Genomic DNA, 50972 nt, shown 5'->3' with positions numbered 1-50972 from the left:
TGGTCACCTCCGGCCTGCGCATCGGCACCCCGGCCCTGGCCACCCGCGGCTTCACGGCCGAGGACTTCGCCGAGGTCGCCGACGTCATCGCACAGGCCCTCAAGCCCTCCTACGACGCCGAGGTGCTGAAGGCCCGGGTCAAAACCCTCGCCGACAAGCACCCGCTGTACCCCGGTCTGGGCAAGTAGTCCCGTTTCGCGAGGGTGCCGCGCACACTGGGAGGTGTGCGCGGCGCCCCGCCCCCGCTCCACCCCGGTGGAGCCCCTCGCACCACCCCCGTTCTGAGGAGTCACCGTGGCCATCTCGGTCTTCGACCTGTTCTCGATCGGCGTCGGCCCGTCCAGCTCCCACACGGTCGGCCCGATGCGCGCGGCACGGATGTTCGCGCTGCGCCTGCGCAACGAGGAGCTGCTGGGCTCCGTCGCGTCCATACGTTCCGAGCTGTACGGCTCCCTGGGCGCGACCGGCCACGGCCACGGCACCCCCAAGGCCGTACTGCTCGGCCTGGAGGGCGCCTCGCCGCGCACGGTGGACGTGGAGCGTGCCGACGAGCGGGTGGAGGCGATCAAGTCGTCCGGCCGGATCCGGCTCCTCGACGAGCACGAGATCCCGTTCTCCTTCGACGACGACCTGAAACTGCACCGCCGCAAGGCCCTTCCGTACCACGCGAACGGTATGACCGTGTGGGCGTTCGACGCCTCGGGTACGGAGCTGCTGTCGAAGACGTACTACTCGGTCGGCGGCGGATTCGTCGTCGACGAGGACGCGGTCGGCCAGGACCGCATCAAGCTCGACGACACGGTGCTGAAGTACCCCTTCCGCACGGGCGACGAGCTGCTGCGCCTGACGAAGGAGACCGGCCTGTCCATCTCCGCGCTGATGCTGGAGAACGAGCGGGCCTGGCGCACCGAGGACGAGATCCGCTCGGGACTCCTCGACATCTGGCGGGTCATGCAGGCGTGTGTGTCCCGCGGCATGTCCCGCGAGGGCATTCTGCCCGGCGGTCTCAAGGTACGGCGCCGGGCCGCCGTCTCCGCCCGCCAACTCCGCGCCGAGGGCGACCCGTTGGCGCACGCCATGGAGTGGATCACGCTCTACGCGATGGCCGTCAACGAGGAGAACGCGGCCGGCGGACGGGTCGTCACCGCCCCGACGAACGGCGCCGCGGGCATCATCCCCGCCGTCCTGCACTACTACCTCGACTTCGTGCCGGGCGCCGACGAGGACGGCATCGTCCGCTTCCTGCTCGCCGCCGGCGCCATCGGCATGCTCTTCAAGGAGAACGCATCCATCTCCGGTGCCGAGGTCGGCTGCCAGGGCGAGGTCGGCTCCGCCTGCTCGATGGCCGCGGGCGCGCTGGCCGAGGTGCTCGGCGGCTCTCCCGAACAGGTGGAGAACGCCGCCGAGATCGGCATGGAGCACAACCTCGGCCTCACCTGCGACCCGGTCGGCGGCCTCGTCCAGATCCCCTGCATCGAGCGCAACGGCATGGCCGCGGTCAAGGCGGTCACGGCCGCCCGGATGGCGATGCGCGGCGACGGCCGCCACCACGTCTCCCTCGACAAGGTCATCAAGACCATGAAGGACACCGGCGCCGACATGTCGGTCAAGTACAAGGAGACGGCGCGGGGCGGGCTGGCGGTGAACATCATCGAGTGCTGAAGGGCGGGCCCTGACCAGCGCGTTCTTGTCTTCGGTGCTGCGGTTCGCGGGCGACGGTACGCGGTTGGTACCGGAAGGGACTCCATCCGGAAAGCGCGTCCCCCATGATCAGTTTCGCGAAGTGCACACACTTCGCGCACACACATCACAGGGGTGGGAACGATGCGAAGCAAGCTGGCAGGTCTGCTCGGGGTCCTCGCGATGGCGCTGGTCCTCGGTGCCGGGGCAGTGGCGGTCCAGGACGGGCCGGCGGCCGGGCGGGTACTGGCCGACACCAACGGTCCCGCGGTCGTCGCTCGCTGACCTCCTCGCGCCCAGGGCGCTGCGCCTTCCCGTGCGGGAGAGCACAGCGCCCTGATCCTCACACGCGGCTGCGGTTCTCGTCCGGTACGCCCATGGCATCGAAGTGCCCGTCAGCGCTACGGCGGTACTCCGCGGCCGCCGTGAGGTCCCCGGCCCCCTGCGACGCCTGCGCGAGGCCGTCCAGGGCCCATGCCATCTGGATGCGGAACTCACTGGCGGCGGCGTGCTGGAAGGCTCTGCGATGCAGCTCCAGCGCGCGGTCGTACTCGCCCCGCCGCCGGTGGACGAGCCCGGCGATGTTCTCGATCTCGGACTGCCACGGCCTGGTGCCCAGGGGCTCGACGAGGTCCAGGGCATCCTTCACGAAGGCGGGCGCGCTGTCGCCCCGTCCGTCCCGTTGGCAGACATCAGCCATGAGGACATGGGTGAGGGCGCGGTTCCTGGGCATCGTCGCCTCCGACCCGAGTTCGAGCACCTGGTCCAGCACGACGAGCGCCGCACGGTGGTCACCGCCGGCCAGATGGGCGATGGCGAGGTCGTTCAATGCACAGGCCAGGTACATGACCTGGTTCATCCCGTCACTCAGCCGTACGGAACGGCGTGCCCTGGCCACCGCCTCATCCGCACGCCCCAGCCAGCTGTAGACGGAGCTGAGGTTGCACAGGGCGATGGCCTCCTCCATGGCGTTCCTCGTCTCCGCGCACACGTGGACCGCCTCTTCCAGGTGCTGCCGCCCCTCGGCCAGGCGCCCCAGGGCGCTGTACACCCAGCCGAGCTGGCTGAGGTAGACGCCCTCGCGACGACGGTCCCGGTCGGTCTTGGCGAGGCGGAGACCCTCCTCGATGGCGTCCGCGGCCCTGCGGTACTCACCGAGCATGGAATGGCCCGCGATCACGTTCCGCAGGCTGAACTGCACGGCGACGGGGTCGTCGGCCTGGCGGGCCGCGACCAGCCCGGCCTCGCCGGTCTCCAGGTATCCCCTGATGTCCCCCCGCCCGTGCAACTGGAAGACGGCGTTGCGGGCCAGGTAGGCGGCCTGCCGGGGATATCCGTGCTCGCGGCCGACGTGCACGGCCTGCCGCAGGGCCGACAGCTCCCGGTTGAACCACTGCCGGGCCTCCGCCGGGCACTTGAGCGGCGGCAGCTGCGGCGGCGGTCCGGCGGTGGCGCACGCGTACTCAACGCGTCCCGGGAACAGCACCCGGCACGCCTCGTCCGTCGCCGTGACGTAGTAGTCGAGCAGTCCGCCCAGCGCCGTCCGCGCCTCCTCGTCGTGCGCCGACACCTGCTGCAACCCGCGGGTGAAGCTGCGTACGAGGTCGTGGAAGGAGTACAGACCTATGACGGTCTGACGGAGCAGATGCACGTCGAGCAGCCCCTCCAGGATCACTTCGGCGTCCGGTGGCGTAGTACCGAGCAGGGCGGCCGCCGCGTGGACGTCGATGTCCTTGCCGGCGTGCAGGCCCAGGAGCCGGAAGGCGCGCTGGTATTCGGGTTCCAGCACCTGGTAGGAGAGCTGGATGGTGGTGGCGACGCTCCGTTCGTCGGAGCAGAGTTCCTTGAGTCGGCGGGACTCGTCGTGGAGCCGGCCCACCAGGTACTGCAGGGTCCAGTGGGACCGCTTGGACAACCGGGCGGTGATGATGCGCAGGGCCAGCGGCAGTTGCCCGCACTGCTCGGCCAGCGCCCGCGCCGCCTTGGGTTCGGCGGCCACCCGTTCCTCGCCCAGTGTCCGGGTCAGCATCAGCGCGCTCTCCTCGGGTTCCATGCTGCCGAGGGACAGCCACTGGGCACTGTCGAGGTCGACCAGCCGGACCCGGCCGGTCACGATGACGAATCCCTGTGTCAGGCCGGCCAGCAGTGGCCGTACCTGGGCGGTGTCCACCGCGTTGTCGAGGATCAGCAGCAGTCGCCGGTCCGCCGTCCACGAACGCCACAGCGCGAGACGCCCCTGGACGTCGTCGGGGATCTGCGCCTCGGAGGCACCGAGGTCCCGCAACAGCGCGGCGACCGCGAAATCGGCCTGCAGCGGCTGTTCTTCGGGCGAGAATCCGCGCAGGTCGATGTAGACCTGGCCGTCGGGGTACGCCTCGGCCAGCTGGTGCGCGGCGTGCACGGCAAGGGTCGTCTTGCCCGCGCCCCCCATCCCGTCGATGCCCACGAGCCTGGTGTCGGGCTGTTCGGCCATCTTCAGCAGCAGGCCCAACTCCCTGTCCCGCCCGGTGAAGTCGCTCAGGTCGTAGGGCAGGGTGCAGGGCGTCCGGAACTCGGCACCAGTCCTCGCGGGCTCGCGCGGCACCGGTGCCCGGCGTATTCGGGTCGGGGCGAGTGCCGGGCTGCCCCGCAGGATGTCCTCGTGGAGGCGGACGAGCTCCTCGCCGGGATCGATGCCGAGTTCCTCGGCGAGCAGCTCCCGGACCCTGCCGTACTCGGCGAGCGCCTCCGCCTGCTGGCCCGAGCGGTAGAGGGCGAGCATGAGCCGGCTGCGCAGCCGTTCCCGGAGCGGATTCCCATCGACGGCCCGGCGCAGGTCACCGACGAGTTCACCGCCCTCGCCCGCCTCCAGCCGCAGTTCGAAGAGCTGCTCCTCGGCCGCGAGGCGGTGTTCCTCCAGGGCGGTGGCGGCGGCGTCCAGCACGGGACCGCCCTGTCCGCACATCACCGTGCCCCGCCACAGTGCCAGCCCCGCCCTCAGCTTCTCGGCGGCGTCCGCCGGCCGGCCCTCGGCCACAGCGGACGCGGCCTCCTGGCCCATTCGTCGAAAGTCATGCAGATCGAGTTGTCCAGGGCCCAGAATGGTCCGATATCCCGCACCCTCGGTGACGATCAATTCCGCTCCCCGCGGAATGCGTTGCCTTAGGCCGGCGACGGTCTTGCGTATCTGCTGCACCGCGGTCCTGGGAGGCTCGGCCTCCCAAACCGCCTCGATCAGCCGGGAGACCGTCACCACCTGTCGGTCCTCCAGCAGGAGCATGGTCAGCACTCGCTCCTGGATCGGCCCGCCGAGTCTCACCCGGCGAGTCCCTTCCCAGCACTCCAAAGCGCCGAGGATGTTGAACCGCATCGCTGCTTTGACGGATCCCGTCACAGTGCTGCACTCCCCCTGTCAGCGGCAAACCCCAGTTCGTGGGGTTGTCGGGAAGGATCCTAAGCGGCCGACGGCTTGAGCGGTACCGGATGGGAACGTGGCCGGTACCACTGCGGCGAAAACTCATCGGTGAAGCCCACACGGCCCTTGCCAGGGGGAGCAAGCCTGATATGCGAATCTATTTGCGCCGAAATTTCCTGCTCACTTTCCTGGCATCCTTCATTTCCCTTTTCGGCTCAAAACTGCTGATGATTTCTTATGCCACCTATATTTTTCGGGAGACCGGCAGCGCCACACTTTCAGCGATCGTCTTCGCGATGGACTGGGTCGCCAACCTTTTCATCGGCGTCTTCGCCGCGCAGTATGTGGACCGCCAGAACGCGAGGACTCTCCTCATCCGGCTGAACTGCGCTGCCGCCGGAACGACCCTGCTCTTCCTGGGGCTCCTGGCTCCCGGAATGTTCGTCGGCGCGCTCGTACTGGTCTTCCTGAGGTCGCTCCTCAAGAGTGCCGTCAACAACGCCCGGGTCAAGGCACTGGTCCAGTTCTTCGACGAGCGGGAGACCGACCTGTACTCACCGGTCTTCAACTCCAGCCTGCCGATGGCCATGGCGCTGGCGGGCGCGGTGGGTGTGGTCATCCTGAAGTTCACCGGTCTGTCCACGGTGGTGTGGATCGACGCGACCGCCTTCGCGGTGGCGGCCGTCCTGATGGTGTTCGTACGGCCCGACCAGGCACGTCTCGATGCGTCACTGCGGGCCGCCCGCGTCCCGGGCCGGCGCGGCAGCCTGGCCGGAGCACGCGACGCACTGGCCCTGATGGCACGTGAGGAGACCATCGGGACCGCCGTGTTCTACATCGTGCTGTCGGTCACCGCGTTCCAGGCCACGTACGAATCCCTCATCACCGCGATCCCCCGGATGTGGTTCCACTGGGGCGAGTCCGGAACGGCACTGTTCTTCACCGTTGAATCGCTCAGCACGACCGCCGGAATCTTTCTCTATCAGTTCTTCAACCGCCGCGGAATGGTCACGCCGGCGAACGAGAACGCAATGAACCTGGGCTCGGTGGTCCTGGCCACGCTGTGCTACCTGGCGTTGCCGACGGCGAGCGGAAACATCCACCTGTGCATGGCGCTGTTCTCCGTGACGGTGCTCTGCGCGGGAGTCGTCTATGCGCACCAGTTCAAACGGCTGATCGCCCGCACCCCGGACGCCCAGGTCTCGTCGGTCGTGGGCGTGCAGACGGCGATCGGATACGGCCTGATGGCCGTCTTCGCCCTCGCCTTCGCCCGCGGCATGGACTCCATCGGCATCACCCCGTCCGTCTACGCCGACATCACCCTCATCGTGACGCTTCTTGTGGGCTGGGAGCTGCTGCGCAGGCGGCTCAGGAGGCGTACGCACACCCACCAATTCACCGCGATCCGCGCGTAATCATGCAAGGAGATACCGCACCATGACCGTCACCACCGGGACCGAATCCCAACGGGGGCAGGCCGAGCCCCTCTTCGAACGGCATTTCGCCACCCGCTTCACCGGGGACACCCTCACCGCAATGCAGCGGCAGTTCCGGGAGGAGCACATCGTTCCGCTGCGCGGCTTCTGCCCGCCCGAGTTGCTCCGCCCCCTCCAGGAGGAGGCGTTCGGGATCATGGACGAGCACGGCGTCGACCGGAAGTTCAGCTTCGACATCACCGACGGCACCCCCCGCCAGATGACCACGGTCGGCCAGCCCGTCATCAAGGAGCACGGCCCGCTCATCGACGCCACCTACTTCTCCCCGGCGGTCAAGGAGCTGCTGGGCCAGGTGGTCGGCGAGGAGGTGTTCACCTGCCCGTACGCCGGCGAGCACTACGTGATCAGCCGGCTCGGCAAGAACGGCGACACGCACGGCTGGCACTGGGACGACTACACCTACGGCTTCATCCTGGTGCTGCAGGCCCCGGACTACCGTGACGGCGGCTTCGTCCAGGCCGTGCCGCACACCTCCTGGGACAAGAAGAACCCGGACGTGCACGGGGCGTTGCTGAAGAGCCAGGTCAGGTCGTACGCCTTCGAGGCCGGCGACGCCTACGTGGTGAAGACCGACACCACGATGCACCGGGTCTATCCGATCCGCGGCGAGACGACCCGCACGATCGTCAACATGACCTGGGCGAACTCCGCCGACCTCACCAAGAACATCACCCACGAGACCAACGACGTGCTGTTCGGAGGTGTCGGTGAGTAGCGCACAGGACGTGCAGAACGCCCAGGACGGTCCGGTGATCGCGAGCGAGCCCCGGGAGTCCATGCGGATCCTGCCCGGCTTCGTCCAGCCGTACCTCACCTGGATCACCGGCGTCCCCCTCAAGGGCGGCAAGCAGCTGATCCCCTGGAGCCCGGCCAAGGCGGGAGTGCTGGGCCTGGCGCAGATGGCCGCCGGCATCGCGCTGGGGGCGTACGCGCTGCACCCCTTCGGCGCCTGGTCGCCCGTGCTGTTGCTGATGGGCTGGCTGCTGACCGGGGGCGGCATGCGGCGTCTGGACGTCGTGGTGGTCCACCAGACGCTGCACCGCATGTTCAGCAAGAAGGCGTGGAGCAACCGGCTGGTCGGCGAACTCATCACGACGGTGTTCTGGCGCACTCCGTACGACGAGAACCGCAAGGAGCACCTCACCCATCACGCCTACCCCTGCTCGATGAAGGACGGCGACACCCGCTACCTCCTGTCGACCGGGATGCGCCCGGGGATGACCCGGCCGGAATTCCGCCGCTATCTGTGGGCGACGCTGTTCTCGCCCCGCCACCACGGCCGCTTCTTCTTCGGCCGCCTCAAGTCCAACTTCGTCGGTGTACAGCCGCGTTACCGGCTGGCGATGTCCCTCGTGTACCTCGCCGCCACGGTCGCCTTCGTCGCGCTCACCGGCTGGTGGCGGGAGTACCTGGTGCTGTGGGTGGTCCCGGCGTCGGTGTTCTTCCAGTCGTGCACCTACCTGTACACGATGACCGAGCACCGCTGGTGGCTGTTCGGCAACCAGGAACGCCTCAGCCGGGACAAGCGCGACCTGCTCACCTTCGGCCGCTTCTGCGGCGAGGCCGTGCCGGAGAGCTCCCTCACGGGCGGCCGCAAGGCGGTCGCATGGGTCAACTGGACCTTCCGGATGCTGGTGGTGCACTCCTCGTACCGGATGTTCGTCCTCGTCGGCGACACCGTCCAGCACGACCTGCACCATGTGATGCCCGCCTGCGACTGGGCCAACTCGCCCTGGATCAGGGCCGACGACCAGGACAACCGGCCGGAGCGCTACACCGAGGTGTGGGGCTCGCTCGCCGACCATCTGCAGGCCGCGGGCCAGGTCGGCGGCGACCAGACCGGGCTGCCCGCCGACGTGGCGCCCACGCCGTGGACGGAGTCCGTACCGGTGACCACAGGGGTCGTCACCTCCGAAGGACCTACAGCGAGGGGACGACTGTGACCGAGGTACTGGTGATCGACGGCACGGGACGCGGCCACGCGGTCTGCGACCTGTTCGTCCGCACGAACCCCGCAGTGACCGTGTACTACGGTCCCGGCTGCGACGCCCTGACCGCCGACCGCATCGTCACGGTGCCCGGGATCCGCGTGGACGACCCGTCGACCGCGCTGGAGTTCCTCGCGGAGCATCCGGTGGAGTTCGTCTTCGTCTCCCATGTCGACGCGTTGTGCGCCGGGTACACCGACGTGCTGTCGGCCCACGGCCACAAGGTGATCGGCCCGTCCGCGGCCGCGGCCCAGCTGGAGGCCAGCAAGGAGCGGGGCAAGCGTTTCTGCGCGGAGCACGGACTGCCCACCGCCGAGTACGCCGCGTTCACCGACGCCGACGCGGCCAGGGCGTACGTCAGGAGCCGTCCGTACGCCTGCGTCGTCAAGACCGACGGACTCACGCCCGACGGGGACGGCGCCGTGGTGTGCGGCACGAGCGCCGAGGCGGAGGCCGCGGTGGACGCCTTCGCCGCGGCGCAGGGCGAGAACCTCCAACTCGTCGTCGAGGAGCGCCTCTACGGCCGCGAGATATCCGTCTTCGCCCTGCTCGACGGCGAGGACTACCTCCTCTTCCCGACCGCGCTGGACTTCAAGCGGACGCTGGAGGGCGACGCGGGCAAGAACTGCGACGGCATGGGCTCCCTCGCCCCGCACCCGCAGTCCTCGCCGGCCCTGCTGGAGCAGATCCGGCGGGACCTCGTCGAGCCGTTCCTGCACGGGCTGGCCGCGGAGGAACTGTCGTACACGGGATTCGTCTACATCGGGGCCATGATCACCGACTCGGGTCTGAAGGTGATCGAGATCAACACCCGGTTCGGCGACTCCGAGGCGGAGGCGGTACTGCCCGGCGTGCACAGTGACTTCACCGAGCTGTGCCGCGCGGTCCTGCGTCAGGACCTGAGCCGCAGCCTGCTCGTCACGGACGGTCTGGTGCGCTGCAGCGTCGCCCTCACCCAGGGCTGCCTGGACCCGGCCGATCCCACGGCCGCGCCGGGCTGGCCCTTCGGCGCCTTCGCCACCGGCCGGCCGGTGCTGGGCCTCGAAGAGTCGCCGCACGACCCGACCCGTCTCTTCTACGCCAACCTGCGCGCCGACGCGGACGGCCACCCGGTCACCAGCGGGGGCCGGGTCCTGCACGTGGTCGGCGCCGGCCGCACCCTCGACGAGGCGCGAACGCACGCGTACCGGCGCATCGAAGGCATCTCGTTCCGCGGCATGCGCCACCGCACCGACATCGGAGCCGCCTTCACGGCCGGCTCCCCACTCCCCGTCGGCGCCGAGCCGGCCATCGCGGAAACCAGGAGGTAACCCCCTCATGACCACACTCACCCTCGACTCCGCCACGGGGCGGCCCACGGTCTTCGAGACCGACGAGTCGGCCGTGCGCTCCTACTCGCGCGCCTTCCCCGCGGTGTTCACCCACGCCAAGGGCGACCTGCTAGTCGGAGAGGACGGCACCCGGTACATCGACTTCCTCTCCGGTGCCGGAACCCTCAACTACGGCCACAACCCGGACCCGATCAAGGACGAGCTGATCGACTACCTGCGAGCCGACGGCCTCGTCCACGGTCTCGATCTGTCGACCTCGGCCAAGGCGGACTTCCTCGAAGCCCTGCGGACCCACGTCCTTGAGCCGCGGGGCCTCGGCTACAAGGTGCAGTTCACCAGCCCGTCCGGCACCAACGCCGTCGAGGCCGCGCTGAAGGTGGCCCGGCTGGCCACCGGCCGCACCAACGTCATCGCGTTCGGCGGCGGCTTCCACGGCGTCAGCACCGGCTCCCTCGCGGCCACTTCCTCCGGCTACTACCGGGACGGCCTGGAGGCCACCCTCCCCCAGGTCACGCACATCCCCTACCCGGACTCCCCGCTGGGCGAGTTCGACAGCCTGGACCTGCTGCGCCGGCTTCTGGAGGACCCCAGCTCCGGCGTCGACAAACCGGCCGCGGTCCTGCTGGAGACGGTGCAGGGCGAGGGCGGCGTGTGGGTGGCGCCGGTGCCCTTCCTGCAGGAACTGCGTGAGCTGTGCGACCGGCACGACATCCTGCTGATCGTCGACGACATCCAGGCCGGCTGCGGCCGCACCGGCGCCTTCTTCTCCTTCGAGCGGGCCGGCATCGTGCCCGACCTGGTCACCCTCTCCAAGTCGATCAGCGGGTACGGCCTGCCCATGGCGATCGTGCTGATCAAACCGGAGTACGACATCTGGCGCCCCGGCCAGCACAACGGCACGTTCCGCGGCCACCAGCTGGCCTTCGTCGCGGCCACCGCCGCACTGCGCCACTACTGGGCCGACGACGCCTTCCTCCGGCAGATCCGCACGAAGGCCGATCTCGTCACCGACTTCCTCGAGCGCCGGATCACCCAGCCGTTCGGCGCAAGCGCCCGCGGCATCGGCCTGATGCGGGCCCTGGACCTCACCGGCGTGCCCGGTGTGACCGCGGCGGCGGTGTCCCGGCGATGCTTCGAAAAGGGTCTGATCATCGAGACCTGCGGCCGCCGCGACGAGGTCCTGAAGATTCTTCCCCCACTCACCGTCAGCCAGGTCAACCTCTCGGCGGGCCTGAACACGCTGGTCGACGCACTGGTGGAGCTGAACGCCGAGCGCGTGAGCGAGGTCGCCGCGTGAAGACCGCCGTCGTCATCTCCACCCGAGGCTTCGGCGTGTTCCGGCACGACCTCCTCGTCGACCCGTCCGAGGTCCGTCTCGTCGGTGTCTTCGCCGACCGCGACGTGGACAACCTCACCGTCGCGCAGCACGACTGGTTCGACCAGATCCATGTCGTCCCCTGCGGTCTGTCCGATCCGACGCCGATGCTGTACTCGCTCGTCGATCCGGAGGCGGCCCGAAAGGTGATCGCCGGCCTGCTGACGGACACCGGGCCGGCCGACCTCACCGTCCACTGCTACGACGAGCAGAACATGACGGTCGCAGCCGAACTGCGCACGCACTTCGGTCTCCGGGGCCCCGGTGCGGCCGACATCCTGCCGTTCCGCGACAAGTGCCTGATGAAACGGCGTCTGCTGGAGGCCGACGTACGCGTGCCGCTCTTCGGTCTCTTCGACCCCGAGCGCCATGCGGCGGACGCGACGGCCTACTTCAAGGCCATCGTCGCCGAGGTGGGCCTGCCGTTCATCCTCAAGCCGACGGACGCGGCCGCCTCCGAGGGCGTCCTCAAGATCACCGGCTACGACGAGTTCGACGCCCTGCCCTCCGACTTCGGCCGGGCCTATGAGTACGAGGAGTTCGTCGAAGGGACGATGTACAGCGTCAACATCGTCTCGGAGGCGGGCCGGACGGTCTTCGGTGGCGTCACCGAGTACCTGGTCAACTCGCTGGAGGTGCCGGGCGGCAAGGTCAACGCCGACATCAACCTGATCGACACCGACCCCCGGGTCGCCCGCATGGTCGCCTTCGCGGACCGCGCCCTGGACGCGCTGGGCCGTCCCGACGGCGGTTCCCACCTGGAACTCTTCCACACCCGGGACGACGAGCTCGTCTTCCTGGAGGTCGGCGCCCGGTTCAAGGGCATGGCGGGCCTCGCCGCCATGCAGCGCAACTACGGCATCGCCTTCGTCAACCTCGCCTTCGAGATCGAGTCCGGTGTCAAGAGCCGTCCCTACGACGGCGAACAGATCTACTGCTTCGACGGCGTGGTCCCCAAGAAGCAGGGGGTGGTCAAGGAGCTGATCGGCCCCGATCTGGAGAGCGACGTCGAGATGACCTGGAAGGTCGAGGTCGGCGAGGAGATCGAGAGCAGCAACTCCCTGCTCGCCAACGGCGGTACCTTCCTGGTGTCGAACAAGGACTACGAGGCCGCCTACCGCGACTTCCGGCGCCTGGCCGAGTACCGGCCCATCCGGTACGCCGAGCCGAGCCGGGTCCTCGGGGTCCGGCCCGCCTCGCCCGAGAACGCCTACGCGTACTTCCAGGGATTCCGGCTCGCCTGCGAGACCGACCCGTTCGATGTCCACCACGACCTCGAAGAGGGCGTCAGCGGCCTGGTGGTCCTCGACGTACGGCGCACCGCCGCCTACGCCACCGAGCACGTCCGGGGTGCCGTCAGCCTGCCCCACCAGGACATCTCCCACGAGACGGTGAAGGAACTCGCCCCCGAACCCCTCTATGTCACCTACGGCTGGGGCCCCTCCTGCAACGGAGGCACCCGCGCCGCGGCCAAGCTGTCGGCGCTCGGCTTCAAGGTGAAGGAGATGATCGGCGGGTTCGAGTACTGGAAGCGGGGCGGCTATCCGACCGAGGAGGGGACGCCGTCGTGACGTATGTGATCGCGGCACCCTGCGTCGACGTGAAGGACAAGGCGTGCCTCGACGAGTGTCCCGTCGACTGCATCGTCGAGGGCGCCTCCTCGATGTACATCCAGCCCGAGGAATGTGTGGACTGCGGGGCGTGCGAACCGGTCTGCCCGGTGGAGGCGATCTTCTACGAGGAGGACCTGCCGGAGGAGTGGGCGTCCTTCCGCGTCCCGACGTGAGGACATCACTGGCCGACGAGGTCGCGCTGTGCGTCGCGGCCTCGACGGGCGGCCGCACGGCGTCCTGGCGCGTCGAGCTGGGTCTGGCGCTGGCCGGAGCCGTGCTGATCGACCTCGCGCTGGCCGACCGGGTCGTCGTACGCCACGACCTGCTGCTGATCAACCGGCCGGGTCCGCTGGGCGACTCGGTGCAGGACGAGGTGTTGCGCCGGCTCGCCGCCCGGCGGCGGGTCGGCTCGGTCCAGGAGTGGATCGAGCGGCTCGCCCCGTCCGTGCGCGATCATGTGCAGGCGGAGCTGTTGGCACGAGGTCTGCTGATTCCCGTAGCCGGCCGGTGGAGCGTCCGGCTCCACCCCCGCCACCATCGGCCGGCTCCGGACCCGGACGGTACCGTGTCCGGCCTGCTGCACGCCGCTCACCGGAACTGGGCCCCCGCCCGGACGCCCCGAGCGGACGAGCCGGACATCGTCGCCGTCGTGTGCGCGAAGGTCGAGTCCTGCGTCCTCGCCGCCGCCCGCCGGCTGGCATACGGCTTCTGACCCTGAAACACCTGAGCAGAGAGACCCTCGTCATGTCCGGACAGACCCCCGCCCCGACCGCCGCCGCGGGCTTCCTGCAGCGGCGGCTCGGCTTCCCCCCGCTCACGGGCAATCGAAAGCTGCTCGGCGCCACGGCCATCGACAGTCTCGGCAACGGGCTGGTCCTCGCCTTCGTGCTCATCTACTTCACCCGCACGACCTCGCTCTCCCTCACCCAGGTCGGTGCCGCGATCTCGCTGGCGCGCCTGCTCGCCGTGCCCACCGCGGTGGCGGCGGGACCGCTGATCGACCGGTTCGGGGCCCGTCGCACGGCCCTGGCCGGCAACGTCGTCTCCGCCGTGGGCTACGCCGGGTTCCTCGCCAGCCAGCAGGCGTGGCACATCGTGCTGGTGACCTGGCTCACCCAGGTCGGGTTCGCCATGTACTGGACCTCCAGCACCGGTCTGGTCGGTCTCGCCACCCAACCCGAGTGGCGCCCGCGCTGGTTCGCGGTGATGAACATGCTGCGCAACTCGGGGCTGGCCGCCGGCGGTGCGCTCGGCGCTCTGCTGATCGACTGGGCGGGCACGGCCGGCCTGCGGGCCGTGGTCGTCACGAACGCGGCCAGCTATGTCGCCGCCGCGCTGCTGCTGGCCCTGTGGCGTCCCGCCAACGAACCGCGGGGCAAGGCACGAACGCACGCGAGGCCGGTCACCGCGGCCGGTGGGGGCTACCGGGCGGTGCTGCGCGACCGGCGCTATCTGCTGCTGGTCGGCATCAACCTCAACTTCGCCTTCAACATCCTGATTCTGAGCATGCTGATCGCGGTCTACATCAACACCGGTCTGCACCAGCCCGCCTGGATCGCGGGCATGCTCATCATGGTCAACTGCCTCCAGGTGGCACTGACCCAGACCTCCGTCACCCGCCTGCTGGAGAACCGCCGTCCGATCCACGTCGTCATCGCCGGGGCACTGCTCAGCGCGCTGTCCTACGTGGTGTTCATAGCCGTCCACGCGGCGTCGGCGCGGGGAGTGGTCCTGGCCGGTCTGCTGGTCGCCGTCATCGTCTTCGGCTTCGCCGAGACCACGGCCAACCCCGTCCGCGAGAACCTCAGCGTCTCCCTGGCCCCCGAGGAGCTGCGCGGCCGGTATCTGGCCGTCTACCAGCTGTCCTACACCTTCGCGCAGACGGCCGGCCCCGGCCTGTTCGCCTACCTGCTGACGCGGGGGGCGGCGCTGCCCTGGATCTTCCTGATCACACTGAACCTGCTCGTGGTGCCCTTCCTGCTCCTGCTGGAACGGATGATCAGGAATCCGGCCGCGCCGAACGAGGCTGAGCCCGTGCCGGCTTCCGTGGCCGATCGAAGCTGACGTTTCCACCTCGTTTCCACATCCGGAACGGATCGCCCGTGCAAAGGTGGGGATGAATCAACCGCTGTCCCCCCACCGGCACTTCAGGGAGTTCTTCCATGCTGCGCGGTATCGACGTGAGCGCCTACCAGTCCTCCTCGTACGACACGGAGGGCCTCTCCTTCGCCTTCATCAAGGCGACGGAGGGCCGTTCGTACATCAACCCGAGAGTCAGCGCCCAGGCGCAACACGGCCGCAACGCCGGCCTCGTCGTCGGCTTCTACCACTTCCTCTGGCCGGGCCATCTCCAGGCCCAGGCCGAGTACTTCGTCGAGCGCGCCCCCTCGAAGGTGGGCGACGTCCTGGCCGTGGACTGGGAGCGGACGAGCGCCGGGACCCATGCGAGCAACGCGGAGAAGGACCTGTTCATCCGCAAGGTCAAGGAGCTGCGGCCGAACCACCAGGTCATCCTCTACACCAACCAGGACTTCTGGCTGAACGTCGACACCACGTCGTACGCCGGCGACGGCCTCTGGATCGCCGACTACGTCACGGCGGGCAAGCCCCGTATCAAGGCGAAGTGGCGCTTCCACCAGTACACCAGCGAACCGCATGACAAGGACGTCGCGAACTTCGCGAGCAAGGAAGCACTGAAGGAATGGGCCCAGGGGGGCTGACATGGGCGGGGTCGTCAGTGCGGTCAGCAGTAACGGGGTGTACTCGTTCACCAAGCCGAACCGGGAGAGCATCACCTTGCTCGAAGGGCTCGAAGGGCTCGGAGTGGAGGGGGACGTGCATGCCGGTGTGACCGTGAAGCACCGGTCGCGGGTGGCCCGCGACCCTTCGCAGCCGAATCTGCGCCAGGTGCACCTCATCCACGAGGAGTTGTTCGAGGAGGTCCGGGGGGCCGGGTTCGAGGTCGCGGCCGGACAGCTCGGGGAGAACGTCACGACCCGCGGGCTCGATCTGCTGAGCCTGCCCGTCGGCACGCTGCTGCGGCTCGGGGACGAGGCTGTCGTCGAGGTGACCGGACTGCGGAATCCGTGTCCGCAGATCGACAACTTCCAGGACGGACTGCTGAAGCAGGTCGTGGGACGCAATGCCGACGGCTCACTGCGGCTCAGGGGCGGAATCATGAGCGTGGTCGTGCGCGGGGGCGCCGTGCGGCCCGGGGACCCGGTCAAGGTCGAACTGCCGGACGGGCCGCACGTGCCCCTGGAGATCGTCTGAACCGGGGGCCGCTACGCCCGGAAGTCCGCCGGGCGCTCCCGGGGCGCCTCCGCCAGTGCCTTGCTCACCCCGGCCACGCCCTCCCGCAGCCCGTACACCGGAGTGCCCGGCTGCTGGCGCCAGGAGTCGGCGAGGGTGCCCGCGTCGACCGTGTCGAAGCCGAGTTCGTCGATCAGGTTCCTGACCACGCGCTTCGCGGCCTCGTCGTCGCCCGCGACCGGGACCGCCTGGCGGTCGGGGTCGCCCGCCGGGCGCGGGCGCTCCAGGATGTCCTGGGCGAAGGTGCCGTTGAACGCCTTGACGACGGTGTGGCCGATCTGCCGGGCCGTCCAGGCGCTCTCCGTGAGGCCCTCGTCCTCGATCGCCGCGATCCGGCCGTCCCGCTGCTGCGGGTAGTAGTTGCCGGTGTCGATCACGGCGACGTTCTCCGCCGCACCGTCCAGGATGCCCGCCGGCAGGTTCGGGATCGCCTTGAGGGGGATCGTGACCACCACGACCTCCGCGCCACGCGCCGCCTCTTCCACGGGTACCGGGGTCGCGCCGGTCTCCTCGGCCAGTGCGGTGAGCGTCTGGGGACCGCGGGAGTTGGCGACGGAGACGTCGTGGCCGAGAGCGGTGAGCCGCCGGGTGAGGTTGCCGCCGATGTTGCCCGCGCCGATGATGCCGATCTTCATGACTGGCCCTTCCATGATTGATGCACGTGCATACGTCTGGATCGCGTCAACCCCGGAGATCGGCGCCCTATTCCGCGGCTGCGGCGAACGGGTGAGGGGCCGGCCGGCATGAAGAAGGGGGCGCCCCACAGGACGCCCCCCTGCCGCTCAGGTCACTTGTTCAGGTACGCCCAGAACTCGTCGAACGACAGCACCTTGTCGCCGTTCAGGTCACGGCTCTTGATGATCACCGCGGCGACCGACTCGGTGACGTTCCAGTCGCCCCCCTGGGCGAGAGCGGTCTTGAACTCGGCGGCGGTGATGAACCCGTCGCCGTCGGTGTCGATCCGCTGGAACTCCTTGCGTGCTGCTTCGATGTCGGCCACCGATCCGCCCCTTTTCTCCGTGACTGCGTGTCTTGCCGTCGTACTGACGCAGGTCAGATTAGCTGGCCACGCGGGCCTTCAGTGCGGCGACCACCCAGGCGAACTCCGGCTCGTACGCCGCCTGCGGGCCGAGCCCCTTCACTACGGCCCACAACTGGCGGTACCGGGCCACACGGACGTTGGAGCCCGCCTCCATCCGCTTCAGCACCTCCGCCGGGTCCGCGTCGCCGAGCAGCCCGCGCAGGAGTTCCTCGGCCTCCGGCGCCTCGGGGGCGACGCCCCGCTTCAACGCCTCCCCCGCGAGCTGCACCAGGCGGCTCATGAACCACAGCGACGTGCCCGCGGGCACGTCCGGGCCGCGGTCCGCCGCGTTGAACTCGACCATCCTGCGCATCAGGGCCCGGAACCCGGGGTCCTGCATCATCTCGGCGAGCTCCACCCAGGCGTCCACCTGCTCGGGTGTCGGCTCGTCCGGCAGGTCCGCCGGGGCGAACCGCATGCGCTTTCGGATGTCGGGATCGGCCGTGTCGAGCCCTGCGAAGATCTCCGTCGTGAAGTCCTCGACGATACGGGCCCGCTCGGCCGCCGACAGCCGCGCCAGATTGTTCATCAGGGTCATCTCCTCCGCACTCGAACCGCGTCGCGCCACGGTCGACAGCACCGCACGGGTCACCTTCAGTGAGCGGATCTGCGCGTCCAGCGCCACCACGTGCGCCGCCGCGACCTCCGCGACCGTCCGCTCCCCGTCCAGCACCCTGCGCACGTCGTCCAGGCCGAGGCCCAGCTCACGCAGCGTGCGGATCAGCTCCAGACGGGCGGCGGACGCGGCGTCGTAGAGCCGGTAGCCGCCTGGGGACCGGGTCACCGGCGTGAGGACTCCTTCATCGGACCAGTAACGGATGGTGCGCACGGTCAGTCCGGTGGACCGCGCCAGCTCGCCGATGGTGAAAAGTCCGGTGCCGTCATCGATCATGTCTGCGAGTCTGGGCCCTCCAGTGGGTGGAGACTCAAGGAGCGCGGTGATGGAGAGTCTGCGGGACGTTCTCGACGCGGCCGCGCGCGGTGTCTTCCCGCCCGCGGACGGCCGTACGACGGTGGTCCCGCAGGCCTGCGACCGGGACGCGGGCGTGTTCTCCTTCACCGCCCACTCGGTCGTCTTCACGGACGAGGACCCACGCTGGGTGCACGACACTCTGGCCGCCGTGCGCTGCGACGCGCTCGCGGCGACGATGAACCCACTGTTCCTGGCGGCCTTCATCGGGCGCACGGGCCGTACGTCCGAGACCATCGACGCGATGCTGGTCGGCTCCCCGCTGTCGGGCGGACCGCCGCTCACGCTGACCGAGATCGAGGACGGCGGTCATCCGCGGATCGTGTACGCCCGCCGGCGGCGCGACGACGTGCGCGCCTTTGAGACGGACGGCGGTGTGCTGGTGCTGGGACGCGGGATCGCCGGGCGGCTGGAGGTCTCCGTCGAGGTCGACGGAGGGGTACGGCACCGGGGACTGGGCCGGGCTCTGGTGACGGCGGCCCGCCATCTCGCCACGGAGCCGCTGTGGGCGCAGGTCGCGCCGGGGAACGCCCGCAGCATGCGGACGTTCCAGGCGGCGGGCTACCGGCCCGTGGGCGCGGAGGCGCTGTTCATCGCCCGACCGGAGGTCAGTGCCACGGCTCGTAGTACGGGTTGCTCCGGCAGTCGTCCATGATCTCGGTCTTGGTCTTCCTGTCGACCGGGCAGACGCCGATGATGTACTGCCGCGCGATGCCGCCGGGGAAGGCCACCTCGACCTGGTCGGCCCATTTGTGGGTGTCGCCGATGGTCTTGTTGACGTCGACGCCGCCGGGAGCGTCGATGTAGTAGTTGTAGCCCGACTTGTACCAGGTCTTGTAGAGGTCGTGGTCGTACGTCGTCGACACGTACGGGGAGGGCTGGTTGACCAGGACGTACTGCTCGATGTCGTACTGGCCGTTGATGTCCCTGGGATGGAAGCCCTGCTCGAAGACGGTCGCGGGGCCGCGGCTGTCGCTGCGGTAGAGCGTGCCGCAGGTCTTGCGCCATACCGGCTTTGGCGTGATGCGGTCGACGTCGACGCGGCGGTCGACGGCGGCCCTGATCGGGTCGTCGAACTGGGGACAGGCAGGAGCGGCGGCCTTCGCGGAGGTGGCGGCGGGGACGGCCGCGGCCGTCGTCGCGAAGACCGCCGCGAGGGACAGGACGACGGCAGCGGCCCACCGCCGCAGGCGAGTTGTGATCATGTGGTGCAAGATCCCCGTCCCGCGGCGGCGGAATGCGCGTCGTCACCCGTTCGGCGGCGTGTCCCGGGTTTCCCAACTCACCGTGTTTCAGCGGAAGATGCCCGTGTGACCGAGAGAGTAGCGGCCCGGCTGCGGGTACACCGCCAGGCCGTGCGGGCCGCTGCCGACCTTGATGCGGGCGAGCTGGGTGCCGGTGCGGGTGTCGATGGCGTACACCTCGGCGTTGTAACGCCCCGACAGCCACAGGATCTTGCCGTCCGCCGAGACACCGCCCATGTCGGGGCTGCCGCCGTCCGGCAGGTGCCACTTCTTGGTGAGCCTGTTCTGCGTGAAGTCGAAGATGGAGATGGTGCCCTCGCCCCGGTTGGAGATGTACATCTCGCGGGAGTCGCGGCTGACGTAGAGGCCGTGGGCGCCCTTGCCGGTGGGCAGCAGGGTGGGCCTGGTGAACTTGTCGCCGTCCAGGATCCACACCCCGTCGGCCATCATGTCGGCGATGTAGAACCTCTTGCCGTCGGGCGAGATCTTGACGTCCTGCGGCATCGCGCCGTGGAACGGCAGCTTCTCCTGCCCGATCACCTGCATCTTCTCCGTGTCGACCTTGAGCAGCTCACCGCTGAACTCGCAGGAGACGATGAAGTAGCGGCCGTCGACGGAGAAGTCGGCGTGGTTGACGCCGTAGCAGCTGACCGGGACGGTCTTCTCGACCTTCATGGTGTGCGCGTCGCGGAAGACGAGCTCGCGGTCGAGGGAGGCCATCACGATCGCGTACCTGCCGTTCGGCGTGAAGTACAGGTTGTACGGGTCGTGCACGTCGACGGCCTTGCCGGCCTTCCCCGTCCTCGGGTCGATGGGGGTGAGGGTGTTGCCCCGGTCGTTGTTGACCCACAGCGTCTTCATGTCCCAGGAGGGGACGACGTGCTGGGGCTGGACGCCGACCGGGATCGTCTCGATGACCTTGTAAGTCCTCGGGTCGATGACGGAGACCGTGTTGGAGTTGGTGTTGGGGACGTAGACGCGGGACGGGAAGTCCTTCACCACCGGGGAGAGCCGGTTCGGGCGGTCGGCCGCGTACACGTCGTGCGGGTCGAGGACGGGCGGCATGCCGGGCAGGCCCTGGACGGCCGCCTTCTTCTTCGCGGGGGCGACGGCGGCCTTCTTGCCGAGGGCCTCGTCCTCGTGGTGCGGGGCGCCGGTGCAGGCGGCGAGGGTGGTGAGCGAGGCGAGGGCGGCGGTGGCGATCAGGGCGCGGGTGAGCCGGGTGGGGTTCATCAGCTGAACAGCTCCGTGGTGGTCACCGCGGTCAGACCGCGGCGGGCGAGTTCTTCCAGTACGGCGGGGAGGGCAGCGACCGTGTCCGGATACCCGAAATGCATGCTGACCACGGATCCGTTGCGGACCTCGTCGAGGACCTTGCGCCGGACGGCGTCGGCGCCGGGCCGGGTGTAGTCGAGGGAGTCGACGTCGTACGAGAGGACGTGCGGATAGCCGGCGCTGCGTGCCAGACGCAGGACCAGCGGGGACGCGAGCGGTGCGCGGGAGGGGCGGAACCAGGTGCCGATGGAGCCGGTGAGACGGCCCAGGCGGTCGGCGCAGGCGGTGATCTCGCCGCGGGCCTCGGCCTCGGACATGGCGTTGACGGCCAGGTGGCGCTGGGTGTGGTTGCCGAGGTCGTGGCCGCCGTCCAGGATGCGGCGGGCCATGTCCGGGTACTGGTCGAGCCAGCTGCCGACGGCCAGGACGGTGAGGTGGGCGCCGTGCTTCTCGGCCTCGCCGAGGAGGGAGTGGGCGATGGCGGGGTCGCCCTGGCCGTGGAAGGTCAGGGCGACCCGCGGGTGGGTGCGGGGGCCGTGGGTGAGCTGGGCCGGTTGCCCGGGATAGCTGCGGGGGGTGGGGGCGGCGGATGGTGTGGAGGGCGGAGGGGACGACGGGTGCGCCGGTGAAGTGGGGTGCACGACGGCGCCGTTCGGGGCGCATCCTGCGGCGAGGGCGCCTGCGGCGAGAAGGCCGGCGCCCGTGCGGAGCGCCGTCCGGCGGTCGGTCGAGGTCACCGCACCATTTAAGAGGGGAAGGGTAAGAAAAGGGCTGATTGACCCGATCAGGGGACATTCTTCGGGTCGCGGTAGAAGAAATTCAGCCGACTTCAGCTCACTTCGTCCCACCTCGGCCCGCTTCAGCCCGTCCGGCGTCCGAGGACAAGGCCGTCAGGCCGACGGGGGTCTGGGGGGCGCAGCCTCCAGGGACGGCAACCCCCACTCACGCGCACCGAACACGAATCGGCCTAGCGGTCAGCGACCCGCATCTCGAACCAGGTCGTCTTGCCGCGCGGCAGGAGGTCGACGCCCCAGCGGTCGGAGAGCTTGTCGACCAGGAACAGGCCCCGGCCGCTGATGTCCGTCTCCTGGACCGGCATCAGACAGGGCAGGCCCCGGGAGGGGTCGCGGACCTCGATGCGTATCCAGCCCCGGCGGCGGCGCATCCGGAGGCCGAAGACACGGGCGCCGGTGTGGCGGACCGCGTTGCCGACGAGTTCGGAGACGAGCAGGACGGCGTCTTCCGTCATCTTGGGAGTGAGGCCCCACTGGCGCAGGACCACGACCTGGGTGAGCCGGCGGGCGGTGGCGGCGGACTCCGGGCGGGACGGCAGCGGGACCTCGGCCTCGGTCGGGTTGCCGAACAACTCGAGCGCCTTGAGCGCCCGTTCGTCCTCGACCGCGGGCGACCAGCGCGCCGCCGTCGCACGGCCGTGTCCCCGCGGCTGTTCGATGCCCTCCAGCCCCGCCATGCCCCCATCATGGCCGCCCAGAGCGCCCTCCGGGGCCGTTCCTGAGGAATACGCCCCCCGGAATACGTCGTTCCGAATAGGTCGTCCGACATATGCCACAGGCAGTTCAGGGGCTTCCACGGCCCGCCCGACCTGCGGTGAAGGCTCTCCTGGAGGCAATCGACAGCCTCCCTCGACAAGGCAGACTTAAGGTTGCCTTAAGGCTCCCATAAACCGCCCCATCGAGGGACCCGGATCAGACATCGCGTCAATTGCAAGTGGTTCAGAGGTACTTCAGAGGGACTCAGACAAACTTCGCCTTGCCCGGCCCCTCCTCCACGAAGCTCCGCATCCCGCGCTCACGGTCCTCCGTCGCGAACAGACCCGCGAACCAGTTCCGTTCGACGGCCAGGCCGGTCTCGAGGTCCGTCTCCAGGCCGGTGTCGATCGACTCCTTCGCGGCCCGGAGCGCGATCGCCGGACCCTGTGCCAGCTTCGCCGCCCACTCGTGCGCGGCAGCGTAGACCTCCTCGCCCGGCACCACCCGGTCCACCAGCCCCAGCGTCAGCGCCTCGTCCGCCCTGACCATCCGGCCGGTGAAGATCAGGTCCTTCGCCTTCGACGGGCCGACCAGCCGCGACAGCCGCTGGGTGCCGCCGGCGCCCGGGATCAGGCCCAGCAGGATCTCCGGCTGGCCCAGCTTGGCGTTCTCAGCCGCGATCCGGTAGTCCGCGCACAGCGCCAACTCGCAGCCGCCGCCCAGCGCGTAGCCCGTGATCGCCGCGACCACCGGCTTGGGGATACGGGCCACCGCCGTGAACGAGTCCTGCAGGGCGCGGGCGCGCAGGACCATCGCCGCGTGGTCCATGTTCTGCATCTCCTTGATGTCCGCGCCCGCCGCGAACACCTTCTCCCCGCCGTACACGATCACGGCCCGTACGTCGTCGCGCCGGGTCGCCTCCTCGGCCAGCTCCTTGAGCCGGTCCTGAGTGGCGATGTCCAGCGCGTTCATGGGCGGACGGTCTAGACGGATGGTGCCGACGCCTTCGGCGACTTCGAGATTCACGGTCATGCAGGCCAGGTTAACGGGCACTAACGGGGACCGGACCGGTGCGGTCGCTCACACCCGGCCGGGGGTCCGGGGGTTGCCCCCAGGCAGACACAGCACGGGCACCAACGGGAACCGGACCGGTGCGGTCGCTCACACCCGGCCGGGGGTCCGGGGGGTTGCCCCCAGGCAGACACAGCACGGGGACCAACGGCGACGGCCCCGGTGCGGTACCTCTCACCGGGGCCGTCGTCGACGGAGAACCACGTCATCGCCGTAGGGCTACGACTTCCACTTCTCCCACGACATGTTCCAGCCGTTGAGCCCGTTGTCCGGGGAGACGGTCTCGTCATGGGCGTGCTTGACGATCACCACGTCGCCGAGGATGGAGTGGTCGTACATCCAGCCGGCCGGCAGCCCGCGGTCGTAGCCGCCCCGCACGTCCCGCAGGCCGATGCAGCCGTGGCTGGCGTTGTAGTTGCCGAAGGCGTCGCCGGCCCAGTAGTTGCCGTGCATGAAGGTGCCGGAGTCCGTCAGCCGCATCGCGTCCGGGACGTCCTTGATGTCGTACTCCTTGCCGAGGTTGACCGTCTCGCTGTTCATGCGGGTCACCCGGAGCTTCTCGCTGATGACCATCTGGCCGTTCCAGGTGTCGTAGCCCGGCTTGCCGGTGGTGACCGGGATGGTCTTGATGACCTTGCCGTCCTGGGTGACCTTCATCATGTGGGTCTTGGCGTCGACGACCGAGACCTGGTTGCGGCCGATGGTGAACTTCACCGTCTTGTCCTGCTTGCCGTAGACGCCGGGCCGGCCCTCGACGCCGTCGAGGTTCAGGCTCACCGTGACCTTCGTACCGGACTTCCAGTAGTTCTCCGGGCGGAAGTCGAGGCGGTCGTTGCCGAACCAGTGCCCCTCGACGTCGACGGCCGGTTCGGTCCTGATGCTGATGGCCTTCTCCACGTCCTCGGGGTGTGTGATGCCCCGGGTGAAGCGGACGGAGAACGGCATCCCGACGCCGACGGTCGAGCCGTCCTCGGGGGTGAAGGTGCCGATGAAGGTGTTCTGCGGGGTGAGCGTGGTGAAACTGGAGTCCTCCGCGGCCTCCCGCCCCTCGGAGTCCTTCGCCACCGCGTGCACCGTGTACCTGGTGGACGCGGCAAGGTGGCTGGAGGGCGTCCAGCCGGTCCCGTCGGCAGTGATCTTCCCGGATATCTGCTCGCCCTTGGCGTCCTTGACCTCGACCTCGGTCAACTTGCCCTTGGCGGCGCCGACCTTGAGGGCGCCGCTGGTCTCGACGGACTTCGCGCCGTCCTTGGGCGCGATGGTGACGACGGCCACCGACTGCTTGCTCTGCGCCGCGTCAGCGCCCTTGCCCTTGCCGTCGCCGGAACCGGATCCGGATCCCGAGCCGCCCCCTCCGCACGCGGTGACGGCCAGCAGCAGCACCCCGGATATGAGTGCCAGCCGCCCCTTGCCCCCACGCCCGCGCGCGTCAACCGACGCCCCCGATATCGGCCGCACGTTCAAGTTGTTCTCCCCTCGCCGGCCCTGGTCAGGCCCGCACCCCGGCGCGTACCGCGCGCGCATTGGCGCATATTAACTGCAAGGTTTTGGGGATCGTGTCAGGTGAAGGTCACTGTTCAGTCGCAACATCGACCGTACGCCTGCTCCGATCCCCGCCTCCTTTCGGACTACTTGGCCGCGCTGCCCGCCCTCCATGCCTTCCAGCTCATATTCCACCCTCCGAGGCCGTTGTCAGGAGCGACCTTTTTGTCGTTGCTGTGTACGACCTGGATGACGTCCCCGACGAGGCTGCGGTCGAAGAACCAGCCGGCCGGGGTGTCGGAGCTGCCGCCCTTGACGTCCATGAGCCCCACGCAGCCGTGGCTGACGTTGACGTGGCCGGGGGCGTTCGGCGCCCAGTAGTTGCCGTGCAGGAAGGTGCCGGAGTCGGTGAGGCGCAGGGCGTGCGGGACGTCCGGGATGTCGTACTCGCCCTTGCCGTTCTCCTTCCTGAAGCCGACCGTGGCGCCGTTCATCCGGGTCAGTTCGAGCATCTCCATCACCACCATCTTCCCGTTGTAGGTGGTGTGTTTGGGCGCCCCGGCCGTGATCGGCACGGTGGCCAGGAGCGCTCCGTCCCGCCGAACCTGCATGGTGTGGGCGGCTGCGTCGACCAACGAGACCTGGCTGCGGCCGACGGTGAAGGAGAACGTCTTGTACTGCAGCCCGTAGACACCGGGCGCCCCCTCGACGTCACGGAGCCGGAGGGAGACGGTGACCTGGGTGCCGGGCTTCCAGTACCGCTCGGGGCGGAAGTCGAGGCGGTCCTTGCCGAACCAGTGCGGGCGGATCTCGACCGCCGGTCGCGCGGTGACGTGGACGGCTCGCTCGACGGCCGCGCGGTGCTCGATCTCCCGGTTGAACTCCAGGGAGACGATCATTCCGGTGCCGACCGTGGAGCGGTTCTCCGGGGTGACGTAGCCGATGAAGCGCTCGTCGGGGACGAACGTGGTGAACGTCGTGTGCCGTGCGGACCGGCGGCCGTGGCCGTCCAGGGCCACCGCGTCGACCGTGTACTTGGCGGCCAGCGCGAGCCGGGACTCGTCCGGCTCCCAGCGCAGGCCGTCCTCGGAGACACGGCCGGGCACCTCGGAGTCCTGCGCGTCCTGGGACTTGACGACCTTCACCGACTCCAGGCGGCCGCCGGCCACCCGTACCTGGAGCGGGCGGCCGGGGCGGACGCCCTTGCTGCGGTCGTCCGGGGAGATCCGGATGACGTCCTCGGGTGCCGGGGCCTTGCCGAATGCCTCACCGATGTCGCTCCGGTCCGCCGGGTTCGAAGTGCAGCCGGCGGCTCCGGCCAGCAGCCCTGCCCATGTCAGTACGGCGGCCAGCGCGGCCCCCGCGCGCCGTGCGCGCCCTTGTCCATGCCTCACGAGCTTCCCAACGACAGGCCCGCCTCGGGGAAACGTGAGTGCGAGCCATGCTCTGGGCAGAACAGTGGGGAGGACGACGAAAGGGGAGCCGCGGCCGGGACGCCGTGGGCTGCTTCAAGGTCGTTCCGCGAGCCGTGGGAGGCGGTCTGGTGTCCAGCGCAGCCGAGCAGGAGGCGGTGGCCGAGGGGCGCGCCGAGGAGGGCGAGCGTCCGGCCGCCGTGGTCAACGGCGCGCCCCGCAAGGTGCCGGGCCCGCCCGTGCGGCCGGGTGCGCCGATGCCGCTCGGGGCCAGGTTCCGGGTCGGTCCGGACGGCGTCGCGGGCACCAACTTCGCGCTGTGGGCGGGCGGGGCGGAGGCGGTGGAACTGTGCCTGTTCGACGAGGCCGGCAAGGAGACCCGCGCGCGTCTCACCGAACTCACGCACGAGATCTGGCACGGCTTCGTGCCGGGTGTGATGCCCGGGCAGCGGTACGGCTACCGGGTGCACGGCCGCTGGGACCCGTGGACCGGCGGCCGCTGGAACCCGGCGAAGCTGCTTCTCGATCCGTACGCGCGCGCGGTGGACGGCGACTTCAGCCTGCCGCCGGAGGTGTACGGGCACGTGCGCGACTGGCCGCAGCAGCAGGTCGCGGACACCGTTCGCGACGACCGGGACTCGGCGCCGTACGTCCCCAAGGGTGTCGTGGTCCACGATGACGACGACTGGGCCGACGACCGCCGTCCGAAGACCCCTTGGGCGGACTCGGTCATCTACGAGCTGCACGTCAGGGGATTCACCAGGCTGCATCCAGGGATTCCGGAGGAGTTGCGGGGCACCTACGCCGGTCTCGCGCACCCCGCCGCCGTCGAGCACCTCGTCCGACTGGGCGTCACGGCCGTCGAGCTGCTCCCCGTCCACCAGTTCGCGCACGAGGACCACCTCCTGCGCCGCGGCCTGAAGAACTACTGGGGCTACAACTCCATCGGCTACTTCGCCCCGCACGCCGCGTACGCCGCGTCCGGTACGACGGGTCAGCAGGTCGGCGAGTTCAAGCGGATGGTCCGCGCCCTGCACGCGGCCGGCATCGAGGTCATCCTCGACGTGGTCTACAACCACACCGCGGAGGCGGGCGAGTTGGGCCCGACGCTCTCCCTGAAGGGCATCGACAACCGGGGCTACTACCGCCTCCAGTCGGACGCGCGGCGCTACGCCGACTACACGGGCTGCGGCAACACCCTGCACGTCGTCCAGCCGCACGTGCTGCGCCTCATCACCGACTCCCTGCGCTACTGGGTGACGGAGATGGGCGTCGACGGCTTCCGCTTCGACCTGGCCGCCGCGCTCGCCCGCTCCATGCACGACGTCGACATGCTGTCGCCGTTCCTCGCGGTCATCGCGCAGGACCCGGTGCTGCGGCGGGTGAAGCTGATCGCGGAGCCGTGGGACGTGGGGTCCGGGGGGTATCAGGTGGGGTCCTTCCCGCCGCTGTGGACGGAGTGGAACGACCGGTACCGCAATGCCGTGAGGGACTTCTGGCGGGGCGCGCTGCCGGACGTACGGGACCTGGGATACCGGCTGTCGGGGTCGAGCGACCTGTACGCGTGGGGCGGCCGCCGGCCGTACGCGTCGGTCAACTTCATCACCGCGCACGACGGTTTCACCCTGCGCGACCTGGTGTCGTACGAACGCAAGCACAACGAGGCCAACGGCGAGGGCAACCGGGACGGTTCGAACGACAACCGGTCGTGGAACTGCGGGGCGGAGGGCGAGACGCCCGACGAGCGGGTACGGGGGCTGCGGCGACGGCAGCTCAGGAACCTGCTGACCACACTGCTGCTGTCGACGGGCGTACCGATGCTGGTGGCCGGCGACGAACTGGGGCGCACCCAGCGCGGCAACAACAACGCGTACTGCCAGGACAACGAGATCGGCTGGCTGGACTGGACGCTGCTGGACGAGCCCGGCTGGAAGGCCCTGTTCGACCTCACGGCCCGCCTCATCGAGCTGCGGCACCGGCACCCGGTGCTGCGCCGCCGGGCCTTCTTCTCGGGGCGGGCGCACTCCGCGGACGGTCTGCGCGACCTGGCCTGGTTCACCGCGCGCGGCACCGAGATGACGGAACGGGACTGGTACGCGCCCGCCGCCACGCTCGGCATGTATCTGTCCGGGCGGGACATTCCGGGCCGCGACGAGCGCGGTGACCCGATCCTCGACGACAGTTTCCTCGCCGTTCTCCACGCCGGCGACCGCCCGGCGAGCTTCGTGCTCCCGGGACCTCCGTGGGCCGAGCAGTACGAGGTGGTCGTCGACACGTCGAGGGAGACGCAGGAGGAGGCGCCCGGGGTGGTGCACCGGGCGGGGGCGGCGATCACGGTTCCGGCGCGGGCGGTGCTGTTGCTGCGGGTCGGCTGAGCGGTCATCCTGGGCGTCTGCGTGAGTCGGCTGGGCCACGGGGGATGCCGGTGACGAACGGGAACACGTACTTCTTGCAGGACCGGGACCGGGACCGGGAGCCGCCACCGCGCACCGTGCAGCGGCCGGGACTGGGGCGCACGCTGATCGCCGCCGGGTGGGCGCTGCGGGTGGCCGGGGCGGTGGTGGGCCTGGTGAGCTTCACCGTCTTCAGGAAGAGTTTCTACAGCGACCAGTTGGCCGTCACGCACGGCTCCTGGTGGCTGCGCCTGCTGGCTGCCGCGGCCGCCTTCTTCGCCGGGGTGGGTGTCTTCTTCGCGGGACGCCTGTGCGTGGTGCGCGGGAAACAGCACACCTCGGGAGTCATCGGCTCCTTCGCCCCGTTGGCCGGAACCCGCTACGTGCTGTATCTGCGCCCGTTCTCGAACGACAAGAGCATGTCCTTGCTGCCCACCGACCTGACCGGCGGCGGTGCGAACCTGGAGAGCTTCTTCTTCATCTCCGGGCTGACCCACGAGGAGAGCCTGGTCCGGCGCTTCGGGCGGCTCGGCCGGGTCGTCGCGATCGGCAGCCCCGGGGAGCCGCTTCCGCTGCCCGGCGCGGCGCGCGCGTATCTGCCGGTCGACGACTGGCGGGACACCGTGAGCGGGCTGATCGCGGGTGCGCATGTGGTGATCCTGTCGGCGGGCCCCGGACCGGGGACCGTGTGGGAGTTCGTCGAGGCACTGCGCCTGCTGCCGCCCGAGCGGCTGGTGCTGCTCGCCTACTGCGACGCCAGGGACTACGACCGCTTCCGCACGGCCGTCGCCGCGGAACACGAACGGCGGTCGCGCACCGAGCCGGGAGCACCGGACACGGGCCGCTGGCCGCCCCTGCCCGCGCTGCCCGACTACCCGCAGCCCGCCCGCCCGGAGCGGCCGCTCTGGGAGGTCCTGGTGAACGGCGGCCGGTCGCGGCTGCGCTGGGACTTCGCCCTCAAGGGCCTCGTGGTCTTCGGGCCGGACTGGCGGGCGGCCTTCCTCCGGTTCGACCCCACGGCCCTGCGACTGCCGAGCGTCGTCACCCTGAGCCGCCTGGTCAGGCGTCAACTCCGGCCTGTCATGGCACAGTTGACGGCTCTGCCGGCGCGCGGAGCCGAGAAGTAGGCGCCCGGCCGCATCGACGGACCGTGTTCCACAGCGCGAACGCGTCCTTGACGGCTCAACCGCCGCGCTGGCACCGTCCATGGTATTGGAAGTACTACCAGGACTCCGCGGGCAAGGACCACCTCTACGACCTCGGCGCCGACCTGCGCGAGCAGGCCGACCTGGCGCCCGACAGGCCGGAGTTGCCGGCGGAACTCAAGGCGTCCTGGGAGAAGACGGCCTCAGGTCTGCTCCCCTGCCCGCGGCAGACGAGCCGGCGGACGAGCTAGCCGAGGATCCCCCGCTGGTACGCCGTCGCGACCGCCGCCGCGCGGTCGTTGACACCCAACTTGGCGTACAGGTGCGTGAGATGGGTCTTCACGGTGGCCTCGCTGATGAACAGTTCGCGGGCGATCTCGCGGTTGGAGGTGCCCCTGGCGACCAGGGCGAGGACCTCGCGTTCGCGGGTGGACAGGGGCTCGTTGCCGCCCGACCCAGGGGTGCGGACCGCCGAGACCAGGCGGGAGGCGACCGCCGGAGACAGCACCGTGCGGCCCTCCGCCGCCGCGCGGACGGCGGTGAAGAGCTCGTCACGCGGGGCGTCCTTGAGCAGGTAGCCCGTCGCGCCCGCCTCGATCGCGGGCAGGGTGTCGGAGTCGGTGTCGTACGTCGTCAGGACGAGCACCTCGGCGCGGACGCCGCGCCGGGCGAGTTCGCGGATGGCGTCCACTCCCCCGCCGCCGGGCATGCGCAGGTCCATCAGGATCACGTCCGGATCCAGAGCCTCCGCGCGGCTGACGGCCTCCACGCCGTTCGCCGCCTCGCCGAGGACCCGGAAGCCCGGGGCCGACTCGAACATGCCGCGCAGACCGTCCCGTACGACGGGATGGTCGTCGACGATCAGCAGGGAGATCAACGGCTCGTCACTCATGGCGGACCAACGGTACGCGAGCCGACAGTGCCGTGCCGTGGCCCGGTTCGGTCTCGACGGTCAGCGAGCCCGCGATGCGTTCGGCGCGGGCACGCATGCCGTCGAGGCCGAAGCCGCCGGAGCGGGTGCGGGCGGGCAGCGCGAGCGGGTCGAAGCCGGTGCCGTCGTCGCGGATGTCGAGGATCACCTCGTCGCCCAGGAAGGAGAGGGTGACGCCGAGGCGGGAGGCGCGGGCGTGGCGGGCCGTGTTGGACAGGGCCTCCTGGACGATGCGCAGGAGGGTGGCGGAGACCTCCTCGTGGAGCTGTTCCGCCGTGCCGGTGACCGTGAACTCGGCGCGTACGCCGGTCCGTTCGCCCCATTCGGCGACCGTCTTCTTCAGCGCCTCGGGCAGTCCGGCGTCCGCCAGCTCCACCGGGGCCAGGTTGTGCACGGAGCGGCGGGCCTCGCCGAGGCTGTGCCGGGCCAGGTCCATGGCGCGGTCCGTGTGCTCGCGGGCCTGGTCCCGGTCGGGCGTGTTCGCGACGACCTGGAGCTGGGCGATGATGCCGGTCAGGCCCTGGGCGATGGTGTCGTGGATCTCGGCGGCGAGCCGCCGCCGCTCGTCGGCGACCCCGGCCTCCCGTGCCTGGACGAGGAGTTGGGCGTGAAGGGCGGCGTTCTCGTCGAGGGCCTGCTGCAGGGCTGCGTTGGTGCGTTCCAGTTCGGCGATGGTCGCGGTGCGTTCGCGGGCCCGCTGCATCTCCTGCTCGGTGAGATGGGCGACCACCATCTGCAGGCCCGAGTTGGCGACCAGGAGCGCGCCGAAGACGGCCCACTGCGCTCCGCTCCCGAACGGCATCCCGCCGGCCTGCGCGCCGGCCACGGTGACCGCGCTCGCCAGCAGCCCGAGCCGCTGCCACCGCCTGCCCGGGATCGTCTCGTCGGCGTCCATGTAGCCGGCGGCGGCGTAGAACGCGAAGAACGGGTTGATCCAGGTGAGGGCGAAGGCGAGGGCCCAGCGGACCGTGTAGTACACCGTCCCGGTCCGCGACGGCTTCCGGCGGCAGTCGGGCCCGCCGGGACGGGTGCTGTGCCACGACAGCTGGAGCACGATCGCGGCGCCGAACAGGGCCCAGGCGGTGTACCACTTGGCCGGAGAGGCGTGGGGGTCGGCGGTCGCGAGCGCGGGGACGAGGCCGATGCCGAGCAGCCCGTAGGGCCCCCAGGTGTGGAACTGGTCCCAGCGCCGCTCGATGTGCGTGTCCACCACGGTCATGTCCCCAGTCTGCACGGCACCGCCCCTACTCCCAGCGGAACCAGCGACTTGCCGCACCCGTCAGCAGCAGGATCCACACCACCAGCACGCCCAGGTGGCTCCAGCCCGGCCAGTGCCCGGCCGCCGCCTGGTTCAGTGCCTGCGCGGCCGCCCCGAACGGGGTGCAGCCGACGATCCGGGCGAGCAGGTGCGGCATGGACTGCACCGGCGCCCACACGCCCGCGCAGAACATCGACGGGAAGAACACGGCCGAACCGATCGCGCCCGCGATCTTCGTCGTACGGGACAGGGCCGCCACCACCGATCCGAGAGCAAGGGCGGCCAGAACGGCCAGCAGCAGGGCGAGGACGTATCCGAGGGGCTGTTGCGGCAGTCGTACGCCGAAGCCGAGCCGCCCGACCGCGAGGGCGAGCAGTGCGGACACCAGGGCGGCACCGCCGTACACCGCCATCTGCGCGGACAGCAGGGCACTCGGCCGGACCGGCGTGGTGGCCATCCGGCGCAGGATGCCGCGTTCCCGGTAGCCGGTGAGGGTCTGCGGCATCGCCTGCAGACCGCCGACGATCATGCCGAGCAGCACGGCGACGGGGACGTAGACGTCGATGGTGCGCAGGCCGCCGAGGTCGGCCTGGTGGTCCCGGAAGGACGGGATGGAACCGAGGATCACCAGCAGCAGGGTCGGGAAGAGCAGGATCCAGAAGATGGCGCCGGGTTCCCGGCGGAAGAGGCGGACCTCGGTCTTCAGTACGGCGGTGCTCATGCCGCTTCCTCCTTCGTGTCGGCCTTCGTCAGGTCGAGGAACGCGTCGTCGAGCGTGGCGTCCACGACCCGGAGCTGGTGGGCGGTGATGCGGTGGCGGGCGAGGAGGGTGATGACGGCGTTGACCGTCTCGTCGGTGCCGGAGAGGGTGATACGGCCGTCCTTGTGCTCGACGGACGCGAGCGCGGGGAGGACCGCGAGGTCACGGTCGTCCAGCGGGGCGGAGGGGGTGAAGCTGATGACGGTGGCTCCCGCCGAGCGCCGGATCAGGCCGGCCGGGGTGTCCAGTGCGGCCACCCGGCCCTTGTCGATCACGGCGATCCGGTCGCACAGGCGCTGCGCCTCCTCCATGAAGTGGGTGACCAGGAGAACCGTCACGCCACTGGCCCGGACATCCTCGATCAGCGCCCAGGTGTCCCGCCGGGCCCGCGGGTCCAGGCCCGTCGTCAGCTCGTCCAGGACGACGACGCGCGGGTTGCCGATCAGGGCGAGCGCGATGAACAGACGCTGCTTCTGGCCACCGGAGAGCTTGCCGAACCGGGTCGTCAGTTTCGCGGTCAGGCCGAGGCGTTCGGCGAGCGGCGCCCAGTCGAGCGGGCTCGGGTAGAAGGAGGCGTACAGCTCCAGCGCCTCGCGGACGGTGAGTTTGGGCTGCAGCTCGCTCTGCTGGAGCTGGGCGCCCAGGACGCGGGCCACGCGCGCGTGGTCGGCGACGGGGTCGAGGCCGGTGACGCGCACCCGGCCTGCGTCGGGGACGCGCAGTCCCTCGACGCACTCGACGGTGGTGGTCTTGCCGGCGCCGTTCGGGCCGAGGATCCCGAAGATCTCGCCCTCCTCGACGGCGAAGGAGACGCCGTCGACGACGGTCCGGCCGCCGTAGGACTTGCGCAGTTCGGTGACTTCGATGACGGGCATGGCATCAGGTTCGCGGGAAGCGCCCTGCCGCCACATCGGCCGTCGCGCTCGAAGGGACATCAACCGATCGGTTGATGCCGCCCTACGACCCCTCGGGATCTCCTGTACGACCCCTCGAACGCGCAGGTCGTAGGACCAGCGGCCGATCCGGGTCCGGCCAAAACTCGGTGGGCGTTGTCAGTGCCGGTCCGTAGGCTCACAGACGATGCCCTCTACACGTGCAACCACCGAGGACCCCACGGAAACCAGCGACCGATCCGCCGTACGCACACTGCTGCGGCTGTGGCCGTACGTACGGCCGGTGCGGGCGCGGCTGTTCACCGCCGCGTTCGTCGCCGTGCTCGCCTCGTGCACGGGGCTCGTCATCCCGCTCGTACTGAAGTGGATGGTGGACGGGCCGGTCGCCGACCGGGACCCGGCGGGCGTGTGGCTCGGGGCGCTGTACCTGCTGCTCCTCGGACTCGGGGAGGCACTGCTGTTCGGGCTGCGGCGGTGGCTGGTGGCCCGGCCGCTCTCCGGCATCGAGGCGGGGATGCGGGCGGATCTGTACCGGCGGCTGCAGCGGCTGCCGGTCGCCTTCCACGACCGCTGGGCCTCGGGCCAGTTGCTGTCGCGCGGCACGACGGACCTGATGCTGCTGCGCATGTTCCTCGCCTTTCCGCTGACGTTCCTGCTGGTCAACGGGGTGACCATCGCCGTCGGGGTGGTGATCATGCTGTTGCAGAACTGGACGTTGGGGCTGGTGATCCTGGGTCCGGCCGTCCCCGTGATGGTCACCTGCGTGATCTTCGAGAAGCGGTACGCCGATGTGGCGCGGCTCGCGCAGGACCAGGTCGGCGACCTGACGACGGTCGTCGAGGAGAGCGTGCTCGGGATCCGGATCATCAAGGGGTTCGGGCGGCATCGCAGCCAGGCGCGGGCGTTCCGGGAGCTGACCCGGACACTGCGGGGCACGGAGCTCAGGAAGGCGGGGCTGCTCGCCACGATCTGGGGCGTCATCGTGACGTTGCCGGAGGTGGCGATCGGGGCGGCGCTGGTGTTCGGCACGGTGCAGGTCGCCTCCGGCGGTCTGTCGGCGGGGACATTGGTCGCTTTCCTCTCGACAGCACTGGCGTTGAGGTGGCCGGTGGAGTCCATCGGGTTCCTGCTTGCGATGAGCCAGGAGGCGGCGACCGCCACGGAGCGGTACTTCGAGGTGATGGACGAGGTGCCGGAGTCCGACGCAGCTGCGGGCGATCGTGGTGCTGGGGCGGCTCCCGCCCCACAGAGAGCGGCACCTCGCACCGCCGGGCTGCGCGGCCTCCGGTTCCACAACGTACGCTTCCGCTACCCGGACGCCCCCTGCGACTCCCCGCCCGTCCTCGACCGTATCGACCTCCACATCCGCCCCGGCGAGTCCATGGCCCTGGTGGGCGCCACCGGCAGCGGCAAGACGACGCTGACCGCTCTCGTCCCCCGCCTCCACGAGGTGACATCCGGCCGGATCACCCTCGACGGCGAGGACATCACCGCCGTGTCCCGCGAGGAACTGCGCACCCTCGTCGCCGTCGCCTTCGAGGAGCCCACCCTCTTCTCGGCGAGCGTCGGGGACAACGTGCTGATGGGAGCCGACGACAGTGCGGGTGCCGCCGAGCTGAACCGCGCGCTCGCCGTCGCGCAGGCCGACTTCGCGCACGCGCTGCCCCAGGGGACGGACACCCAGGTCGGCGAGCAGGGCCTCAGCCTCTCCGGCGGGCAGCGGCAGCGGCTGGCGCTCGCGCGGGCCGTCGTGGGCAGACCCAGGTTCCTCGTTCTGGACGACCCGCTGTCCGCACTCGACGTGCACACCGAAGCCGCCGTCGAGGCCGCCCTGCGGGACGTCCTCGCGGACACCACGGCGCTCATCGTGGCGCACCGCCCGTCCACGGTTCTGCTCGCCGACCGGGTCGCGCTGCTCTCCGGCGGCCGGATCGCCGCCGTGGGCACGCATCACGAACTGCTGCGCACGAACGCCGAGTACGCCCATCTGATGTCCGGGACCCCAGAAGCGGAGGACGAACGATGACGGCCCCCACCACATCCGTCCCGACGGCGGACGACGAGCCGGACCTCCCCCGCCCCAAGGACACCGGCGACCCCTTCGACCGGGACGTCCTGCCCACTCCTCCGGGCGCCACGGCCGGCCTGCTGCGCTCCCTGCTCGCCCCGATGAAGGCCCGCGTCACCGTCACCACGCTCCTGCTGCTGCTCCAGCAGGCGGCGGTCCAGGCGGGCCCGCTGCTGGTGGCGTACGCGATCGACAGGGCCGTACCGGCGTTCCGGGACCACGACCACGGCCCGCTGATCGCGGTGGCCGTGGCCTATCTGCTGTGCGCGCTGGTCTCCGGCGGGCTGCAGTACGCGTTCATCCTCGCCTCCGCCCGGGTCAACCAGGACGTACTGCTCGATCTGCGCGGCCGTATCTTCCGGCACGCGCAGGCGCTGAGCATCGACTTCCACGAGCGCTACACCTCGGGCCGGCTGATCTCCCGGTCCACGGCGGACGTGGAGTCACTGCGGGAGCTGCTCAACGAGGGGCTGCAGGAGCTCATCACGGTCATCCTGTCCTTCGTCTACATCTCGGCCATGCTGCTCTGGCTGGACCTGGGGCTGGGCGCCGTCGCGGTGGCGTCCTTCGTGCCGCTGTATCTGCTGGTACGGGTCTACCAGCGGCGCGCGGTACGGGTGTACCGGGTGCGGTCCACGGCCATCGCGGCCGTCATCGTCAAGTTCGTCGAGACCATGAACGGCATCCGGCCGGTGCGGGCGTTCCGCCGCGAGGCCGCCAACGACGCCGACTTCCTGGTGCTGAACCGGCGGCACGAGCGGGTCAACGGCGACGCCATGCTGGAGATGGCCCGCTATGTGGTCGGTTCCCGGCTGGTGGCCAACACGGCCGTGGCGGCGATCGTGCTGTGGGGCGCGTACCGGGTGGCGGGGGGCTCGCTGGAGCTGGGCGTACTGGCGGCCGCCGTGCTCTATCTGCGCCGCCTGTACGACCCCATCGACCGCCTCGGCATGTTCCTGAACTCCTACCAGTCGGCGGCGGCCTCCCTGGAGAAGATCGCCGGGCTGCTCGCGCAGACACCCTCCGTGCCGGAGCCGTCAAGTCCCGTGGAACTTCCGGCACTCGAGAGCGAGCACCCGGGCCGCGAGGTCGTCTTCGACGGCGTCCGCTTCGGCTACCGCACCGGCGGCGAGGTGCTGCCGGCCTTCGATCTCACGATCCCCGCCGGGCAGACGGTCGCGGTGGTCGGCTCGACGGGCGCCGGCAAGTCCACGCTCGCCAAGCTGCTGGCCCGCTTCTACGACCCTTCCGAGGGCCGGGTCCTGCTCGACGGCGTCGACCTGCGCGAACTGGCCGCGCCGGAACTGCGGCGCGGGGTGGTGATGGTGACGCAGGAGGCGTTCCTGTTCTCCGGCACGGTCGCCGAGAACATCGCCATCGGCCGCCCGGACGCGACCCGCGAGCAGATCGAGCAGGCCGCGAAGGCGATCGGTGCGCACGAGTTCATCAGCGCACTGCCCGACGGGTACGACACGGACGTACGGAAACGAGGCGGCCGTATCTCGGCGGGCCAGCGCCAGCTCGTGGCCTTCGCCCGGGCGCTGCTCGCCGACCCGGCCGTGCTGATCCTCGACGAGGCGACCAGCTCGCTCGACATCCCGGGCGAACGGGCGGTGCAGCGCGCGATGCTGACGGTCCTGCGGGGCCGTACGGCCGTGGTCATCGCGCACCGCCTGTCGACCGTCGAGATCGCGGACCGCGTGCTGGTCATGGAGCACGGAAGGATCGTGGAGGACGGCAGCCCGGCCGGACTCATCGCAGGCACGGGGCGGTTCGCGGATCTGCACCGGGCGTGGCGGGACAGTCTGGCGTAGGGATCGTCAGGGATCGTCAGGGATCGTCAGGGATCGGCGGGGATCGGCAGGGATCGGGGGAGCATGATCGACGCGTACGAGGATCCGGGCGAGCCCGACTGCCGCGGGGGCGCCCGCTATCTGCTGTGGCTGGTGCGGCGCCAGCCCGGCCGGTCGCTCGCCGGGGCGGTGCTGGGCAGCGTGTGGATGGTGCTGCTGGCGGCGACGCCGTATCTCCTCTCCCGGGCGATCGACGACGGGCTGGAGCCCGGTGACTATCCGGCGCTGGCGGGCTGGACCGCGGCGCTCTTCGTCGTCGGGGCGTTCAACGCCTGGCTGAGCATCATGCGGCACCGCACGATGACCCGGGTGCGGATGGACGCCAACTTCCGCACGGTCAAGGTGATCGTCGGCCAGGCGGTCCGGCTGGGCGCCGCCCTGCCGCGCCGGGTGGGGGCCGGGGAGGTCGTCACCATCGGGGTCGCCGACGTACAGACGATCAGCCAGTCGCTGACGGTGGTCGGGCCCGGCGTCGGGGCGGTGGTCGCCTACGTCGTGGTCGCGGCCGTTCTGCTCTCGGTCTCGCCTCTGATCGCCGCGGTCGTGCTGCTCGGCATCCCCCTGATCGTCGTCCTCGTCGGGCCGCTGCTGACCCGTCTGCAAGGCGCGGAGACCGAGTACCGCAACCGGCAGGGCGTGCTCACCGCCCGGATCTCCGACCTGGCGGGCGGGCTGCGCGTGCTCAACGGCCTCGGCGGCAAAGGCCTGTTCGCGGAAGCCTTCCGTCGCGACTCGCAGCGGCTGCGTCGCCAGGGCTACCGGGTCGGGGCGGTCACCAGCTGGGTCCAGGCGCTGGGCATCGGACTGCCGACCCTGTTCCTGGCCGTGGTCACCTGGCTGGCGGCCCGGCTCGCCGCCCAAGGGTCCATCACCATCGGCGAGTTGGTGTCGGTGTACGGCTATGTGGCGGTGCTGGTGGGCCCGGTGGCGTTCTGGGTGGAGTGCGGCTACCAGATCAGCCGCGGCCTGGTCTCGGCCCGCCGGGTCGTACGCTTCCTGCAACTGGAGCCACTGGCCGACACCGGCACCCGCGACGCCCCCGCGGAGCCGGCGGCACTGCACGACCCCGAGTCGGGGGTGAGGATCCGGCCCGGGCGGCTGACGGCACTGACGTGCGCCCGCCCGGCGGACGCGGCGGCTGTTGTCGACCGCCTCGGGAGGTACCTGCCCTCGGCGGCCACCTGGGGAGACCTACGGCTCGACGAGATCGCGCTGCCACAGGTCAGGCAGCACATCCTGGTCGCCGACCACGAGGCGGACCTGTTCGCGGGCGTACTGCGCGACGTACTGGGCGGCTCGGCACCGCCGTCAACGAGCGCGGGGAACTGCACGACCAGCCACGACGGACCCGCGGACGCCACACGACATGCCGAGGCAGACGATGACGCGCACCTGGCCAAAGCCATCCACGCAGCCGTCGCAGACGACATCGTCCAGGGCCTGCCCGAAGGCCTGGCCTCAGCAATGGACCCCCAGGCCCGCAACCTCTCCGGCGGCCAGAGACAACGCGTCCGCCTGGCAAGGGCGCTCGCGGCCGAACCGGAGGTGCTACTCGCCGTAGAGCCGACCTCAGCCCTGGACGCGCACACCGAGGCCCGGGTGGCCCAGCGACTGCGGGCCGCACGGGAGGGCCGTACAACGGTGGTCACGACCACCTCCCCGCTCGTCCTGGACCACGCGGACACCGTGTACTACCTGGTCGACGGCAAAGTGGCGGCCACCGGAGGCCACCGCGAACTACTGGACACCGAGCCGGGCTACCGCGCCCTGGTGGCGCGAGACTCCGAGGAGACGGTCCGATGACGGCGAGTTCGGGCCACCTCCCCGTCGCGGCACGCGCCGACGTTCGGCGGGCCGTGGTGCGGCTCGTAAGGGCCGACGGTCGCGCCTTCGTCACCGTGCTCGCGCTCAACGCCCTGGCCGCCGGGGCCGGACTCGCGGGGCCCTGGCTGGTCGGCCGGATCATCGACGAGGTGCGGGCCGGACACGGCGTCGGCGCCGTCGACCGGCTGGCGCTGTGGATCCTGCTCTGTTCGCTGGCCCAGCTGGTACTCGCCCGCTGGGCCCGGTATGTGGGGCACCGGTTCGGGGAGCGGACGCTCGCCCGCGTGCGCGAGGAGTTCGTCGACCGGGCGCTCGCGCTGCCCGCGGCGGTCGTGGAGCGGGCCGGCACCGGCGATCTGACCGCGCGCGGGACGGCCGACGTGGCCACGGTCGGTACGACGCTGCGCGACGTCGGGCCCGAGCTGCTCATCAACACCGTGCAGGCGCTGTTCCTGCTCGGCGCGGTGTTCTGGCTGAACCCGCTGCTCGGCGGGTGCGGGCTGCTCGGCCTGGTCGGCATCTGGGGTGCGCTGCGCTGGTATCTGCGCCGGGCCCGCGACGGCTACCTCGCCGAGGGCGCCGCCACCTCCGACGTCGCCGAGATCCTCGCGGCGACCGCGTCGGGCGCCCGCACGGTCGAGGCGCTGCGGCTGGAGCGGCGGCGGGTCGCGGCGAGCCGGGACGCGCTGGAGACATCCCGGCGCACCCGGCTGTACACGCTGTTCCTGCGCACCGTGTTCTTCCCGGCGGTGGAGGTCTCCTACCTCGTGCCGGTGTCGACGGTCCTGCTGGTCGGCGGCGTGCTGCACGGGCGCGGCACGCTGAGCCTCGGCGCGGTGGTGACGGCGGCCCTGTATCTGCAGCGGCTGAGCGGACCTCTCGACGAGATCCTGATGCGGGTGGAGCAACTGCAGAACAGCAGCGCCTCCTTCGCCCGCGTGGAGGGCCTGGCCCGGGCGCCGCGCGCGCAGCAGACCGATGCACCCACCCCGGCGGACGACCGCTTCGACGTGGCCGGGGTGCGGTATGCCTACGACCGCGGCGGCGAGGTGCTGCACGGCGTCGACCTGACCGTACGACCCGGCGAGCGGCTGGCGGTGGTGGGCCCCTCAGGCGCCGGGAAGACCACGCTGAGCAGGCTGCTGGCGGGCGTCGACGCGCCCACCGAGGGCACGGTGACCGTCGGCGGGGTGCCCGTCGTCGGCCTCGGCCCCGAACAGCTGCGCCGCCAGGTCGTGCTGGTCACCCAGGAGCACCATGTGTTCCTCGGCTCGGTCCGCCACAACCTGCTGATCGCCGAACCGGGCGCCACGGACGAGGAGTTGTGGGCGGCGCTGACGGCGGTGGGTGCCGACGACTGGGTGCGCGAACTGCCGGACGGTCTGGACACCCCGCTCGGTGACGGCGGTTGCCGCACCGACGGCTCACAGGCCCAGCAACTCGCCCTGGCCCGCGTGGTCCTGGCCGACCCGCACACCCTGATCCTCGACGAGGCCACCGCCCTGCTCGACCCGGCCACCGCCCGCCACACCGAGCGCGCCCTGGCCGCCGTACTCGAAGGCCGCACGGTCATCGCCATCGCGCACCGTCTGCACACCGCCCACGACGCGGACCGGGTGGCCGTGATGGAGGACGGCCGGCTCACCGAACTGGGCACGCACGAAGAACTCGTGGCGGCGGAGGGGGCGTACGCGGCGCTCTGGCACACCTGGCACGGCGAGCCGTCGTAGGCACGCTTTCCGCTCACGATCCACCATCCGGTTCGCATACCGAACATGAACAACCGGACAACGAACCATTTCCGGCCAACTTTGTGACGCGCTCCTGACAGGGCCGGAATCTCCTGCCACCCTTCCCACAGCTTCAACACAGCAACCCCACATGCTCCACCCCAGTTCTGCCCGGACGGTCGACCCACCGTCCGGATCTTCCCTGGCCGCGCGACCAGCGGCCACGCAGAAGGAGTCAGTGTTGAGAAGCAGTTCCTCTCGCAGACGCACCTCCCACATCGTCGCCGTCGCCGGCGTCACCGCACTGCTCGCCGCGGCCGTCCAGGCGGGCGCCGCGTCCGCCGCCCCGGCCACGTCCGCGATCAAGGCGCACGCGGCCGTCAAGCTCTCCCCCTCCCAGCGCGCCGAGCTGATACGCGACGCCGACGGCGCCCGTGCACAGACCGCCAAGGACATAGGCCTGGGCGCGAAGGAGAAGCTCGTCGTCCGTGACGTCGTCAAGGACGCCGACGGCACCCTGCACACCCGCTACGAGCGCACCTACGACGGCCTTCCGGTCCTCGGCGGGGACCTGGTCGTCGACACCGCCAAGTCGGGCGCCACCAAGGACGTCATCAAGGCGACGAACGCCGCCATCAAGGTCTCCGACGTCACCCCGGACATCACCAAGGCGTCCGCCGAGCAGCAGGCCGTGAAGCGCGCGAAGGCCCTCGGCTCCACCAAGTCGGCCGCCGACGGCGCCCGCAAGGTGATCTGGGCGGCGAGCGGCAAGCCGGTCCTGGCGTACGAGACGGTCGTCGGCGGCTTCCAGGACGACGGCACGCCGAACCAGCTGCACGTCATCACGGACGCCACCACCGGCAAGAAGCTCTTCGAGTACCAGGGCATCGAGAACGCGACCGGCACCGGCAACACGCAGTACAGCGGCTCGGTCTCGCTGACGACGACCCAGTCGGGCTCGAACTACAACCTGACCGACGGCGACCGCGGCGGACACAAGACGTACAACCTGAACCACGGCACGTCCGGCACCGGCACGCTGTTCTCGCAGACCAGCAACACGTGGGGCAACGGCACCACGTCGAACGCGGCGACCGCGGGCGCGGACGCCCACTACGGCGCCGCGGAGACCTGGGACTACTACAAGAACACCTTCGGCCGCAGCGGCATCAAGAACAACGGCGTCGGCGCCTACTCGCGCGTCCACTACGGCAACTCGTACGTGAACGCGTTCTGGGACGACGGCTGCTTCTGCATGACGTACGGCGACGGCTCCGGCAACGCGGACCCGCTGACCTCGCTGGACGTGGCGGGCCACGAGATGACCCACGGCGTCACCGCCAACACCGCGGGCCTCAACTACAGCGACGAGTCCGGCGGCCTCAACGAGGCGACCTCCGACATCCTCGGTGGCGTCGGCGTCGAGTTCTACGCCAACAACTCGTCCGACCCGGGTGACTACCTCATCGGCGAGAAGATCAACATCAACGGCGACGGCACCCCGCTGCGCTACATGGACAAGCCCAGCAAGGACGGCGGCTCCGCCGACTCCTGGTACTCGGGCGTGGGCAACCTCGACGTGCACTACTCCTCGGGCGTCGCCAACCACTTCTTCTACCTGCTGAGCGAGGGCAGCGGCGCCAAGGTCATCAACGGCGTCAGCTACAACTCGCCCACCTCGGACGGCCTTCCGGTCACCGGCATCGGCCGGGACAAGGCCCTGCAGATCTGGTACCGGGCGCTGAGCACCAAGTGGACGTCCACCACCAACTACGCGGGCGCACGCACCGGCACGCTCGCGGCCGCCGGTGAGCTGTACGGCACCACGTCCACCGAGTACAAGGCCGTGCAGGACGCGTGGGCGGCCGTGGCGGTCGGCTCGCGCTCCGGCGGCGGCGGAGGGACCGGGACGTCGTACGAGAACACCACCCCGCTGTCGATCCCGGACAACGGGCCGGCCGTCTCCTCGTCGATCACCGTCTCCGGCAGGAGCGGAAACGCGCCAAGCAACCTCCAGGTGAGCGTCGACATCACGCACACCTGGCGGGGCGACCTGGTGATCGATCTGCTCGGCCCGTCGGGCACCGCGTACCGCCTGAAGAACTTCAGCTCCTCGGACTCGGCGGACAACGTCCAGGCGACCTACACGGTCAACGCCTCGTCCGAGACGGCCAACGGCACCTGGAAGTTGAGGGTCCAGGACCAGGCCGCGCAGGACGTCGGCACGCTCAACAGCTGGAAGGTGACGTTCCCGTAGACCGCGGGCAGCGGAACCGGAAACAGGCGCCGTCCCGGGTCACGATCCCGGGGCGGCGCCCGTTTACATTCCTGAAACGTTAACCGGACAGTCGACTTTCAGCCAACATCACTTGAGGGTCATGACATGTACGCGCCTTGATGTCACTCTTCTCCACAACCGCCGCACAACTTCACAACAACGTCGGCCGGGCGCCCCACGCCGTGCCGGACTCCCCCACCACAAGGAGCTTGTGTGACCCCCCTCTACGCGCGTCACAAGCGCTCGACTCTGGCCATCGCAACCGCCGTTGCCGCCGGAGCCCTGCTCACCACCGGTCTGACCACCGGTTCGGCCGCCGCCCAGACCACGGCGGACTCCACGGCCACGGCCCGCACGGCCGGCTCCCCTGCCGCGCTGTCGGCCGCGACCCGCGTCTCCCTCATCCAGAAGGCGCAGGCCGACGTCGCCGACACGGCGCAGCAGATAGGCCTCGGCACCAAGGAGAATCTGGTCGTCAAGGACGTCGTCAAGGACGCCGACGGCACGGTCCACACCCGCTACGAGCGCACCTACGCGGGCCTGCCCGTCCTCGGCGGCGACCTGGTCGTCGCGACGAAGGCCGGCAAGACCGAGAGCGTCGTCAAGGCGACGAAGGCGGCCATCAAGGTGGCCTCGCTCAAGCCGCAGATCACCACCGCCAAGGCCGAGAAGCAGGCGCTGACCGCCGCCAAGGCGGCGGGCTCCGCCAAGACCTCCGCGGACAAGGCCCGCAAGGTCATCTGGGCCGGCTCCGGCAAGCCCGTCCTCGCCATCGAGACCGTCGTCGGCGGCCTCCAGGACGACGGCACCCCGAACGCGCTGCACGTCATCACCGACGCGGCCACCGGCAAGAAGCTCTACGAGTACCAGGCCATCGAGAACGCGACCGGCACCGGCAAGACGCTGTACTCGGGCACGGTCAGCCTCACCACCACGCTGTCGGGCTCGACGTACTCGCTGACCGACGCCTCGCGCGGCGGTCACAAGACGTACAACCTGAAGCACAGCAGCAGCTCCGGCACCGGCACCCTGTTCACCAACACCACGAACACGTGGGGCACCGGCGCCGCCTCCAGCTCCAGCACCGACGTGACCGCGGCCGCCGACGCGGCCTACGGCGCGCAGGAGACCTGGGACTTCTACAAGTCCACCTTCGGCCGCAGCGGCATCAAGGACGACGGTGTCGGCGCCTACTCGCGCGTCCACTACGGCAGCTCGTACGTGAACGCGTTCTGGGACGACAGCTGCTTCTGCATGACCTACGGCGACGGCGACAGCAACACGCACCCGCTGACCTCGCTGGACGTGGCCGGCCACGAGATGAGCCACGGCGTCACCGCCAACACCGCGGGCCTGGACTACAGCGGTGAGTCCGGCGGCCTGAACGAGGCGACCTCGGACATCTTCGGCACCGGCGTGGAGTTCTTCGCGAACAACTCGACCGACAAGGGCGACTACCTCATCGGCGAGAAGATCGACATCAACGGCGACGGCACTCCGCTGCGCTACATGGACAAGCCCAGCAAGGACGGCGGCTCGGCGGACTCCTGGTCCTCCTCCGTCGGCAACCTGGACGTCCACTACTCGTCCGGCGTCGCGAACCACTTCTTCTACCTGCTGTCCGAGGGCAGCGGCGCGAAGACGATCAACGGCGTCAGCTACAACTCGCCGACGTCCAACGGCTCCACGGTCACCGGCATCGGACGGGACAAGGCGCTGCAGATCTGGTACAAGGCGCTGACCGAGCAGTTCACCTCGACCACCGACTACAAGGCGGCCCGCGCGGGCACGCTGGCGGCGGCGGCGAGCCTGTACGGATCCAGCAGCACCGAGTACAAGACGGTCGCCGCGGCCTGGGCCGCGGTCAACGTGAGCTGACCCGAGGGGGGTTGGCGGGCGGCACCCGGGAGGAAGGCATTCCCGGGTGCCGCCCTACTCTTGTGTCCCATGCGCCTGGAGGACTTCACCTACGACGACGTCGGCGGCACCCGCCGCCGCGGTTTCTGCCCGCCGGGCTTCCGCCCCCTGGATGTGCGCACGCGCATCGGCGAGGGGGAACCCTGCTTCCGCCGAGCGGCCGAGGCGGTCCTCACCTGGGAGATGCACCGGGAACTGGGCTTGGGCATCGACGCGAGCGCGGACCGCGCCGCACCGGAGGTCGACGTCACCGTCACCCTCGCCGGGGTGATCAAGGCGCCGTGCCGCATCATCTACACGGTCGAGGAGCCCCGCCGCGCGGGCTGGGCGTACGGCACGCTGACCGGCCACCCGGAGTGCGGCGAGGAACTCTTCGTCGTGGAACGCACGGGCGACGGCACGGTGTGGCTGACGGTGGCCGCGTTCAGCAAGCCCGCGAAGTGGTACGCCCGGGCGGGCGGGCCGGCCACACGGGGCCTGCAGAGCGCTTACGCGCGGCGGTGCGGGAAGGTTCTCCGGGAGTTGTGCGCGCCGCTCTCCGAGGCGTGAGCGGGGTTCGGGCGCCGTTGACCGGGGGCTCCCGCCCCCAGGCCCCCGCTGTCGGCCTGGACGGCCTCGTCCTCAAACGCCGGACGGGCTGAGGGTGCCCGCCCGGCCTGAGAGTGCCCGCCAGGGCTGAGAGTGCCCGCCAGGGATGGATTTGCTCACCGCATCAGCACCCCGGCCCCCTCTCCCGTCCCCTCCGAAGGCACCGCCACCAGCCCCAGTTCCACTCCTGACGCCAGGAGTCGGTGCGCCGGCAGTATGCGGACCGTGTAGCCGTAGGGGCCGGTGCGGTCGAGGGAGAGGGGGCCCTCGTAGACCCACCTGCCCTCGGTGTCGGGGCCGCCCGCCGGTTTGAGCGCGACGGTCGTCGCGTCCGCGATGCGGTCCTCGGGGTCGACGCGGCCGGAGACGGCCTGGACCTCCACGTCGTCGGGGCCGAGCTCGCCGAGGCCCACGCGCACCCGTAGTCCGAACGTGCTGCCGAGTTCCGCGGTGGCCGTGGCGGCGGACGTCTCCACATGGTCGACGGTGACGCCGTGCCAGGCGGCCCGCACCCGTGCCTTCCAGGCGGCGAGTTCGCGCGCGGAACCGGGGTCCATGGCACGGTGGGCGTGGGCGGCCGGTGCGTAGAGGCGCTCGACGTACTCGCGGACCATGCGGCCGGCCAGCACCTTCGGGCCGAGCAGGGTCAGGGTCTGGCGGACCATCTCGATCCACCGGTCGGGCAGACCGTGCTGCCCCCGCTCGTAGAAGCGCGGGGCCACGCGCTGTTCCAGCAGGTCGTAGAGCGCGTCGGCCTCTATGGCGTCGCGGTGGTCGGGGTCGGTGCCGGCGCCGTCGGCCGTGGGGATCGCCCAGCCGAAGTCCGGCTGGAACCACTCGTCCCACCAGCCGTCCAGGACGGAGAGGTTGAGACAGCCGTTCAGCGCCGCCTTCATGCCGGAGGTGCCGCAGGCCTCCAGGGGGCGGAGGGGGTTGTTGAGCCAGATGTCGCAGCCGGGGTAGAGCTTCTGCGCCATCGCCATGCCGTAGTCGGGGAGGAAGACGATGCGGTGGCGGACCCGCGGGTCGTCGGCGAACCGGACCAGTTCCTGGACCAGGCGCTTTCCGCCGTCGTCCGCCGGGTGCGCCTTGCCCGCGACCACGATCTGGATCGGGCGCTCCGGGTGCAGGAGCAGGTCCATGAGGCGGTCGCGGTCGCGCAGCATCAGGGTCAGGCGCTTGTACGACGGGACTCGGCGGGCGAAGCCGATGGTGAGGACGTCCGGGTCGAGGACGCCGTCGATCCACCCCAACTCGGCCGTCCCCGCCCCGCGTTGACGCCAGGAGGCGCGCAGCCGCACCCGCACCTCGTCCACCAGCTGCTCGCGCAGGTTCCGCCTGAGCTCCCAGATGTCCTGGTCGGGGATGTCCCCCACCGCGTCCCAGCGGTCCGAGCCGCCGACGGTCAGCGCGTCCTCGGTGCGCTGGGCGCCGATCTGCCGGGCGCCGAGCCGGAACACCTCGGGGGCGACCCAGGTAGGCGCGTGCACCCCGTTGGTCACGGAGGTGATCGGCACCTCCTCGGGGTCGAATCCCGGCCACAGCCCGGAGAACATCTCGCGGCTGACCTGACCGTGCAGGAGGGAGACGCCGTTGGCGCGCTGGCCCAGGCGCAGGCCCATCACGGCCATGTTGAAGAGGTTCGGTTCACCGCCGGGGTAGGTCTCCATGCCGAGTCGCAGGATGCGTTCGACGTCGATGCCCGGGAGTTCGGTGTCGGGGCCGAAGTGGTGGGCGACCAGCTCGCGGTCGAACCGGTCGATGCCGGCCGGGACCGGGGTGTGGGTGGTGAAGACGGTCCCGGCCCGGACCGCTTCGAGGGCGGAGTCGAAGTCGAGACCGTCCTCGCAGAGTTCGGCGATCCGCTCCAGGCCCAGGAAGCCGGCATGGCCCTCGTTGGTGTGGAAGACCTCGGGCCCGGGGTGGCCGGTCAGCCGGCAGTACGTCCGGACGGCCCGCACTCCCCCTATGCCGAGGAGCATCTCCTGCAGCAGACGGTGCTCGCTGCCGCCGCCGTAGAGCCGGTCGGTCACCCCGCGCTCGCCGAAGTTGTTGTCCTCGACGTCCGAGTCGAGCATCAGCAGCGGGACCCGGCCGACCTGGGCCAGCCAGATACGGGCGTGCAGCTGCCGGCCGCCGGGGAGGGCCAGGGAGACCTGGGCCGGGGTGCCGTCGGGTTCCTCCAGAAGGGCCACGGGCAGCTCGTTGGGGTCCAGGACGGGGTAGTGCTCCTGCTGCCAGCCGTCCCGGGACAGCGACTGGCGGAAGTAGCCGTGCCGGTAGAGGAGGCCCACGCCGACCAGGGGTACGCCGAGGTCGCTGGCCGCCTTCAGATGGTCGCCCGCCAGGATGCCGAGGCCGCCGGAGTACTGGGGCAGGGCGGCAGTGATGCCGAACTCGGGCGAGAAGTAGGCGACGGCGGCCGGGAGTTCACCGGAGTGGGTCTGGTACCAGCGGTCGCCGGTCATGTAGTCGTCCAGGTCGCCCGTCACCTCCGCCAGCCGGCGCAGGAAACGGTGGTCCCCGGCCAGCTCCGCGAGCCGCGCCGGCGACACGCTGCCCAGGAGCCGTACGGGATCGCCGTCCGAGGCGGCCCAGCGCTCGGGGTCGACGGACTGGAACAGGTCGCGGGTCTCCGCATGCCAGGACCAGCGCAGATTGCGGGCCAGATCGCTGAGCGGCCGCAGGGGTTCGGGGAGAACGGGTCGGACGGTGAATCGACGGATCGCCTTCACTTTCCACCTCGACGCGTGTCGCTGTGCGGACGCACAACGCTGTGCGCCTCGTCGTCAACCTCGACGGTATCCGTGCGGAGGGCTCCGCAACCACGGCATGCCCAAGAGCACGCCACAGTCGTACGCCGTCCGGAAAACGCCGCAACCTCCACGCATCCGTCATGGCCGACATGGCCGATTCCACCCCCGTAGGCCCTCTTGTGGGTCTTCTACACCGCACGAGAGGCTGCCAAGTGGAGTCAATGGAGGGGGATTCGGACCATGGCACGGACGCGAACACGGCGTCTGCGCTGGACAGGGGCTCTGACCGCGGTGGCCTGTGCCGCCGCGCTCTCGGCCGTCACCCTGCCCGCGCACGCCGCACCGGAGGGTCAGATACTCGGCGCAGGTGAGCCCGGCTCCGTCAGCGGAAGTTACCTGGTGACACTCAAGGGGGGAACGAAGGCTCCGTCGGCGAGCGGAAAGGGCATCGCCGAGAAGTACGGGGCGAAAATAAGCCACACCTACGGCTCGGTCCTCAACGGCTATGCCATCACGGCCGACGAGAGACAGGCCAGGCTGCTCGCGGCCGACTCCCAGGTCGCCTCGGTCGTCCAGGACACGCGCGTGTCCCTCGACCACACGCAGAAGAACCCGCCGTCCTGGGGCCTGGACCGGATCGACCAGCCGGGCCTGCCGCTGGACAAGGGCTACACCTGGCCCAGGGCCGCGGGCGCCGGGGTCACCGCATACGTGATCGACACCGGTATCCGCATCACGCACAAGGACTTCGGCGGCCGGGCGAGCTACGGCTGGGACTTCGTCGGAAACGACAAGGCCGCAGCTGACGGCAACGGGCACGGCACACATGTCGCCGGCACCATCGCCGGCACGAAGTACGGCGTGGCCAAGCAGGCCAAGGTCGTCGCCGTCCGCGTCCTCGACAACACCGGCGCCGGTACGACGTCGCAGGTCATCGCGGGCATCGACTGGGTGACCAAGCACGCGAGGAAACCGGCGGTCGCCAACCTCAGCCTGGGCGGTTCCTACAACGCCCAGCTGGACGCCGCCGTACGCAACTCCATCGCGTCGGGCGTCACCTACGCGGTTGCCGCCGGGAACGACGGCCTGCCGGCCGCCCTCTACTCCCCGGCGGACGTGCAGGAGGCCCTCACGGTCGGCGCGACCGACAGGACGGACGCACGGGCGAACTTCTCCAACTTCGGCTCGGCCGTGGACCTGTTCGCCCCCGGGGTGTCGATCACCTCGGACTCCTATGCGAGCGACACCGGGAAGGCGACCTTCTCCGGTACGTCGATGGCGACCCCGCATGTCACGGGCACGGCCGCGCTGTATCTGGCCGGCCACCCGAAGGCCACGCCGGCCCAGGTCTCCAGGGCACTCGTGAAGCTGGCGGTGTCCGGGAAGGTCTCCGGCCGGGGCCTCGGCTCACCGGACGAACTTCTGCAGGTGCCGTCTTCTTAGCGGCACAGTCCCCGGACCGGTCCCGTTCGTTCACGAACGGGACCGGTCTTGTGTGTAGACATACGCGTGAGTAGTTAACAAAGTGCCGGATTGCGTACCCGAATAGGGTGGGAAGGCTCCTCCGGTACACCACACAGGCAGTTCACGGGAACCACTCGCAGGACCCACCTCCCCACAGCCATCCGCCCACCCACGTTGACGCGGACAGGAGCGGTCATGCCCGCCACGCACCACTCGTCAGCACCCCCGACGACCAGTACCGAAGCGCCACCCGTGCGCCCCGCCGACGCCGGTCCGCCGGCCGCGGCGACACCACCCGTGGGCGACGCCGCGGGCATCGGGCGCATACCAGTCCTCGATGTCCGCCCGGTGGTCCAGCACGGGCGAAGGCCGGCCAAGGCCGTGGCCGGCGAGTCGTTCGAGATCTCGGCCACCGTGTTCCGCGAGGGCCATGACGCGGTCGCCGCCAACGTCGTCCTGACCGACCCGGAGGGCCGTCCCGGTCCATGGACGCCCATGCGGGAACTGGCCCCGGGCACCGACCGCTGGGGCGCCACGGTCACCGCCGGCGACCCCGGCCGCTGGACCTACACGGTGGAGGCATGGGGCGACCCGATCACCACCTGGCGCCACCACGCCCAGATCAAGATCCCGGCGGGGATGGACACGGACCTGGTCCTGGAGGAGGGCGCGCGACTGTACGAGCGCGCGGCCGACGACAGCCCCGATGGCCGACGCGACGTGCTCCTCTCCGCCGTCGACGCCCTGCGCGACGAAACCCGCCCGGCCGCCTCGCGCCTGGCGGCGGCGTTGACGCCGGAGGTGGACGAGGTGCTGGCCCGGCATCCGCTGCGGGAGTTCGTCACCGCCTCACAGACCCTGCCCCTGCTGGTGGAACGCGAACGCGCCCTGTACGGCGCC

Annotated in this window: 41 protein-coding genes and 2 pseudogenes; 27 read left to right on the top strand and 16 right to left on the bottom strand. The window is 70.3% G+C overall.

What is annotated here, in order from left to right; all coding sequences use genetic code 11:
* The 3 genes and pseudogenes from LJ657_RS45330 to LJ657_RS45320 form a co-directional block, all read left to right on the top strand.
* Positions 1 to 188 (top strand): annotated as a pseudogene (locus tag LJ657_RS45330) (serine hydroxymethyltransferase); the annotation flags it as partial.
* Between the two features lie 106 nt (positions 189 to 294).
* Positions 295 to 1662: an L-serine ammonia-lyase gene (locus tag LJ657_RS45325; RefSeq protein ID WP_232655578.1), complete on the top strand. Its 1368-nt coding sequence runs from the start codon at positions 295 to 297 to the stop codon at positions 1660 to 1662.
* Between the two features lie 162 nt (positions 1663 to 1824).
* Positions 1825 to 1965 (top strand): hypothetical protein, encoded by a 141-nt coding sequence (locus tag LJ657_RS45320; RefSeq protein ID WP_232655577.1) that lies wholly within the window; start codon positions 1825 to 1827, stop codon positions 1963 to 1965.
* A gap of 58 nt (positions 1966 to 2023) precedes the next feature.
* Here the strand turns inward: LJ657_RS45320 and LJ657_RS45315 are convergent, their stop codons facing one another.
* Entirely contained in the window at positions 2024 to 4978 is a 2955-nt protein-coding gene (locus tag LJ657_RS45315) for an AfsR/SARP family transcriptional regulator (RefSeq protein ID WP_232655576.1), read from the bottom strand.
* 164 nt (positions 4979 to 5142) lie between these two features.
* On the opposite strand from LJ657_RS45315, the gene LJ657_RS45310 reads away from it, so the two are divergent.
* The 11 genes and pseudogenes from LJ657_RS45310 to LJ657_RS45260 all read left to right on the top strand — a co-directional run bounded on the left by LJ657_RS45310 (position 5143) and on the right by LJ657_RS45260 (position 16150).
* Positions 5143 to 6489, top strand: a complete 1347-nt coding sequence (locus LJ657_RS45310) for an MFS transporter (protein WP_308117145.1) — start codon at positions 5143 to 5145, stop codon at positions 6487 to 6489.
* A gap of 22 nt (positions 6490 to 6511) precedes the next feature.
* Positions 6512 to 7285: a HalD/BesD family halogenase gene (locus LJ657_RS45305; protein ID WP_232655574.1), complete on the top strand. Its 774-nt coding sequence runs from the start codon at positions 6512 to 6514 to the stop codon at positions 7283 to 7285.
* Positions 7278 to 8513 carry a fatty acid desaturase family protein gene (locus tag LJ657_RS45300; RefSeq protein WP_232655573.1) on the top strand — a complete coding sequence of 412 codons (1236 nt, stop codon included), beginning with the start codon at positions 7278 to 7280 and terminating at the stop codon, positions 8511 to 8513. Before LJ657_RS45305 ends, LJ657_RS45300 begins: the two co-directional genes overlap by 8 nt.
* Positions 8510 to 9868, top strand: coding sequence for a phosphoribosylamine--glycine ligase (purD, locus tag LJ657_RS45295; protein WP_232655572.1), 1359 nt, complete (start codon positions 8510 to 8512; stop codon positions 9866 to 9868). The genes LJ657_RS45300 and purD overlap by 4 nt, the downstream gene beginning before the upstream one ends.
* Positions 9869 to 9875: 7 nt before the next feature.
* Positions 9876 to 11186, top strand: coding sequence for a diaminobutyrate--2-oxoglutarate transaminase (gene ectB, locus LJ657_RS45290; RefSeq protein ID WP_232655571.1), 1311 nt, complete (start codon positions 9876 to 9878; stop codon positions 11184 to 11186).
* Positions 11183 to 12835 (top strand): rhodanese-like domain-containing protein, encoded by a 1653-nt coding sequence (locus LJ657_RS45285; protein WP_232655570.1) that lies wholly within the window; start codon positions 11183 to 11185, stop codon positions 12833 to 12835. Before ectB ends, LJ657_RS45285 begins: the two co-directional genes overlap by 4 nt.
* Positions 12832 to 13035, top strand: a pseudogene (gene fdxA / locus LJ657_RS45280) (ferredoxin); the annotation flags it as partial. The gene LJ657_RS45285 and the pseudogene fdxA, both read left to right, overlap by 4 nt.
* An 11-nt stretch (positions 13036 to 13046) precedes the next feature.
* Positions 13047 to 13589, top strand: a complete 543-nt coding sequence (locus LJ657_RS45275; RefSeq protein WP_232655569.1) for a GOLPH3/VPS74 family protein — start codon at positions 13047 to 13049, stop codon at positions 13587 to 13589.
* A gap of 32 nt (positions 13590 to 13621) precedes the next feature.
* Positions 13622 to 14941 (top strand): MFS transporter, encoded by a 1320-nt coding sequence (locus LJ657_RS45270; protein ID WP_232655568.1) that lies wholly within the window; start codon positions 13622 to 13624, stop codon positions 14939 to 14941.
* A gap of 98 nt (positions 14942 to 15039) precedes the next feature.
* Positions 15040 to 15597: a GH25 family lysozyme gene (locus LJ657_RS45265; RefSeq protein ID WP_232655567.1), complete on the top strand. Its 558-nt coding sequence runs from the start codon at positions 15040 to 15042 to the stop codon at positions 15595 to 15597.
* Position 15598: 1 nt separating this feature from the next.
* Positions 15599 to 16150: an MOSC domain-containing protein gene (locus LJ657_RS45260; protein ID WP_232655566.1), complete on the top strand. Its 552-nt coding sequence runs from the start codon at positions 15599 to 15601 to the stop codon at positions 16148 to 16150.
* Between the two features lie 11 nt (positions 16151 to 16161).
* On the opposite strand, the gene LJ657_RS45255 is transcribed toward LJ657_RS45260, so the two are convergent.
* The 3 genes from LJ657_RS45255 to LJ657_RS45245 all read right to left on the bottom strand — a co-directional run bounded on the left by LJ657_RS45255 (position 16162) and on the right by LJ657_RS45245 (position 18162).
* The gene (locus tag LJ657_RS45255; RefSeq protein ID WP_232655565.1) at positions 16162 to 16824 is read right to left on the bottom strand and encodes an NADPH-dependent F420 reductase; all 663 of its coding nucleotides are present in this window, start codon (positions 16822 to 16824) and stop codon (positions 16162 to 16164) included.
* 152 nt (positions 16825 to 16976) lie between these two features.
* A complete protein-coding gene (locus LJ657_RS45250) occupies positions 16977 to 17189 on the bottom strand; it encodes an EF-hand domain-containing protein (RefSeq protein WP_232655564.1) in 213 nt (70 codons plus the stop codon).
* Positions 17190 to 17247: 58 nt separating this feature from the next.
* A complete protein-coding gene (locus tag LJ657_RS45245; RefSeq protein ID WP_232655563.1) occupies positions 17248 to 18162 on the bottom strand; it encodes a MerR family transcriptional regulator in 915 nt (304 codons plus the stop codon).
* 49 nt (positions 18163 to 18211) lie between these two features.
* On the opposite strand from LJ657_RS45245, the gene LJ657_RS45240 reads away from it, so the two are divergent.
* Entirely contained in the window at positions 18212 to 18895 is a 684-nt protein-coding gene (locus LJ657_RS45240) for a GNAT family N-acetyltransferase (RefSeq protein ID WP_232655562.1), read from the top strand.
* Here LJ657_RS45240 and LJ657_RS45235 read toward each other — a convergent pair.
* The 7 genes from LJ657_RS45235 to LJ657_RS45205 all read right to left on the bottom strand — a co-directional run bounded on the left by LJ657_RS45235 (position 18849) and on the right by LJ657_RS45205 (position 26196).
* Entirely contained in the window at positions 18849 to 19445 is a 597-nt protein-coding gene (locus LJ657_RS45235) for an ADP-ribosyltransferase (RefSeq protein WP_232655561.1), read from the bottom strand. The two genes, LJ657_RS45240 and LJ657_RS45235, sit on opposite strands and share 47 nt — an antisense overlap.
* An 87-nt stretch (positions 19446 to 19532) precedes the next feature.
* The gene (locus LJ657_RS45230) at positions 19533 to 20717 is read right to left on the bottom strand and encodes a YncE family protein (protein WP_232655560.1); all 1185 of its coding nucleotides are present in this window, start codon (positions 20715 to 20717) and stop codon (positions 19533 to 19535) included.
* Positions 20717 to 21496 (bottom strand): polysaccharide deacetylase family protein, encoded by a 780-nt coding sequence (locus LJ657_RS45225; RefSeq protein ID WP_232655559.1) that lies wholly within the window; start codon positions 21494 to 21496, stop codon positions 20717 to 20719. The genes LJ657_RS45230 and LJ657_RS45225 overlap by 1 nt, the downstream gene beginning before the upstream one ends.
* A gap of 230 nt (positions 21497 to 21726) precedes the next feature.
* Positions 21727 to 22230, bottom strand: a complete 504-nt coding sequence (locus LJ657_RS45220; RefSeq protein WP_115905786.1) for an ATP-binding protein — start codon at positions 22228 to 22230, stop codon at positions 21727 to 21729.
* A 283-nt stretch (positions 22231 to 22513) separates the two neighbouring features.
* Positions 22514 to 23281 carry an enoyl-CoA hydratase/isomerase family protein gene (locus LJ657_RS45215; RefSeq protein ID WP_232655558.1) on the bottom strand — a complete coding sequence of 256 codons (768 nt, stop codon included), beginning with the start codon at positions 23279 to 23281 and terminating at the stop codon, positions 22514 to 22516.
* 258 nt (positions 23282 to 23539) lie between these two features.
* The gene (locus LJ657_RS45210; protein WP_232655557.1) at positions 23540 to 24784 is read right to left on the bottom strand and encodes a L,D-transpeptidase; all 1245 of its coding nucleotides are present in this window, start codon (positions 24782 to 24784) and stop codon (positions 23540 to 23542) included.
* A gap of 164 nt (positions 24785 to 24948) precedes the next feature.
* Positions 24949 to 26196, bottom strand: coding sequence for a L,D-transpeptidase (locus tag LJ657_RS45205; protein WP_232655556.1), 1248 nt, complete (start codon positions 26194 to 26196; stop codon positions 24949 to 24951).
* Positions 26197 to 26345: 149 nt separating this feature from the next.
* On the opposite strand from LJ657_RS45205, the gene glgX reads away from it, so the two are divergent.
* Genes glgX through LJ657_RS45190 form a run of 3 tightly spaced genes read left to right on the top strand, consistent with a single transcriptional unit; the run spans position 26346 to position 30003 of the window.
* Positions 26346 to 28589 (top strand): glycogen debranching protein GlgX, encoded by a 2244-nt coding sequence (glgX, locus tag LJ657_RS45200; protein ID WP_232655555.1) that lies wholly within the window; start codon positions 26346 to 26348, stop codon positions 28587 to 28589.
* Between the two features lie 50 nt (positions 28590 to 28639).
* Positions 28640 to 29734 carry a hypothetical protein gene (locus tag LJ657_RS45195; RefSeq protein ID WP_232655554.1) on the top strand — a complete coding sequence of 365 codons (1095 nt, stop codon included), beginning with the start codon at positions 28640 to 28642 and terminating at the stop codon, positions 29732 to 29734.
* A gap of 23 nt (positions 29735 to 29757) precedes the next feature.
* Positions 29758 to 30003, top strand: coding sequence for a hypothetical protein (locus LJ657_RS45190; RefSeq protein ID WP_372488067.1), 246 nt, complete (start codon positions 29758 to 29760; stop codon positions 30001 to 30003).
* Here LJ657_RS45190 and LJ657_RS45185 read toward each other — a convergent pair.
* From LJ657_RS45185 to LJ657_RS45170, 4 genes are read right to left on the bottom strand one after another with little or no spacing between them, the layout of a single operon-like run.
* The gene (locus tag LJ657_RS45185) at positions 30000 to 30644 is read right to left on the bottom strand and encodes a response regulator (protein ID WP_232655553.1); all 645 of its coding nucleotides are present in this window, start codon (positions 30642 to 30644) and stop codon (positions 30000 to 30002) included. The genes LJ657_RS45190 and LJ657_RS45185 overlap by 4 nt on opposite strands.
* Positions 30637 to 31902: a sensor histidine kinase gene (locus LJ657_RS45180; protein WP_232655552.1), complete on the bottom strand. Its 1266-nt coding sequence runs from the start codon at positions 31900 to 31902 to the stop codon at positions 30637 to 30639. Before LJ657_RS45180 ends, LJ657_RS45185 begins: the two co-directional genes overlap by 8 nt.
* 25 nt (positions 31903 to 31927) lie before the next feature.
* Complete coding sequence (locus tag LJ657_RS45175) at positions 31928 to 32662, bottom strand: ABC transporter permease (protein ID WP_232655551.1); 735 nt, start codon at positions 32660 to 32662, stop codon at positions 31928 to 31930.
* The gene (locus tag LJ657_RS45170) at positions 32659 to 33576 is read right to left on the bottom strand and encodes an ABC transporter ATP-binding protein (protein WP_232655550.1); all 918 of its coding nucleotides are present in this window, start codon (positions 33574 to 33576) and stop codon (positions 32659 to 32661) included. The genes LJ657_RS45175 and LJ657_RS45170 overlap by 4 nt, the downstream gene beginning before the upstream one ends.
* 205 nt (positions 33577 to 33781) lie before the next feature.
* Here LJ657_RS45170 and LJ657_RS45165 point away from each other — a divergent pair, with 205 nt between their 5' ends.
* From LJ657_RS45165 to LJ657_RS45135, 7 genes are all read left to right on the top strand, one after another.
* Complete coding sequence (locus LJ657_RS45165) at positions 33782 to 35620, top strand: ABC transporter ATP-binding protein (RefSeq protein ID WP_232655549.1); 1839 nt, start codon at positions 33782 to 33784, stop codon at positions 35618 to 35620.
* Positions 35617 to 37476, top strand: coding sequence for an ABC transporter ATP-binding protein (locus LJ657_RS45160; protein WP_232655548.1), 1860 nt, complete (start codon positions 35617 to 35619; stop codon positions 37474 to 37476). Before LJ657_RS45165 ends, LJ657_RS45160 begins: the two co-directional genes overlap by 4 nt.
* Before the next feature lie 63 nt (positions 37477 to 37539).
* Positions 37540 to 39318 (top strand): ABC transporter transmembrane domain-containing protein, encoded by a 1779-nt coding sequence (locus LJ657_RS45155; protein ID WP_232655547.1) that lies wholly within the window; start codon positions 37540 to 37542, stop codon positions 39316 to 39318.
* On the top strand, positions 39315 to 41069 hold the full coding sequence (locus tag LJ657_RS45150; protein WP_232655546.1) for an ABC transporter ATP-binding protein: 1755 nt from the start codon (positions 39315 to 39317) through the stop codon (positions 41067 to 41069). The genes LJ657_RS45155 and LJ657_RS45150 overlap by 4 nt, the downstream gene beginning before the upstream one ends.
* Positions 41070 to 41310: 241 nt before the next feature.
* Entirely contained in the window at positions 41311 to 43326 is a 2016-nt protein-coding gene (locus LJ657_RS45145) for a M4 family metallopeptidase (RefSeq protein WP_232655545.1), read from the top strand.
* A 234-nt stretch (positions 43327 to 43560) separates the two neighbouring features.
* Complete coding sequence (locus LJ657_RS45140; RefSeq protein ID WP_232655544.1) at positions 43561 to 45225, top strand: M4 family metallopeptidase; 1665 nt, start codon at positions 43561 to 43563, stop codon at positions 45223 to 45225.
* Positions 45226 to 45294: 69 nt separating this feature from the next.
* A complete protein-coding gene (locus tag LJ657_RS45135) occupies positions 45295 to 45813 on the top strand; it encodes a DUF1990 domain-containing protein (protein ID WP_232655543.1) in 519 nt (172 codons plus the stop codon).
* Positions 45814 to 45968: 155 nt separating this feature from the next.
* Here the strand turns inward: LJ657_RS45135 and LJ657_RS45130 are convergent, their stop codons facing one another.
* Entirely contained in the window at positions 45969 to 48587 is a 2619-nt protein-coding gene (locus LJ657_RS45130) for a glycosyltransferase family 1 protein (protein WP_232655542.1), read from the bottom strand.
* A 261-nt stretch (positions 48588 to 48848) separates the two neighbouring features.
* Between LJ657_RS45130 and LJ657_RS45125 the strand changes: the two genes are divergently transcribed.
* Together LJ657_RS45125 and LJ657_RS45120 are read left to right on the top strand one after the other, a co-directional pair.
* Positions 48849 to 50051, top strand: coding sequence for a S8 family peptidase (locus LJ657_RS45125; RefSeq protein ID WP_232655541.1), 1203 nt, complete (start codon positions 48849 to 48851; stop codon positions 50049 to 50051).
* A 216-nt stretch (positions 50052 to 50267) separates the two neighbouring features.
* Positions 50268 to 50972, top strand: a 705-nt coding sequence (locus LJ657_RS45120; RefSeq protein WP_232655540.1) for a maltotransferase domain-containing protein, incomplete at its 3' end; no start/stop codon positions are given.

Origin of the sequence: Streptomyces guryensis (assembly GCF_021261325.1) — a bacterium.
Classification (GTDB): domain Bacteria; phylum Actinomycetota; class Actinomycetes; order Streptomycetales; family Streptomycetaceae; genus Streptomyces; species Streptomyces guryensis.
The sequence above is the reverse complement of the archived record's forward strand: the minus strand, read 5'-3'. Positions and strand labels throughout refer to the sequence as shown.

Bases quoted from the DNA above. Each gene is read 5' to 3' on its own strand.
- LJ657_RS45270 (WP_232655568.1), top strand. From the start codon at position 13,622: ATGTCCGGACAGACCCCCGCCCCGACCGCCGCCGCGGGCTTCCTGCAG.
- LJ657_RS45305 (WP_232655574.1), top strand. From the start codon at position 6,512: ATGACCGTCACCACCGGGACCGAATCCCAACGGGGGCAGGCCGAGCCC.
- ectB (WP_232655571.1), top strand. From the start codon at position 9,876: ATGACCACACTCACCCTCGACTCCGCCACGGGGCGGCCCACGGTCTTC.
- LJ657_RS45230 (WP_232655560.1), bottom strand. From the start codon at position 20,717: ATGAACCCCACCCGGCTCACCCGCGCCCTGATCGCCACCGCCGCCCTC.
- LJ657_RS45125 (WP_232655541.1), top strand. From the start codon at position 48,849: ATGGCACGGACGCGAACACGGCGTCTGCGCTGGACAGGGGCTCTGACC.
- LJ657_RS45155 (WP_232655547.1), top strand. From the start codon at position 37,540: ATGATCGACGCGTACGAGGATCCGGGCGAGCCCGACTGCCGCGGGGGC.
- LJ657_RS45255 (WP_232655565.1), bottom strand. From the start codon at position 16,824: ATGAAGATCGGCATCATCGGCGCGGGCAACATCGGCGGCAACCTCACC.
- LJ657_RS45310 (WP_308117145.1), top strand. From the start codon at position 5,143: ATGGGAACGTGGCCGGTACCACTGCGGCGAAAACTCATCGGTGAAGCC.
- LJ657_RS45165 (WP_232655549.1), top strand. From the start codon at position 33,782: ATGCCCTCTACACGTGCAACCACCGAGGACCCCACGGAAACCAGCGAC.
- LJ657_RS45150 (WP_232655546.1), top strand. From the start codon at position 39,315: ATGACGGCGAGTTCGGGCCACCTCCCCGTCGCGGCACGCGCCGACGTT.
- LJ657_RS45265 (WP_232655567.1), top strand. From the start codon at position 15,040: ATGCTGCGCGGTATCGACGTGAGCGCCTACCAGTCCTCCTCGTACGAC.
- LJ657_RS45170 (WP_232655550.1), bottom strand. From the start codon at position 33,576: ATGCCCGTCATCGAAGTCACCGAACTGCGCAAGTCCTACGGCGGCCGG.
- LJ657_RS45160 (WP_232655548.1), top strand. From the start codon at position 35,617: ATGACGGCCCCCACCACATCCGTCCCGACGGCGGACGACGAGCCGGAC.
- LJ657_RS45245 (WP_232655563.1), bottom strand. From the start codon at position 18,162: ATGATCGATGACGGCACCGGACTTTTCACCATCGGCGAGCTGGCGCGG.
- LJ657_RS45235 (WP_232655561.1), bottom strand. From the start codon at position 19,445: ATGATCACAACTCGCCTGCGGCGGTGGGCCGCTGCCGTCGTCCTGTCC.
- LJ657_RS45180 (WP_232655552.1), bottom strand. From the start codon at position 31,902: ATGACCGTGGTGGACACGCACATCGAGCGGCGCTGGGACCAGTTCCAC.
- LJ657_RS45175 (WP_232655551.1), bottom strand. From the start codon at position 32,662: ATGAGCACCGCCGTACTGAAGACCGAGGTCCGCCTCTTCCGCCGGGAA.
- LJ657_RS45220 (WP_115905786.1), bottom strand. From the start codon at position 22,230: ATGGCGGGGCTGGAGGGCATCGAACAGCCGCGGGGACACGGCCGTGCG.
- LJ657_RS45240 (WP_232655562.1), top strand. From the start codon at position 18,212: ATGGAGAGTCTGCGGGACGTTCTCGACGCGGCCGCGCGCGGTGTCTTC.
- LJ657_RS45185 (WP_232655553.1), bottom strand. From the start codon at position 30,644: ATGAGTGACGAGCCGTTGATCTCCCTGCTGATCGTCGACGACCATCCC.
- LJ657_RS45320 (WP_232655577.1), top strand. From the start codon at position 1,825: ATGCGAAGCAAGCTGGCAGGTCTGCTCGGGGTCCTCGCGATGGCGCTG.
- LJ657_RS45260 (WP_232655566.1), top strand. From the start codon at position 15,599: ATGGGCGGGGTCGTCAGTGCGGTCAGCAGTAACGGGGTGTACTCGTTC.
- LJ657_RS45135 (WP_232655543.1), top strand. From the start codon at position 45,295: ATGCGCCTGGAGGACTTCACCTACGACGACGTCGGCGGCACCCGCCGC.
- LJ657_RS45215 (WP_232655558.1), bottom strand. From the start codon at position 23,281: ATGACCGTGAATCTCGAAGTCGCCGAAGGCGTCGGCACCATCCGTCTA.